49 protein-coding genes, 1 rRNA gene, 1 pseudogene and 1 riboswitch (1 of these 52 running past the window's edge) are annotated in these 57,119 nt (G+C 62.5%); of the genes and pseudogenes, 29 read left to right on the forward strand and 22 right to left on the reverse strand.

What is annotated here, in order from left to right; translation table 11 throughout:
• The first annotated feature begins 12 nt into the window (after window positions 1–12).
• The 5 genes from rrf to AACW18_RS08475 all read left to right on the forward strand — a co-directional run bounded on the left by rrf (window position 13) and on the right by AACW18_RS08475 (window position 5,509).
• Window positions 13–127 (forward strand): 5S ribosomal RNA (rrf, locus tag AACW18_RS08455).
• Window positions 128–414: 287 nt separating this feature from the next.
• Window positions 415–864 (forward strand): pullulanase, encoded by a 450-nt coding sequence (locus AACW18_RS08460; RefSeq protein WP_218388376.1) that lies wholly within the window; start codon window positions 415–417, stop codon window positions 862–864.
• A 212-nt stretch (window positions 865–1,076) separates the two neighbouring features.
• Window positions 1,077–3,224: an adenosylcobalamin-dependent ribonucleoside-diphosphate reductase gene (locus tag AACW18_RS08465; protein ID WP_218388377.1), complete on the forward strand. Its 2,148-nt coding sequence runs from the start codon at window positions 1,077–1,079 to the stop codon at window positions 3,222–3,224.
• A gap of 9 nt (window positions 3,225–3,233) precedes the next feature.
• A complete protein-coding gene (locus AACW18_RS08470; protein ID WP_218388378.1) occupies window positions 3,234–3,917 on the forward strand; it encodes a TSCPD domain-containing protein in 684 nt (227 codons plus the stop codon).
• Window positions 3,918–4,138: 221 nt separating this feature from the next.
• Window positions 4,139–5,509: a PhoH family protein gene (locus AACW18_RS08475; protein ID WP_042654292.1), complete on the forward strand. Its 1,371-nt coding sequence runs from the start codon at window positions 4,139–4,141 to the stop codon at window positions 5,507–5,509.
• Between the two features lie 81 nt (window positions 5,510–5,590).
• On the opposite strand, the gene thiQ is transcribed toward AACW18_RS08475, so the two are convergent.
• Genes thiQ through thiB form a run of 3 tightly spaced genes read right to left on the reverse strand, consistent with a single transcriptional unit; the run spans window position 5,591 to window position 8,851 of the window.
• Entirely contained in the window at window positions 5,591–6,286 is a 696-nt protein-coding gene (gene thiQ / locus AACW18_RS08480) for a thiamine ABC transporter ATP-binding protein (protein WP_218388379.1), read from the reverse strand.
• Window positions 6,273–7,895: a thiamine/thiamine pyrophosphate ABC transporter permease gene (gene thiP / locus AACW18_RS08485; RefSeq protein ID WP_371317027.1), complete on the reverse strand. Its 1,623-nt coding sequence runs from the start codon at window positions 7,893–7,895 to the stop codon at window positions 6,273–6,275. The genes thiQ and thiP overlap by 14 nt, the downstream gene beginning before the upstream one ends.
• Window positions 7,871–8,851, reverse strand: a complete 981-nt coding sequence (gene thiB / locus AACW18_RS08490; protein WP_218388380.1) for a thiamine ABC transporter substrate binding subunit — start codon at window positions 8,849–8,851, stop codon at window positions 7,871–7,873. Before thiB ends, thiP begins: the two co-directional genes overlap by 25 nt.
• Window positions 8,852–8,999: 148 nt before the next feature.
• A riboswitch (TPP riboswitch) is annotated at window positions 9,000–9,090 on the reverse strand.
• A gap of 88 nt (window positions 9,091–9,178) precedes the next feature.
• On the opposite strand from thiB, the gene AACW18_RS08495 reads away from it, so the two are divergent.
• A complete protein-coding gene (locus AACW18_RS08495; RefSeq protein ID WP_218291708.1) occupies window positions 9,179–9,469 on the forward strand; it encodes a PilZ domain-containing protein in 291 nt (96 codons plus the stop codon).
• Here AACW18_RS08495 and AACW18_RS08500 read toward each other — a convergent pair.
• From AACW18_RS08500 to leuA, 5 genes are all read right to left on the reverse strand, one after another.
• Entirely contained in the window at window positions 9,454–10,380 is a 927-nt protein-coding gene (locus AACW18_RS08500; protein WP_218388381.1) for a transglutaminase domain-containing protein, read from the reverse strand. The genes AACW18_RS08495 and AACW18_RS08500 overlap by 16 nt on opposite strands.
• Window positions 10,381–10,490: 110 nt before the next feature.
• Window positions 10,491–11,090, reverse strand: a complete 600-nt coding sequence (leuD, locus tag AACW18_RS08505; RefSeq protein WP_218388382.1) for a 3-isopropylmalate dehydratase small subunit — start codon at window positions 11,088–11,090, stop codon at window positions 10,491–10,493.
• Window positions 11,091–11,103: 13 nt separating this feature from the next.
• Window positions 11,104–12,501, reverse strand: coding sequence for a 3-isopropylmalate dehydratase large subunit (leuC, locus tag AACW18_RS08510; protein ID WP_218388383.1), 1,398 nt, complete (start codon window positions 12,499–12,501; stop codon window positions 11,104–11,106).
• 31 nt (window positions 12,502–12,532) lie between these two features.
• Entirely contained in the window at window positions 12,533–13,618 is a 1,086-nt protein-coding gene (gene leuB, locus AACW18_RS08515) for a 3-isopropylmalate dehydrogenase (RefSeq protein WP_218388384.1), read from the reverse strand.
• 114 nt (window positions 13,619–13,732) lie between these two features.
• Window positions 13,733–15,295, reverse strand: a complete 1,563-nt coding sequence (leuA, locus tag AACW18_RS08520; RefSeq protein ID WP_218388385.1) for a 2-isopropylmalate synthase — start codon at window positions 15,293–15,295, stop codon at window positions 13,733–13,735.
• 406 nt (window positions 15,296–15,701) lie between these two features.
• On the opposite strand from leuA, the gene AACW18_RS08525 reads away from it, so the two are divergent.
• The 6 genes from AACW18_RS08525 (at window position 15,702) to ilvN (ending at window position 20,862) form a co-directional block, all read left to right on the forward strand.
• Window positions 15,702–16,325: a TetR/AcrR family transcriptional regulator gene (locus AACW18_RS08525; protein WP_042654283.1), complete on the forward strand. Its 624-nt coding sequence runs from the start codon at window positions 15,702–15,704 to the stop codon at window positions 16,323–16,325.
• A 138-nt stretch (window positions 16,326–16,463) separates the two neighbouring features.
• Window positions 16,464–16,967, forward strand: coding sequence for a phosphatase PAP2 family protein (locus AACW18_RS08530; protein ID WP_218291713.1), 504 nt, complete (start codon window positions 16,464–16,466; stop codon window positions 16,965–16,967).
• The gene (locus AACW18_RS08535) at window positions 16,964–18,073 is read left to right on the forward strand and encodes an MJ1255/VC2487 family glycosyltransferase (RefSeq protein ID WP_218388386.1); all 1,110 of its coding nucleotides are present in this window, start codon (window positions 16,964–16,966) and stop codon (window positions 18,071–18,073) included. The genes AACW18_RS08530 and AACW18_RS08535 overlap by 4 nt, the downstream gene beginning before the upstream one ends.
• Before the next feature lie 35 nt (window positions 18,074–18,108).
• Window positions 18,109–18,261: a hypothetical protein gene (locus AACW18_RS08540; protein WP_126623399.1), complete on the forward strand. Its 153-nt coding sequence runs from the start codon at window positions 18,109–18,111 to the stop codon at window positions 18,259–18,261.
• Window positions 18,262–18,649: 388 nt separating this feature from the next.
• Complete coding sequence (locus AACW18_RS08545) at window positions 18,650–20,368, forward strand: acetolactate synthase 3 large subunit (protein WP_218291715.1); 1,719 nt, start codon at window positions 18,650–18,652, stop codon at window positions 20,366–20,368.
• Window positions 20,368–20,862, forward strand: coding sequence for an acetolactate synthase small subunit (gene ilvN / locus AACW18_RS08550; protein ID WP_005311605.1), 495 nt, complete (start codon window positions 20,368–20,370; stop codon window positions 20,860–20,862). Before AACW18_RS08545 ends, ilvN begins: the two co-directional genes overlap by 1 nt.
• A gap of 404 nt (window positions 20,863–21,266) precedes the next feature.
• On the opposite strand, the gene pta is transcribed toward ilvN, so the two are convergent.
• A complete protein-coding gene (pta, locus tag AACW18_RS08555) occupies window positions 21,267–23,432 on the reverse strand; it encodes a phosphate acetyltransferase (RefSeq protein WP_042654279.1) in 2,166 nt (721 codons plus the stop codon).
• 70 nt (window positions 23,433–23,502) lie between these two features.
• Window positions 23,503–24,705 carry an acetate kinase gene (locus AACW18_RS08560; protein ID WP_218388387.1) on the reverse strand — a complete coding sequence of 401 codons (1,203 nt, stop codon included), beginning with the start codon at window positions 24,703–24,705 and terminating at the stop codon, window positions 23,503–23,505.
• A gap of 302 nt (window positions 24,706–25,007) precedes the next feature.
• Here AACW18_RS08560 and yfbV point away from each other — a divergent pair, with 302 nt between their 5' ends.
• Complete coding sequence (gene yfbV / locus AACW18_RS08565; protein WP_042654277.1) at window positions 25,008–25,448, forward strand: terminus macrodomain insulation protein YfbV; 441 nt, start codon at window positions 25,008–25,010, stop codon at window positions 25,446–25,448.
• A gap of 52 nt (window positions 25,449–25,500) precedes the next feature.
• Here yfbV and AACW18_RS08570 read toward each other — a convergent pair whose 3' ends face one another.
• The 3 genes from AACW18_RS08570 to AACW18_RS08580 all read right to left on the reverse strand — a co-directional run bounded on the left by AACW18_RS08570 (window position 25,501) and on the right by AACW18_RS08580 (window position 27,412).
• Window positions 25,501–26,001 (reverse strand): YfbU family protein, encoded by a 501-nt coding sequence (locus tag AACW18_RS08570; protein WP_033128739.1) that lies wholly within the window; start codon window positions 25,999–26,001, stop codon window positions 25,501–25,503.
• A 381-nt stretch (window positions 26,002–26,382) separates the two neighbouring features.
• On the reverse strand, window positions 26,383–26,862 hold the full coding sequence (bcp, locus tag AACW18_RS08575; RefSeq protein ID WP_218388388.1) for a thioredoxin-dependent thiol peroxidase: 480 nt from the start codon (window positions 26,860–26,862) through the stop codon (window positions 26,383–26,385).
• A gap of 16 nt (window positions 26,863–26,878) precedes the next feature.
• Entirely contained in the window at window positions 26,879–27,412 is a 534-nt protein-coding gene (locus tag AACW18_RS08580) for a glycine cleavage system protein R (protein WP_042654275.1), read from the reverse strand.
• Window positions 27,413–27,613: 201 nt separating this feature from the next.
• Between AACW18_RS08580 and dapA the strand changes: the two genes are divergently transcribed.
• From dapA to AACW18_RS08595, 3 genes are all read left to right on the forward strand, one after another.
• The gene (gene dapA / locus AACW18_RS08585; RefSeq protein WP_218388389.1) at window positions 27,614–28,501 is read left to right on the forward strand and encodes a 4-hydroxy-tetrahydrodipicolinate synthase; all 888 of its coding nucleotides are present in this window, start codon (window positions 27,614–27,616) and stop codon (window positions 28,499–28,501) included.
• A complete protein-coding gene (gene bamC / locus AACW18_RS08590) occupies window positions 28,494–29,621 on the forward strand; it encodes an outer membrane protein assembly factor BamC (RefSeq protein WP_218388390.1) in 1,128 nt (375 codons plus the stop codon). The genes dapA and bamC overlap by 8 nt, the downstream gene beginning before the upstream one ends.
• Before the next feature lie 191 nt (window positions 29,622–29,812).
• The gene (locus tag AACW18_RS08595; protein ID WP_218388391.1) at window positions 29,813–30,916 is read left to right on the forward strand and encodes a phosphoribosylaminoimidazolesuccinocarboxamide synthase; all 1,104 of its coding nucleotides are present in this window, start codon (window positions 29,813–29,815) and stop codon (window positions 30,914–30,916) included.
• A 139-nt stretch (window positions 30,917–31,055) separates the two neighbouring features.
• On the opposite strand, the gene AACW18_RS08600 is transcribed toward AACW18_RS08595, so the two are convergent.
• Window positions 31,056–31,658, reverse strand: coding sequence for a short chain dehydrogenase (locus tag AACW18_RS08600; RefSeq protein ID WP_218329774.1), 603 nt, complete (start codon window positions 31,656–31,658; stop codon window positions 31,056–31,058).
• 99 nt (window positions 31,659–31,757) lie between these two features.
• Between AACW18_RS08600 and AACW18_RS08605 the strand changes: the two genes are divergently transcribed.
• From AACW18_RS08605 to AACW18_RS08620, 4 genes are all read left to right on the forward strand, one after another.
• Window positions 31,758–32,657 carry a LysR family transcriptional regulator gene (locus AACW18_RS08605; protein ID WP_218329773.1) on the forward strand — a complete coding sequence of 300 codons (900 nt, stop codon included), beginning with the start codon at window positions 31,758–31,760 and terminating at the stop codon, window positions 32,655–32,657.
• An 84-nt stretch (window positions 32,658–32,741) separates the two neighbouring features.
• Entirely contained in the window at window positions 32,742–33,356 is a 615-nt protein-coding gene (locus AACW18_RS08610) for a DUF2057 domain-containing protein (protein ID WP_218388392.1), read from the forward strand.
• A 71-nt stretch (window positions 33,357–33,427) separates the two neighbouring features.
• Entirely contained in the window at window positions 33,428–33,856 is a 429-nt protein-coding gene (locus AACW18_RS08615; RefSeq protein ID WP_218388393.1) for an HIT domain-containing protein, read from the forward strand.
• Window positions 33,857–33,964: 108 nt separating this feature from the next.
• A complete protein-coding gene (locus AACW18_RS08620) occupies window positions 33,965–34,663 on the forward strand; it encodes a DUF3334 family protein (protein WP_218388394.1) in 699 nt (232 codons plus the stop codon).
• 63 nt (window positions 34,664–34,726) lie between these two features.
• On the opposite strand, the gene AACW18_RS08625 is transcribed toward AACW18_RS08620, so the two are convergent.
• Entirely contained in the window at window positions 34,727–35,725 is a 999-nt protein-coding gene (locus AACW18_RS08625) for a DUF2860 family protein (RefSeq protein WP_218388395.1), read from the reverse strand.
• Between the two features lie 201 nt (window positions 35,726–35,926).
• On the opposite strand from AACW18_RS08625, the gene arcB reads away from it, so the two are divergent.
• From arcB to AACW18_RS08655, 6 genes are all read left to right on the forward strand, one after another.
• The gene (gene arcB / locus AACW18_RS08630; RefSeq protein WP_218388396.1) at window positions 35,927–38,239 is read left to right on the forward strand and encodes an aerobic respiration two-component sensor histidine kinase ArcB; all 2,313 of its coding nucleotides are present in this window, start codon (window positions 35,927–35,929) and stop codon (window positions 38,237–38,239) included.
• Window positions 38,240–38,276: 37 nt separating this feature from the next.
• A complete protein-coding gene (dgt, locus tag AACW18_RS08635; RefSeq protein WP_218291726.1) occupies window positions 38,277–39,641 on the forward strand; it encodes a dGTPase in 1,365 nt (454 codons plus the stop codon).
• Between the two features lie 285 nt (window positions 39,642–39,926).
• Window positions 39,927–40,130: a hypothetical protein gene (locus AACW18_RS08640; protein WP_084228378.1), complete on the forward strand. Its 204-nt coding sequence runs from the start codon at window positions 39,927–39,929 to the stop codon at window positions 40,128–40,130.
• Between the two features lie 145 nt (window positions 40,131–40,275).
• A complete protein-coding gene (locus AACW18_RS08645; RefSeq protein ID WP_218388397.1) occupies window positions 40,276–44,544 on the forward strand; it encodes a transporter substrate-binding domain-containing protein in 4,269 nt (1,422 codons plus the stop codon).
• Window positions 44,537–45,748 carry an EAL domain-containing response regulator gene (locus tag AACW18_RS08650; RefSeq protein ID WP_218291728.1) on the forward strand — a complete coding sequence of 404 codons (1,212 nt, stop codon included), beginning with the start codon at window positions 44,537–44,539 and terminating at the stop codon, window positions 45,746–45,748. The genes AACW18_RS08645 and AACW18_RS08650 overlap by 8 nt, the downstream gene beginning before the upstream one ends.
• Window positions 45,749–45,786: 38 nt before the next feature.
• Window positions 45,787–47,760 (forward strand): HAMP domain-containing methyl-accepting chemotaxis protein, encoded by a 1,974-nt coding sequence (locus AACW18_RS08655; RefSeq protein WP_218388398.1) that lies wholly within the window; start codon window positions 45,787–45,789, stop codon window positions 47,758–47,760.
• Between the two features lie 140 nt (window positions 47,761–47,900).
• On the opposite strand, the pseudogene AACW18_RS08660 reads toward AACW18_RS08655, so the two are convergent.
• From AACW18_RS08660 to queG, 7 genes and pseudogenes are all read right to left on the reverse strand, one after another.
• A pseudogene (locus tag AACW18_RS08660) lies at window positions 47,901–47,972 on the reverse strand (transcription/translation regulatory transformer protein RfaH); the annotation flags it as partial.
• Window positions 47,973–48,120: 148 nt separating this feature from the next.
• A complete protein-coding gene (gene rfaH, locus AACW18_RS08670) occupies window positions 48,121–48,621 on the reverse strand; it encodes a transcription/translation regulatory transformer protein RfaH (RefSeq protein ID WP_218291730.1) in 501 nt (166 codons plus the stop codon).
• A 96-nt stretch (window positions 48,622–48,717) separates the two neighbouring features.
• On the reverse strand, window positions 48,718–49,518 hold the full coding sequence (gene metQ, locus AACW18_RS08675) for a methionine ABC transporter substrate-binding lipoprotein MetQ (RefSeq protein ID WP_033128759.1): 801 nt from the start codon (window positions 49,516–49,518) through the stop codon (window positions 48,718–48,720).
• 26 nt (window positions 49,519–49,544) lie between these two features.
• Window positions 49,545–50,198, reverse strand: coding sequence for a methionine ABC transporter permease (locus tag AACW18_RS08680; RefSeq protein ID WP_218291732.1), 654 nt, complete (start codon window positions 50,196–50,198; stop codon window positions 49,545–49,547).
• On the reverse strand, window positions 50,179–51,222 hold the full coding sequence (metN, locus tag AACW18_RS08685; RefSeq protein ID WP_042654256.1) for a methionine ABC transporter ATP-binding protein MetN: 1,044 nt from the start codon (window positions 51,220–51,222) through the stop codon (window positions 50,179–50,181). Before metN ends, AACW18_RS08680 begins: the two co-directional genes overlap by 20 nt.
• A gap of 601 nt (window positions 51,223–51,823) precedes the next feature.
• The gene (gene ppgK, locus AACW18_RS08690; protein ID WP_218388399.1) at window positions 51,824–52,564 is read right to left on the reverse strand and encodes a polyphosphate--glucose phosphotransferase; all 741 of its coding nucleotides are present in this window, start codon (window positions 52,562–52,564) and stop codon (window positions 51,824–51,826) included.
• Window positions 52,565–52,648: 84 nt separating this feature from the next.
• A complete protein-coding gene (gene queG / locus AACW18_RS08695) occupies window positions 52,649–53,776 on the reverse strand; it encodes a tRNA epoxyqueuosine(34) reductase QueG (RefSeq protein ID WP_218388400.1) in 1,128 nt (375 codons plus the stop codon).
• A gap of 132 nt (window positions 53,777–53,908) precedes the next feature.
• Between queG and AACW18_RS08700 the strand changes: the two genes are divergently transcribed.
• The 3 genes in view from AACW18_RS08700 to AACW18_RS08710 are tightly spaced (at most 23 nt apart) and all read left to right on the forward strand, a layout consistent with a single transcriptional unit that may run on beyond the window.
• Complete coding sequence (locus AACW18_RS08700) at window positions 53,909–55,420, forward strand: NAD(P)H-hydrate dehydratase (protein ID WP_218388401.1); 1,512 nt, start codon at window positions 53,909–53,911, stop codon at window positions 55,418–55,420.
• 17 nt (window positions 55,421–55,437) lie between these two features.
• A complete protein-coding gene (gene tsaE / locus AACW18_RS08705) occupies window positions 55,438–55,911 on the forward strand; it encodes a tRNA (adenosine(37)-N6)-threonylcarbamoyltransferase complex ATPase subunit type 1 TsaE (RefSeq protein ID WP_042654252.1) in 474 nt (157 codons plus the stop codon).
• A gap of 23 nt (window positions 55,912–55,934) precedes the next feature.
• Window positions 55,935–57,119, forward strand: partial view of an N-acetylmuramoyl-L-alanine amidase gene (locus AACW18_RS08710; RefSeq protein WP_256351823.1) — the 5' portion only. 318 nt of this gene lie beyond the right edge of the window; 1,185 of the gene's 1,503 nt are visible here — the first part of the coding sequence; it begins with the start codon at window positions 55,935–55,937; its stop codon lies off the right edge, out of view.

The raw sequence follows: 57,119 nt of genomic DNA on the forward strand, positions 1-57,119 counted from the left end.
TTGAAGTTTTTGCCTGGCGGCCATAGCGCCGTGGAACCACCTGATCCCATGCCGAACTCAGAAGTGAAACGCGGTAGCGCCGATGGTAGTGTGGCATTCGCCATGCGAGAGTAGGACACTGCCAGGCACCCAATTTGAAGAAGCCCGCTCAATCGAGCGGGCTTTTTTATTGTCTGAAATTCCTGTATTTGATCACCGCTTTATTCTAAGCCTCTCTTTATTGCTCATCTCGACCCGCCTCTTGCGCTCTTATTTCCCCATTCATCACTCAATATTTCTTCGTTTATTCCGCATGTTGGATATAAAAAGTACAGAATGTGATGCCTCTACCTTTCTTGTCGGGTCCGCTCTGCTTTAATTCGTCTGCCCACGATCGATGGGCCAAGGAATCACAATAATTTGAGGAATGGACACATGTTCAAGAGAACAGTAACGATGATACTGGCGGCGGGAACCCTGGTATTAGGTGGCTGCGCATCCAATGGTGGTGCGGAGCAAGGGGCGGATAACAGCGACTTCGGTGGCAAGTCCATCTACCTGCGCGGGGAGATGAACGACTGGATGGCGACCGATGAGAGCAAGGTGGTCAAGGTCGCCGACAAGTTGTATATGGCCAAAGGCACACTCAAGAAAGAGTGGGCGCCCTACAAGTTCAAGTTCGCTGACTCGGGCTGGAGCTGTGGCACCAACTTCGGCTACAAGAGCCCGAGTGACGGCGTCGCCGTGCTGGGCGGCGAGGCCGTACCGGTCAATCCCTGCTCCAAGTATGAGGACATGAAGTTCTCACCTGAGGCTGATGGGGTCTACGAGTTCTATCTGAATATGGCCGGTGAGACGCCAAGCGTTTACGTCAAGAAGCCCTGAGTCTGCCCTGATCGCTAAATCCTTCAGGAAATGAATCGGTTAAACGCCCCGACCCAGAAATCTGCTGGTCGGGGCGTTTTTTTAGGATTAGAATCAGCGCCCTCATGAGGTGGGTTATACTATATATAGTATCTATATGTCGTTATTTATCTATTAGTTGTGTTTTTAACCCATATCATGACGTCGTTGCATTCACATAAGGTGGCTTGAAAATGGCTAAATCCAACCCCGTGCTAGAGACCGAACTCGGCACCGGCCTCATCCCCATGCAGGAAACCTCCCTCGAGATCTGGGACAGCAAGTATCGTCTCAAGAGCAAGGATGGGGCCCCCATCGATGGCTCCATTGACGAGACCTACCAGCGGGTCGCCCGTGCCCTGGCCGAGCAAGAGCGCGAGCCTGATGCCTGGTATGAGTCTTTCCTGTGGGCGCTGCGCAATGGCGCCATCCCGGCGGGCCGGATCACCTCCAACGCGGGAGCCTTCGAGCACAAGCCGGCGACCTCGACCATCAACTGCACCGTCTCCGGCACCATCGAGGATTCGATGGATGACATTCTCGGCAAGGTGCACGAGGCGGGGCTGACCCTGAAGGCGGGTTGTGGCATCGGCTACGACTTCTCGACCCTGCGCCCGCGCGGCGCCTTCGTCTCCGGCGCCGGGGCCTATACCTCGGGCCCGCTCTCCTTCATGGATATCTACGACAAGATGTGTTTCACCGTCTCGTCGGCCGGTGGGCGGCGCGGCGCCCAGATGGGCACCATGGATATCCGTCACCCCGACGTGATCGAATTCATCCAGGCAAAGCGGGAAGATGGCCGTCTGCGCCAGTTCAACCTCTCCCTGCTCATCACCGAAGACTTCGTCAAGGCTGTGAAGGAGGATGCCCTCTGGCAGCTGATCTTCCCCTACACGGCCAAAGAGGTGGAGCAGGACGGCATAGCGCTGGATGATCCCGAAGTGGTGTTCTGGGCTGACTGGCCCAACAAGGAAGGGGTGGTCATCAACGCGCTGGGCCAGGTGGCCTGCAAGGTCTACAAGACCCTGCCGGCGCGCAAGCTGTGGAACGTCATCATGACCTCCACCTACGACTATGCGGAGCCCGGTTTCATCCTGATCGACAAGGTCAATCAGATGAACAACAACTGGTTCTGCGAAGAGATCCGTGCCACCAACCCCTGTGGCGAGCAGCCCTTGCCCCCCTATGGTGCCTGTCTGTTGGGCTCGGTCAACCTGACCAAGTTCGTGCGTCACCCCTTCACCGAGCAGGCCAGCTTCGACTGGCAGGCGTTTCGCAAGGTGGTGGCCATCTTCACCCGCATGCTGGACAACGTGGTGGAGATCAACCAGCTGCCCTTGCCCAAGCAGCGTGAGGAGATCACAGCCAAGCGTCGCCACGGCATGGGCTTCCTCGGCCTCGGCTCGACCCTCACCATGCTGCAGATAAAGTACGGCTCCGCCACCTCCGCCGCCTTCACCGAGCAGGTTTCTCAGGAGCTGGCCATGACCGGCTGGCAAGAGTCCCTGCGTCTGGCGAAAGAGAAGGGTCCGGCGCCCATCATGGAGCAGGAGTTCGAGGTGACCGGCAAGATGCTGCGCCTGCGTCCGGAGATGGCGGCCGATGGTATCAAGGTCGGCGACAGGCTCAAGGGCAAGGTGCTGCACACGCGCTACAGCCGCTACATGCAGCAGGTGGCCGAGGTGGATCCCGCCCTGGTGGCCGAGCTGGCCGAGGTGGGAGGACGTTTTACCCATCACAGCAGCATAGCGCCGACCGGTACCATCTCCTTGTCGCTGGCCAATAACGCCAGCAACGGCATAGAGCCGAGCTTCGCCCACCACTACAGTCGCAACGTCATCAAGCCGGGCAAGAAGAGCAAGGAGAGTGTGGATGTCTACTCCTTCGAGCTGCTGGCCTATCGCGAGCTGATCAACCGGGCTGCCATGCCCCATGGTGAAGAGGAAGGGACCCGCCTGCCGGATTACTTCATCACCGCCGACGACATCAGCCCGGCCCAGCACGTGGACATTCAGGCGGCGGCCCAGCGCTGGATCGACTCCTCCATCTCCAAGACCGCCAATGTGCCGACCGACTTCCCGTTCGAGCAGTTCAAGGACATCTACATGTATGCCTCGGACTCGGGGTTGAAGGGTTGTACCACCTTCCGCTTCAACCCTGAGGCCTTCCAGGGGGTGCTGGTGAAGGAGAAGGATCTGGAGAACACTCAGTACGAGTTCACCCTGGAGGATGGCTCCGTCATCACGGTCAGGGGCAACGAAGAGATCGAATACGATGGCGAGCTGCACACCGCCGCCAACCTCTATGACGCCTTGAAAGAAGGCTATTACGGTAAATTCTGAGAACAGATTATGGTCAAGAAGATCGACAAGAAAATCGTCGCCTACAAGGTGCGTACCAAGGATGAGCCGCAGGAAGCGCTGGCTCCCCAGGATGACGTGGTGCACATGCATGAGACTGTGCTGCGCCCGGAGCGCTTGATGGGCACCACCTACAAGCTGAAGACGCCGGAGCATGTCTCCGAACACTCGCTGTTCATCACCATCAACGACATCATTCTCAACGAGGGCACCGTCCACGAGACGCGCCGTCCGTTCGAGATCTTCATCAACTCCAAGAGCCTGGAACACTATCAGTGGATAGTGGCGCTGACCCGCATCATCTCGGCGGTGTTCCGCAAGGGCGGGGATGTCACCTTCCTGGTGGAGGAGCTGAGATCCGTATTCGATCCCAAGGGGGGCTACTGGAACAAGGGCAAGTATGTTCCCTCCCTGATCGCCGAAATTGGCAACGTGATCGAGACTCACCTCACCGAGATCGGCATGCTCAAGCCGGTCGGGCTGGATGAGCACCAGCAGGCGTTCCTGGCCGAGAAGCAGGCCGAGTTGCAAGCCGAGCAACACAGCCAGGAGCAGCAGGCCGGCAGCGGCTTCCCGGCCAATGCGGCGCTCTGCTACAAGTGCCACAGCAAGGCGCTGGTGCAGAAGGATGGCTGCATGACCTGCCTCAACTGCGGCGATTCGAAGTGTGGCTAGCAGGTGCGGTTAGCCGATAAGCAGTGCGAAAAGACCGGTCTATGGGCCGGTCTTTTCTATTGAGTATTTTCTGTTCAGTCGGTGGCGGGAGCCAAAGGGATTTGTTGCACGCTGGTAAAATCGGGCGTAGCGTGAGGGGTAATAAAACTGTCACGGCCGTGTGGTTTCAATGACATCTGAGATTCACACACGTGGCACCTTCAGTGCCAAGGAGGATGCTTATGGACAATACGGACCGAAAGCTGTTTATCCTGGATACCAACGTTCTGCTTCACGAACCCCTCGCCATCTACTCCTTCAAAGAGCACGACGTGCTCATCCCCATGACGGTGCTGGAAGAGCTCGACAACATCAAGGATCGTCAGAAAGACGTCAGCCGTGATGCGCGGGTCGCCATCCGTGCGCTGGAAGACGTGTTCCGTGACGCCAACCCTGAGCAGATAGTGCAAGGGGTGGCGCTGGCGGGTGAGGCGAGCGGTCATATCTCCATCTTCAGTGATCACCATCTGCCCCAGGATGCCGAGGTGTTCACCGACAAGGAGGCCGACAACCGCATCATCAACGCGGCCCTTTATTTGCAAAAGCACGAGATGAAACGCCAGGTGGTACTGGTGACCAAGGACATCAACATGCGCCTCAAGGCCAAGGGGGCCGGTCTGGCGCATGTGGAAGACTATCGCAGCGACCAGCTGATCGATGATATCCGGCTGCTGGCCAAGGGCTTCCAGGTGGTGCCGGGCAGCTTCTGGGAGCGGGTCGGCGAGTGCGACAGCGAGACCCATGGTCGCGACACCGTCCACGTGATCGACTCGAAACTGCTGGAGGGGGTGCACGTCAATCAGTACCTGCTGGACGAGGAGAACTTCTTCGCCGCCAGGGTATTGAGCAACGATGGCCACAAAATCCGCCTCAAGGATCTGGGCCGTGAGCGGTTGATGTCGCGCAAGGCCTGGGGCGTGCATCCCAAGAACATCTATCAGGGCATGGCGCTCGATGCTCTGCTCGATCCGCACATCGATCTGGTGATCCTGACCGGCCCGGCGGGCTGTGGCAAGACCTTGCTGGCCATGGCGGCGGCGCTGGAACTGGTGATCGAGAAGGGGATCTACGAGAAGGTGATAGTCACCCGCAACACCCCTGAGATCGCCGAGAGCATCGGCTTCCTGCCCGGTACCGAGGAGGAGAAGATGATGCCCTGGCTGGCGGCGGTGACCGACACCCTGGAGGTGCTGCACAAGCAGGACGAGAACATGAGCGGCTCCCTCAGCTACATCATGGAGAAGGCCAACATCCAGTTCAAGTCGGTCAACTTCATGCGCGGGCGCAGCATCCAGAACACCTTCGTGCTGCTGGACGAGTGCCAGAACCTGACCGCGTCCCAGATCAAGACCATCATCACCCGCTGTGGCGAGGGCACCAAGATCGTCTGCTCCGGCAACCTGGCCCAGATTGACTCCAACTATCTGAGCCCGGTGACCTCGGGTCTGACCTACATAGTCGAGCGTTTCAAGGATTTCGATGGCAGTGCCAATATCTTCCTGAACGGGGTGGTGCGCAGCAAGCTCGCCTCCTTTGCCGAGGAAAATCTCTGATCCAACCGAAGATCTTCATATAAGAAGGGAGGCCAATCGGCCTCCCTTTTTTGCTCCCGTCGCCGGGTCAGCGCCCCTGAGTCATTGCCCAAGGTAACGCAGCAGTCCCGGGTGATCGCTGTTTTGCAGGATATCCGGGGTGCCCTGCAGGGCGATACGCCCCTCGTCGACGAACAGCACCTGATCGGCGATGAGCTGGGCGTCTTCCGGATTGTGGGAAACCATCAGCACTGTGATGCCCTGCTCGCAGGCGAGCCTGGCCACCTCCGCCAGCATCTCCCGGCGCAGGGCCGGATCCAGGGCCGAGAAGGGTTCATCCAGCAGCAGCAACGGCTTGCCGCGCACCAGGGCGCGGGCCAGGCCCACCCGCTGCTGCTGGCCACCGGAAAGCTGCTCCGGCAGCCGCGCCAGCATCTCGCCAAGGCCCACCCGCTCTGCGGCCTGTTTCACCTGCTCGCGCTGGGCCTGGCTCAGGCGCAGACCAGGGTGCAGGCCGATGGCGATGTTGTCGAACACCGACAGGTGCAGGAACAGGTTGTGATCCTGAAACAGGGTGGTGACCGGGCGCTCGGCGGGGCCGAGCGGCAGCAGATCGACGCCATCGAAGCTGAGGCGGCCAGACTCTACCGGCACGAAACCGGCGATCATGCCGAGCAGGGTGGACTTGCCGGCGCCGCTCGGGCCGATCAGCGCGGTGATCTCCCCCCTGGGCAGGGTGGCGCTGAAGGTCACCCGCCAATCCGGGTAGCTGGTCGCCAGGTCATCAATGTTCAGCATTTTTTCCTCCAAGGCCCCGCTCTACCAGCCAGAACAGGGAGAAACACAGAATGAGCAGCAGCAGGGCGGTGGCCGCCGCATCGGTCAGCCGGTAGCTGCCGAGCTGTTGATAGAGCAGCCAGGGCAGGGTGGTGAGCGCCTGGCTGCCGAACATGGCGATGGCACCGAGATCCCCAAGGGACAATATCATGGAGAGCGCCATGGCCAGCGCCAGCGGGCGGCGCAGCAAGGGCCACTCCACCAGCCGCAGCCGATGCAGGCCGCGCACCCCCAGGCTGTCGGCCAGCCTGTCGTACTGGCGCACCACCAGCTGCATGGGGGCGCTGAGGGTGCGCAGCACATAGGGCAGCGCCATCAGGGCATTGACCAGCACCACCAGCCAGGGCCCCAGGGCGAACACATCGACGAAGGGCATAAACATGATGAACAGACCGGTGGAGAGCACCACCGCCGGGATCATCAGGATCATGGATCCGCTGGCCTCCCACAGGGCGGCGGCTCGCCGCTTGCGGGCGCGCACCCGCAGGTGACGGCTGGTGAGCAGCAGGGCGGCGCCGAGCAGGGTGGCCAGCAGCCCCGCCGCCAGCGCGATGGCCAGCGACTGGCCGCCCGCCTGCCACAGCTGGGGTGAGCGCAGGGCCGTCAGCAGGCCGGGGTTGAGGCCCGCGATCAGGATGGCCAGCAGCGGCGGCAGGAAGATGGCGAGCCCGAGCAGCAGGGCGGCGCCGTCCAGCCAGCGGGTACCCGGCTGGAGGCGGTCCGGTCGCAGGCAGGGACGGCGACTGCTGAGCCGGCTGGAGGGGGTGGTCTGCAGCCGGTGTTGCAGCATCAGCAGGGCGGCGGTCAGCAGCAGTTGTACCAGCGCCAAGCCGCCCGCGGTGGCGAGATCGAAGTCAAAGCGCAGCGCCTGATAGACGGCCACCTCCAAGGTGGTGGACTTGGGGCCGCCGCCGAGCGCCAGCACTGTGGTGAAGCTGGTGAAGCAGAGCATGAAGATGAGGCTGGCCAGCCCCGGCAAGATGCCGCGGATGAGCGGCCACTCCAGCAGCCGGAAGATGTGGGAGGAGCGCATGCCAAGCTGGCTGGCGAGGCGCCAGCTCGATTCCGGGATGCCCTCAATGCTCTGCAGGATGAGGCGCGCCGCCAGCGGCATGTTGAAGAACACGTGGGCCAGCAGGATGCCGAACAGGCCATACAGGTAGTTGCCGGGATCCAGCCCCAGGCTGCGCAGCCCCTGCGGCAACCAGCCCTGGCCGCCGTGCACCGCGACTATGCCGAAGATGGCGATGATGACCGGCAGCACCAGGGAGAGGCCAAACAGCTTGAGCAGCAGGCGACGGCCGGGGAAACGGCGCCGAGCCAGGGCGCGGGCGACCGGAATGGCCAGCCCCAGGCTCAGCAGGGTGGAGAGCAGCGCCTGCCCCAGGCTGAAGCCCAGCACATGGCGCAGGTAGGGATCGGCCAGCAAGGTGCTGGGGAGAGTCCCCGCCTGCCACAGCAGGGCGGTGAGGGGGCCCAGCGACAGCAGCAGGATGAGAACGGTGGCTGCGCTGCCCGGCAGCCACCAGAGAGGGCGAGAGGGGCTCACTGGGTGACGGCTTGCAGCCACTCGCGGATCCAGCCCTTGCGGTTGGCGGCCACCTCATCGCTGGCAAAGCTCAGCGGCTTGGCTACCGAGATCATCTGCTCGAAGCCCTTGGGCAGGGGAACTTCCGTCACAGGATACATCCAGTTGCCGGCGGGGATCTCCTGTTGGAAGGCGGGGCTTATCATGAACTGCAGGAAGCGGTCGGCCAGCTTGTCTTGCTTGGCGCCTGCCAGCTTGGCTGCCACCTCCACCTGGCGGTAGTGCCCCTCCTCGAAGGCGGCAGCCTGATACTGGGGCTTGCCCTCGGCGATGAGGTGATAGGCGGGGGAGGTGGTGTAGGAGAGTACCATGTCGGCCTCGCCATCGAGGAACATGCCATAGGCCTCGGACCAGCCCTTGGTGACGGTGACCGTCTTCTTGGCGAGTCGGGCCCAGGCGGCGATGGCCTGGTCACCGTAGACCGACTTCATCCACAGCATCAGCCCCTGACCCGGGGTGGAGGTGCGCGGATCCTGATAGATCACCTTGATGTCCTGGCGCTCGACCAGCTCTCTCAGGCTCTTGGGGGGCTGCTTGAGTTTGTCCTTGTCATAGACGAAGGCGAAGTAGCCGTAGTCATAGGGGACGAAGGTGTCATCCTGCCAGCCACCCGGCACCTTGAGTGCGGCCAGATCCGTGTGATGGGGGGCGAACAGCCCGCTCTGCTTGGCCTCGCTGACCAGTGCATCGTCCAGCCCCAGCACCAGGTCGGCCTTGCTGTGCTTGCCCTCCAGCCGCAGCCGGTTGAGGATGGCGACGCCATCCTCCAGTGCCACCAGATTGAGGGTGCAGCCGCACTCCTGCTCGAACGCCTGCTTGATCTTGGGACCAGGACCCCATTCGGCGGCGAAGGAGCTGTAGGTGTAGACGGTGAGAGTGTCGGCCGCGAAGGCTTGGGCCGAGAGCAGGCTGGCGGCAACCAGCAGAAGGGGTTTCATCAATGGCACTCCCTGTGAGTGGTGAGGTGCCAGCAACCGGTATTGCATCGGCGGCACTTCCTGTGGGTCCTGAGGTGCCAGCCGCATGAATCTCAGCGCTGGCACTTCTGCTATGGGTCAGGTGCCAGCGGATGAGAGCGCAAAAAACGAGCGCCATGCCTCAAATTCCTCCGCCAGCATTATCTGGATCAGGTTCACGGGTATAATCTCAGCGGTAAACCGCACCCCGTTTGAGCAACGAATCGCATTGTATTAACGTTCTCGGGGGGAGGCTAGCACAAACTTGTGCCCCGGGGACCCAGGGGGCCGCGACAGCAGGAGATGCGAGTGATCACCAGCACCAAGGAAAGACGCGCCTTCGCGCGCATGCTCATCAATGCCCCGGTCACCCTCTTCCAGCATCAGCAGGTGCTGGAGGGCATCTGCCGGGATCTCAGTGCCAACGGCATGGGCGTCGAGGTGAATGAACACGGCTTCGATCCGCAGCAACTCATCCGCATCAGCCTGGCGACCAGCAGCAACCTGCTGCCACCGTTCGAGGTCCAGGCCCGCATAGTGCGGGTGCTGGAGGAGGAGAAGGGGCTGTTGCTGGCGCTGGAGTTTCAGTCTCTGACCTGAACCGGCTGCACCTTCCACTGCTTGCTATCGACCAGCGTCTTGCTGGTCGATGCTATTTGGCCCATCGGCAGCTGGGCGGGCCCGGTCGGCTCCAGCAACAGATAGGTCTGCCCCTCCCAGGCCAGGGTCGCATCCCCCGGCTTGGCCGGCAGGGCGACCCCCAGCAGGGTATGGCCCGGCACGAACACCATGGCCTGGGGCAGCTCGGGAAAACGCTGGGCGAGCATGGCCGCCATCAGGGTGACCTTGCTGTCACAATCCCCCTGATTCTGCTCCAGCACCTGACGGGGACTGAGGAAGCCCTTGCCGGTCCGGCCTGAAGGGCTGTCGAGCAGGCGGTAGGGAATGGCCTGGATGAAGTCGAGCATCTGGGCCACCGTTTGCTGCCGTACCTCCGTCTCGGTGGCGCCCTCCTGTGTCAGCAGCTCGGTCAGCGGCGCCAGCTCCTGCCGGCTCTCCAGGGCGATGCGCACATGATCCTGCTTGATGGCGGGATGGCCATCGGGCGGGGTAAAGGGCTGGAAGTAGTGCTGCTTGAGCCACTCCGCCTCCAGCTTGCTGCGCTCAGGCCCGACCCAGTCCCGGGCTGCCCTGGCCTGCTCGGCGTTGCGACTCTTGATGCTCAGCAGCAGATCGGGGCGGGAGAGGGAGAACTGCACTTCGGGGAAGTCGATGACGGCCTGCTGCAGCAGCCGTTGCAACACCTCCTCCTGCATCCGGTCCGGGCGATAGGCGATGAGCGGCGGCAGCGTGCCGGGGGCCAGCTGGTAGCTGACTTGCTGGCTCTTGCCCTCGCTGTCCTGCCAGCCGGTGTCGATCTGGCCGCCACTGTTGTTGAAGTAGCGCTGGCTCGCCCCCGCCGGCAGCACCAGCAGGGCGCAGAGCAGGGCCAGGCCCCCGTATCTCCTCATCCTTCCCTCGCTCACCCTCTACTCCCGCCGACATGAAAACAGGGAGCCTTGGCTCCCTGCTGATTCTACCCGTTTTCTGGCGGCGCAAGCCCGCATCTGAACGAGCTTGCTCAGATCCAGCTCGGTTGCCTGGCCTCGAAGGCGTCGATGGCGGCCTCGTGTTGCAGGGTCAGCCCGATGGCGTCCAGCCCGTTGAGCAGGCAGTAGCGGCGGAACTCGTCGATCTCGAAGCTAAAACACAGCGCACCGGCGCGCACCTGGTTGGCCTCCAGATCCACCTCGATCTGCAGGCCTGGAGTGGCCGCGACCAGCTGGAACAGCGCCTCCACCTCTTGCTCTTGCAGGCGCACCGGCACCAGGCCGTTGTTGATGGCGTTGCCGTAGAAGATGTCGGCGAAGCTCGGCGCTATCAGGGTCTTGAAGCCGTAATCCGCCAGCGCCCAGGGGGCGTGCTCGCGGCTCGAGCCGCAGCCGAAGTTCTCCCGGGCCAGCAGTATGCTGGCGCCAGCAAAACGCGGCTGGTTCAGCACGAACTCGGGGTTCGCTTGCTGGCCGGCGTCATCCAGGAAGCGCCAGTCGTGGAACAGGTGCTTGCCAAAACCGGTGCGGTTCACCTTCTGCAGAAACTGCTTGGGAATGATGGCGTCGGTGTCGACGTTGGCGCTGTCGAGGGGGACGACGATCCCTTTGTGTTGCTTAAAGCCTGTCATCTTGTTCTCCTCGTTACAGTGCGCGAATGTCGGCGAAACGACCGGTGACGGCGGCGGCGGCAGCCATGGCCGGGCTCACCAGATGGGTGCGGCCGGCACGGCCCTGACGCCCCTCGAAGTTACGGTTGCTGGTGGAGGCGCAGCGCTCCCCCGGTTGCAGCCGGTCGTTGTTCATGGCCAGACACATGGAGCAGCCGGGCAAACGCCACTCGAAGCCCGCCTCGATGAAGATCTTGTCGAGACCCTCGGCCTCGGCCTGGGCCTTGACCTGCTCCGAGCCCGGCACCACCAGCGCCTGCACTCCGGCGGCGACCTTGCGGCCACGGGCGATGGCGGCGGCGGCACGCAGATCCTCGATGCGGCTGTTGGTACAGGAGCCGATGAACACCTTGTCGATGGTGACGTCACTGAGCCTCTGACCCGGCTGCAGATCCATGTAGGCGAGCGCCTTGCGGGCGGACTGCTGCTCCATCAGATCGGCGAAGGAGTCCGGATCCGGGATGGGCTCATTGACGGAGATCACCTGGCCCGGGTTGGTGCCCCAGGTCACCTGGGGCGCGATGGCGGCGGCATCCAGCACCACCTCGGCATCGAAGCTGGCATCGGCATCGCTCTTGAGGGTCTGCCAGTAGGTGATGGCTTGCGCCAATGACTCGCCGGTGGGCGCGAATACCTTGCCACGGATGTAGTCGATGGTGGTCTGGTCGGGGGCTATCATGCCCGCCTTGGCGCCGAGCTCGATGGCCATGTTGCACACCGTCATGCGCCCTTCCATGGAGAGACCCGTGATGGCGTCCCCCGCGAACTCCACCACATAACCGGTACCGCCGGCCGAGCCGACCTTGCCTATGATGGCGAGCACCACGTCCTTGGCGCTGATGCCCTCGGCCAGCTTGCCGTTGACGCTGATGCGCATGGTCTTGGCCCGGCCCTGCTTCAGGGTCTGGGTGGCCATCACGTGCTCCACCTCTGAGGTGCCGATGCCGAACGCCAGGGAGCCGAAGGCGCCGTGGGTGGCGGTGTGGGAGTCGCCGCAGACTATGGTGGTGCCGGGCAGGGTGATGCCGAGTTCGGGCCCCATCACGTGGACTATGCCCTGATACTGGTGGTTCAGATCGTAGAGCCGGACGCCGAACTCCTTGCAGTTGTCGGCAAGCGTCTCCATCTGGATGCGGGCCATCTCGCCGGAGGCAGCGATGTCCTTGGTGGTGGTGGAGACGTTGTGATCCATGGTGGCCCAGGTGAGATCCGGGCGGCGCAACGGACGGTTCATGGCGCGCAGGCCGTCGAACGCCTGCGGGCTGGTCACTTCGTGCACCAGGTGGCGGTCTATGTAGATGAGCGGCGTTTCGCCTGCCACTTCCCGCACCACATGGGCGTCGAACACTTTCTGATAGAGGGTCTTGGACATTGCTCTTTCCTTGTTATTCAAACCGTTGCCATCAAATGCGCGCGGCGATCTGGGAGCCCATGTCGGCGGTGTTCTGCACCGGGTGACGGGCCGTTGCCTGATGAAGGTCGGCGGTGAAGTAACCCTCGGCCAGGGCCTGGGCCACGGCCTGCTCGATGGCCTGGGCGGCGGCTTCCTGGCCCAGACTGTAGCGCAGCATCAGGGCGGCGGAGAGGATCTGGGCTATGGGGTTGGCGATGCCTTTGCCGGCGATGTCCGGCGCCGAGCCACCGGCCGGTTCGAACAGGCCGAAGCCGGATTCGTTCAGGCTGGCGGAGGGCAGCAGCCCCATGGAGCCGGTGATCATGGCGCACTCGTCGGAGAGGATGTCACCGAACAGGTTGGAGCAGAGCAGCACGTCGAACTGGGACGGATCCTTGATGAGCTGCATGGTGGCGTTGTCGATGTACATGTGGTTGAGGGCCACATCCGGGTAGGACTTGGCAACCTGGGTCACCACCTCGCGCCACAGGATGGAGGAGGCGAGCACGTTGGCCTTGTCGATGGAGGTCACTTTGCTGCGGCGCACCAGGGCAGATTCGAACGCGATCTTGGCGATGCGCTCGATCTCGAAGCGATGGTACACCTCGGTGTCGAACGCCTTCTCGAGGGCACCTTCTCCCTCGCGCCCCTTGGGCTGGCCGAAGTAGATGCCGCCGGTCAGCTCGCGCACGCAGGCGATGTCAAAGCCGCGATCCGAGATGTCGGCACGCAGCGGCGAGAACTGCTCGAGGCCGGTGTAGATGCGGGCCGGACGCAGGTTGCAGAACAGCTTGAAGTGGGCGCGCAGGGGCAGCAGGGCGCCGCGTTCCGGCTGATCGTTGGGGGCCAGATGCTCCCACTTGGGGCCGCCGACCGAACCAAACAGCACGGCATCGGCCGCCTCGCAGCCTGCTATGGTGCTCGGGGGCAGCGGGGTGCCATGGTTGTCGATGGCGATGCCGCCGACGTCGTGGCGATCATAGTCGAGGGAGAAGCCGAATTTGGTCTGTACCTTGGCCAGCACCTTGATGGCTTCGGCCATCACTTCCGGGCCAATGCCGTCACCCGGCAATACTGCGATCCGATAACTGCTCATACTGTTTCCGTCCTGATGTTGTTATTGAGCGCCATCTGCTCAGTGACCCGATACGGCGATCCGATCACTGTTCAGGCGGTCTCTGTCCTGATGTCGTTATTGAGCTCCATCCGCTCAGACTGTTTCCGATTTGATACTGTTATTGCGTTCCATCTGTTCGGCGACCTGATCGGCGCGCCAGATGCTGTTGATGACATGGACCAGGGCCTGGGCCGAGGACTCGATGATGTCGGTGGCCAGCCCCATACCATGGAATTTGCGGCCCTTGTATTCGGCGACGATGTCGACCTGGCCGAGGGCGTTCTTGCCTTCCCCCTTGCCCTTGAGCTCGTACTTGTCGATGCGGATCTCGTAGCCGGTGATGCGATTGATGCACTGGTAGACCGCATCCACAGGACCGTTGCCGGTGGCCGCTTCGCAGATCAGATCCTGACCCACCTTCAGCTTGACCGAGGCGGTGGCGAGCACCGAGCTGCCGCTCTGCACGCCGAGGTACTCCAGCTTGAAGTGCTCGGGCTCCTCGTGGATCTGGCTGAAGAAGGCGAGCGCCTCGAGATCATAATCGAACACCTGGCCCTTCTTGTCGGCCAGGGTCAGGAACTTGCCGTAGAGGTCGTCGAGGTCGTAGCTGCTCTCGAGGTAACCCATGCTCTCCATGCGGTGCTTGATCACGTGGCGACCGGAGCGGGAAGTCATGTTCAGGCTGTTCTGGGTCAGGCCGATGCTCTCGGGGGTGATGATCTCGTAGGTGTTCTTGGCCTTGAGCACGCCGTCCTGATGGATGCCGGAGCTGTGGGAGAAGGCATTGGCGCCGACGATGGCCTTGTTCGGCTGCACCGGCATGTTGCACAGCTGACTGACCAGGGTGCTGGTGCGGTGGATCTCGCCGTGGCGGATGTTGGTGTGGACCCCGAGCAGGTCGGCGCGGGTTTTGAGGATCATCGCCACCTCTTCCAGCGAGCAGTTGCCCGCTCGCTCGCCGATGCCGTTGATGGTGCACTCGATCTGGCGGGCCCCCATCTGTACGGCGCCGATGGAGTTTGCCACCGACAGGCCGAGATCATCGTGGCAGTGCACCGAGATGATGGCCTGATCGATGTTCGGCACCCGGTTGAACAGGGTCTGGATGATGCCGGAGAACTCGGTCGGTACCGTGTAGCCGACGGTATCCGGGATGTTGATGGTGCGGGCGCCGGCCTTGATGGCGGCCTCGACCATGCGGCACAGGTTATCGATGGGGGTGCGGCCCGCATCCTCGCAGGAGAACTCCACGTCGTCGGTGTAACGGCGAGCATGCTTGACCGCGCTGATGCCCATCTCCAGCACATCCTCGAAGCTCTTCTTGAGCTTGCTCTCCACGTGGATGGAGGAGGTGGAGATAAAGGTATGGATGCGGAAGGCTTCCGCGACCTTCAAGGCTTCGCCGGCGGCATCTATGTCCTTGGGCAGGGCACGGGCCAGGGCGCAGACCCGGCTGTTCTTGATGTGGCGGGCTATGGTCTGCACCGAGAGAAAATCACCGGGGGAAGAGACCGGGAAGCCCACCTCCATGACGTCGACCCCGAGCCGCTCGAGGGCCTGGGCGATCTGCAGCTTCTCCTTGACCGTCAAGCTGGCCGACAGGGCCTGCTCACCATCACGCAAGGTGGTATCGAATATGATGACCCGATCTGACATGTGACTTCCCTCTTCCTAAGTTCGGTACCGGCACCCTGCATGGCATAAAAAAACCCGTGCGGGGTGCACGGGTTTTTGTAAATTCCGGCTATGCCATAGCCCGGCTACAAAGATCCCGCGCGACGAGTCGCGATTAGGGAAAGCAATAGTAGCGGGGCGGCAATAGGCATGATGACTCAATCCTTCTAGTCGATAACGCTTCTACCAATATCGAGATTTTTATGCTGTGTCAACACGAACCGACAGGTTCAATCCGCTGTGTTATTTAATCGGATTGTAAAGGAATGCAAATTTCCTTGTCCCATATTCGGTTCATGCCTGATCATCTGGTTATTCCTGCTGTACTCGATCACCCGCACGATTCAGATCGACTTATCAGCTATTGCTGAATTATCTGAGGTATTCCATGGAAAAACGCAGACCAGGTCGTCCGGTCGGACGCTCCGACATCCGTGACAAGCTGCTTGCCGCCGCGCGCGAGCGTTTTCTCAACACGCCCTACAGCAAGGTGACGACCCGCGAGATCGCCGAGCTGGCCGGCTCCAATCTGGCGATGATCCATTACTACTTCGGCAGCAAAGAGGGCCTCTACAAGGCCGTGCTGGGGGATGTGGCCGAGCCGCTGGATCAGGCCTGGCATGACGAGAGCAGCAACCGCAGCCTCAACGATCTGCTCAATACCTACTATCAGGTGATGGCCCCCAACAGCGAGTTGACCTCCGCCATCTCCAGTGCGTTATCGACCGAGAAGAGCCCGGGCCGGGATTTTGTGCTGAACCGCCTGTTGGAGCGTCAACTGCCCCAGTTCGATGCCCTGCTGGAATCCATGCGATCCAGCGGTCAGCTCGGTGACAACCTGGATCCCGAGATGCTGAAGATCTCCTTCCTCAGCATGATGTGGCAGCCGTTCGTGATGAAGGATCTCTATGAGCAGGTGTTCGGCCTGACCGTGGACGAGAGCTTCATGAGCCGACTGGCGGACCACAACTGCCGACTGATGGAAAGCGGGCTGCGCGCCTCCGTGAACTGAGTCTTCACTCGCATCACTCCAGAAAAGGGCCGCTCGGCCCTTTTTTCATCGCGCTTTTCACAAATCTGTTATCTGTCCTTCAACCAAGTGTCACCCCGCCGCCCTAGTCTGCAGCAAGACGTCAGGGAAGGAGGGGTTATGAACAAGATCCAGCAATGGGACCTGCGGGTGTGCCGTCTCTGCCTGCTCCATCCTTACAACCGCCCACAGGCCAGGATCAGCCGGGCCATCTCCCGCACCGGCGACGGCCCGCTCTATGCCGTGCTGGCCGCCCTGCTCTGGTGGCAGGGCGGTGCACAGCGCGAGACGGTGCAGATCGCCGTGCTGGCCTTTGCCCTCGAACTACCGCTCTATCTGCTGCTCAAGAATGCCCTGAAACGCCAGCGCCCGGTGGGGTTGCCGGTCTTCATCACCCCCTCAGATCGCTACAGCCTGCCGTCCGGTCATACCGCCGCCGCCTTCCTGATGGCAACGGTGCTGGCCGCCAGCTTCCCGCTCTGGGCCCCGCTGCTGTTCCTCTGGGCCATGTTGGTGGGAGCATCGCGGCTGCTGCTCGGGGTGCACTATTTGAGCGATCTGGTGGCCGGGGCCCTGCTCGGCGGTGGCTGCGCCTTGTGGGCATTGAGCGGGAGTCAGGGATGAAGATACTGTTTGGCGTGCAGGGTACCGGCAATGGTCACATCAGTCGCAGCCGCACCCTGGCCAGGGCGCTGAAAGCCAGGGGGATAGAGGTCGATTACCTGTTCAGCGGCCGGCCGGCCGATGGTTACTTCGAGATGAGCGAGTTTGGGCATTATCGCACCTTCGCCGGCATCAGCTTCGTCAGCCACGAGGGGAGCATCTCGGGCTGGCGCACCCTCAAGGGGCTCTCTCCCTGGCGTTTCTGGCAGGACATGCGGGCCCTCGACTGCCGCGATTACGATCTGGTGATCAGCGATTTCGAGCCACTCAGCGCCCATGCCGCCCGTCGCTGGCAAAAGCCGAGCCTGACCATCAGCCATCAGGCCAGTTTCGACTGGTCCATTCCGCGCTGGGGGGAGAGCGGCTTCAGCCGCCAGCTGATGCGCCGCTTCGCCCCGGTCCGGCAGTCGTTGGGGCTGCACTGGTTTCACTTCGGTCAGCCGCTGTTGCCCCCCATCATAGACCCCATAGCGCTGGCACCGGACAATCACCAGATCCTGGTCTACCTGCCATTCGAACAGACCGAGCAGATCGCGGCCCTGCTGTCGCGCTTCAACCAGCAGCACTTCGTCTGCTTCCACCCCGCCATCCGCACCCCTAGCCAGTGGCACAACATCCACTTCGAGCCCCTGGCGCGAGAAGGCTTCAAGCAAATCTTGGCCGGTTGCCGCGGGGTCATCACCAATGCCGGTTTCGAGCTGGCCTCGGAGGCGCTATCTCTCGGCAAGAAGCTGCTGGTCAAGCCGCTCGGTGGCCAGTTCGAGCAGCTGACCAATGGCAAGACCCTGGAGCTGATGGGGCTGGCCCAGCTGATGGAGACCCTGGACGCCAACGGGGTCAGAGCCTGGCTGGAGGCGCCGGCGCCGGGGGCCATCCGCTATCCAGACGTGGCGGCCGAGCTGGCCGACTGGCTGGCAGCCGGCGCGGTGGAGGGGATCGAGCAGTTGTCCCGCCGCCTGTGGGCCAGGACCCTCTTCCCGGAGGAGGTGTGCGATCGTCTCAGCGAGCTGGAGGGGCGCATGGCATTGACGCGCCCCTGGTTATCGCAACTCAGCGCCTTTGACTAGACTGAAATGATCCCATCAAGGAGAGGACGGACAACATGCGCTTTACCAATGAAAACGGCGATACCATGACCCTGGCGGACAATCTGACACTCCATGAACTACTGGACATGGGGGTCAGCATCTCGGTCTGCGAGGAGACGGATCCGGATCAGCAGATCTGGCTGGTGGAGCCCGAACAGGACCATTGAGTCCCAGGCTGATTGAGGGCCCACCCCGGCGGGTGGGCCATTTATTTCCGTCTCGGCCCGAATTTGCAGCATGATTCGCTGGTTTCCCTCCCATCCCCCCCGCTTTCTTTTCGGTCAGATGACCAAGTCACTGAATGTTAATAGCTGTTTGAAATTTATGACTGTTCTGGTCAGACAAAGCCGTGGACAAGCGTTCACAGGCGGGTTAAGTTGGTTTTTCACCCGATTTTGGGGTGAATGATGGAAAAAACCTATTTTTCTACTATCGACGGCTCCGAACTCGCCTGGTCTGGATGCAGACAACAACAAGAGACGGATCGGCGCTGCCGGGAAGCAGCGGACTGTCGATAGTTTTTGCTTAACGGAGCAAAGCCTGGAGGGCTTTATCATGGAGATGTTATCAGGCGCCCAGATGGTAGTTAGAGCGCTGGAAGATCAGGGAGTGGAGCACGTCTTTGGCTACCCTGGTGGCTCAGTGCTCGACATCTATGACGCTCTCTTCGAAAACGGCAAGATGGAACACATCCTGGTGCGGCACGAGCAGGCCGCGGTGCACATGGCGGACGGCTACGCCCGCTCCACCGGCAAGGTGGGCACTGTGCTGGTGACCTCGGGTCCCGGCGCCACCAACTGCATCACCGGCATCGCCACCGCCTACATGGACTCGATCCCCCTGGTGATCCTGTCCGGCCAGGTGCCGACCAGCATGATCGGGGAAGATGCCTTCCAGGAGACCGACATGATCGGCATCTCCCGTCCTGTGGTGAAGCACAGCTTCCTGTGCAAGAAGGCCAGCGATATTCCCGATGCCATCAAGAAGGCCTACTACATTGCCGCCAGTGGCCGCCCGGGGCCTGTGGTGGTGGATCTGCCCAAAGACGTGCAGAACCCGAAAGAGAAGTTCCCCTATCAGTATCCCGAGTCCGTCTCGCTGCGCTCCTACAATCCGACCAAGGCCGGACACAAGGGCCAGATCAAGCGGGCCGCCAAGTTGCTGACCGAGGCCCAGCGCCCGGTCATGTACGTGGGCGGTGGCGCCATCAACGCCAATGCGGATCATCTGGTGACCAAGCTGGCCGAGTTGCTGAACCTGCCGGTGACCACCACCCTGATGGGGCTCGGGGCCTTCCCCGGCACCCATCCGCAGTTCATCGGCATGCTCGGCATGCACGGCACCTTCGAAGCGAACAAGACCATGCACAACGCGGATCTGATCTTCGCCGTGGGTGCCCGCTTCGATGACAGGGTCACCAACAACGTGGCCAAGTTCTGCCCCAATGCCACCATAGTCCACATCGACATAGATCCCACCTCCATCTCCAAGACGGTGCAGGCCCACGTGCCCATCGTCGGCTCGGTGGAAACCGTGCTGGAGCAGATGCTGGAGGTGATCCGTGAGTGCGGCTTCGACAATGACAAGCAGGCGCTGACGGAGTGGTGGGAACAGATAGCGCAGTGGCGCTCCCGCAACTGCCTGGCCTACGAGACCCATCCCAACCTGATCAAGCCACAGCAGGTGATAGAGGCGCTCTACAAGGTGACCAAGGGCGAGGCGTTCGTCGCCTCCGACGTGGGTCAGCACCAGATGTTTGCCGCGCTCTACTACCCCTTCGCCAAGCCGCGCCAGTGGATCAACTCCGGCGGCCTCGGCACCATGGGCTTCGGCATTCCCGCCGCCATGGGCGCCCAGTTTGCCAATCCGGATGCGGTGGTGTGCTGCGTGACCGGTGACGGCTCGGTGCAGATGAACATCCAGGAGCTCTCCACCTGTCTGCAATACGGGGTGCCCATCAAGATCATCTCCATCAACAACCGCGCCCTCGGCATGGTCAAGCAGTGGCAGAAGATGTTCTACGGCGGTCGTCACAGCCACTCCTACATGGAGTCACTGCCGGATTTCGTCAAGCTGGCGGAAGCCTATGGCCACGTCGGCATCGCGGTGAGCGATCCGGCGGAGCTCGAGAGCGCCATGGAGAAGGCCTTCGCCCTGAAGGATCGGCTGGTGTTCATGGACATCTCGGTCGACCCGGATGAGCACGTCTATCCGATGCAGATCAAGTTTGGTGCCATGGACGAGATGTGGCTGAGCAAGACGGAGAGAACCTGATGAGACATATTATTTCCGTTCTGTTGGAAAACGAGTCCGGCGCCCTGAGTCGTGTGGTGGGCCTCTTCTCCCAGCGCGGCTACAACATCGAGACCCTGACGGTGGCCCCCACCGAGGATCCGACCCTGTCGCGCATGACCATAGTCACCATGGGCGACGAGCGGGTGCTGGAGCAGATCCAGAAGCAGCTGCACAAGCTGGTGGACGTGCTCAAGGTGTGCGATCTCAGCGAAGGTGAACACATCGAGCGGGAGATCGCCCTGGTCAAGGCGCGCGCCGCCGGTGGCGCCCGCGACGAGCTGAAGCGGCTGGCGGACATCTTCCGTGGCCAGATCGTCGACGTGACCCCGGAGCAGTACACGGTGCAGCTCGTCGGGACGAGTGAGAAGCTGGACGCCTTCATCAAGACGGCGGCCCAGACCAACGAGATCATCGAGGTGGTGCGCTCAGGGGTCTGCGGCATCTCCCGCGCCGACAAGGCACTGCGTCCCTGATACCGCTGGTTGGCTGCATCATCCCAAAGGGGCTCTTCGGAGCCCCTTTGTCATGGGTACCATGGGGGGAGGGGCAGAGCGAGTCTGTCATTTTCTTTCAAATGATCGGTAAACTATCCACAAAAGCTGTGGAAAACTCTGTAGATTAGCGGTGTGTCTGGCGTTAGTTTGCTGATCTTAAAGGGGTATTTCTATTTGATCCCGACTGGATCGCAAGTGTCCAATCCCCTGTGGCGGCAGTGAGTGGTTGCTTATCCTCCCGCCCTTGCCAGGCAGGCGCTGGTGCCAGGATTCGGGATCCGGTCAGGATCCTGATTTGATCTTGCGGATCAACAGCTCGCCCGCCAGCCATAAAAAAACCCGCCTCTCGGCGGGTTTTTTAGCAGTGTCAGCAAAGAGCGAACTTATGCTTCGGCTGCCTCGGCCTGGGCGGCCTGGATACCGGTCAGGGCGATGGTGTAGACGATGTCGTCCACCAGGGCGCCACGGGACAGGTCGTTGACCGGCTTGCGCATGCCTTGCAGCATGGGGCCGATGGAGACCAGCTCGGCGGAGCGCTGTACCGCCTTGTAGGTGGTGTTGCCGGTGTTCAGGTCCGGGAATACGAACACGGTGGCTTTACCCGCGACCGGTGAGTTCGGTGCCTTGGACTTGGCCACGTTCTCCATGATGGCTGCGTCGTACTGCAGCGGGCCATCGATGATGAGATCCGGGCGCTTGGCCTTGGCCAGCTCGGTCGCTTCACGCACTTTCTCGACGTCCGCGCCGGCGCCAGAGGTACCGGTGGAGTAGGAGATCATGGCGACGCGTGGCTCGATGCCGAAGGCGGCAGCGGAGTCGGCGGACTGGATGGCGATCTCGGCCAGCTGTTCGGCGCTCGGATCCGGGTTGATGGCGCAGTCACCGTATACCAGCACCTGATCAGGCAGCAGCATGAAGAAGATGGAGGAGATGAGCGACGAACCCGGGGCAGTCTTGATGATCTGCATCGGCGGACGGATGGTGTTGGCAGTGGTGTGCACGGCGCCGGAGACCAGACCGTCCACTTCGCCACGCTCCAGCATCATGGTGCCCAGCACCACGTTGTCTTCCAGCTGTTCGCGGGCAACCACTTCGGTCATGCCCTTGTTCTTGCGCAGCTCGACCAGACGCGGCACGTAGCGCTCGCGCACTTCCAGCGGGTCGATGATCTCGACGCGATCGGTCAGCACCACACCCTGCTGTTCGGCGACGCGACGGATCTCTTCCGGGTTGCCCAGCAGCACCGGACGGGCGATGCCACGCTCGGCACAGATGGCGGCAGCCTTGATGGTCCGCGGCTCTTCCCCTTCCGGCAGCACGACGCGCTTGTTGGCCTGACGGGCCAGCTCGGTCAACTGATAACGGAACGCCGGCGGGCTCAGACGGCGGGAACGGGTGGACTTGGCAGAGAGCGACTCGATCCAGTGCTTGTCGATGTGGCCAGCCACATAGTCCTGCACCAGTTCGATCCGCTCGCGGTCATCTTCCGGGATGTCGACGTTGAAGTTCTGCAGGCTGACGGCGGTCTGCCAGGTGTTGGTGCCGGTGATCATGATCGGCAGGCCGGTGGCCATGGCCTGTTGGCACAGGGCGATGACTTGCGGCTCCGGATGATAGTTGCCGGTCAGCAGCAGGGCACCCAGCTTGACGCCGTTCATGGCGGACAGGCAGGCGGAGACGATGACGTCGGAACGATCGCCTGAGGTCACCAGCAGGCTGCCCGGACGGAAGTGCTCGATCATGTTGTGGATGGAGCGGGCACAGAAGGTCACGGTCTGCAGGCGACGGCTGTCCAGCTCACCCTTGTGCAGGATCTTGGCGGCCAGGTGCTTGGCGAGATCCTTGGCGCGCGGGGCGATCAGCTGGGTGTTCCAGGGGATGCAACCGAGGATGCGCAGCGGGCTCTTGCCGAAGACCTGCAGCACTTCCAGGTTATGAGCGGAGTCGGAGGTGTGGTGATGGGCCTCGAACATCTCGGTCAGATCGGGGCGGGTCACGCCATGCTCGTCAACCGGTGCGCCGACCTTGTTGATCACGCAACCCACGATACGCGGGTTGCTGACGCCACCGAAGTTGGAGCAGGCCAGCTCGATGCGCTCTTTGAGCTTCTGGCTGGAGTCGTTGCCCGGATGGGTCACGAACACCATGTCGGCATCCAGCGCCTTGGCCACGTCGTAGTTCAGCTTGTTGGCAAACGGCTGCTTGTCGGTCGGGACCAGACCTTCGATCACCACCACTTCGGCACCGCTGCTCTTCACGTGCTCTTCGAAGCGAGCCACGATCTCTTCCAGCAGGATATCGGTGTTGCTGGAGGTGATCATGTTCTCGGCGTAGGAGAGGGCGAACGGCTCGGGCGGATTGATGTTGGCGGCGGCGCGGATCACGGCGGTGGAGCGCTCGGTACCGGTTTCACCCGGACGCGGCTGAGCCACCGGTTTGAAGAAGCTGACATTGACACCGTGACGTTCCATGGCGCGAACGACGCCAAGACTCACGGAAGTTACGCCGACACCAGTGCCGACCGGGATGAGCATAATAGTGCGTGCCACTTATTACCCCTTGTTCATTTTTTGGGATCAGGAAAAGGCCGCCCGAGGGCGGCCTTGCTCTACAGCTAAATTATGCGCCGACCAGTTCCAGCGCGTCGTGGGCGATGACCCACTCTTCGTTGGTCGGGATAACCAGGGCCTTGGTGGAGCCAGCCTTGGTGATCTCGCCACCCTTGCCGAAGCGAGCGGCCAGGTTGGCGTCGTGGTCGACGTCAAAGCCCAGCAGGCCCAGCTTGTTCAGGGTGATTTCACGGATCGGGGCGGAGTTCTCGCCGATGCCACCGGTGAAGACCACGGCATCCAGACGACCGTCCATGGCGGCGGCGTAAGCGCCGATGTACTTGGCCAGACGGTAGCAGTACACGTCCATGGCGCGCTTGGCTTCTTCCTTGCTGTCGTAGTTGTCTTCAACGAAACGGCAGTCGGAGGTGACTTCGGTCAGACCCTGCAGGCCGGATTCCTTGGTCAGCATGGTGTTGATCTCGGCCACGCTCATGCCCAGCTTGTCGTGCAGGAAGAAGATGATGGCCGGATCCAGATCACCGGAACGGGTACCCATCACCAAGCCTTCCAGCGGGGTCAGACCCATGGAGGTATCAACGGATTTGCCGTTCTTGATGGCGCAGACGGAGCCGCCGTTGCCCAGGTGGCAGTTGATGATGTTCAGTTCGGACACCGGCTTGTTCAGCTGCTTGGCGGCTTCCAGGCTGATGTAGTAGTGGCTGGTGCCGTGGGCGCCGTAGCGACGGATGCCGTTCTCTTTGTAGAGCTTGTACGGCAGGGCGTACAGGAAGGCTTCTTCCGGCATGGTCTGGTGGAACGCGGTGTCGAACACGGCGACGTTCTTCTCGGCCAGCTCAGGGAACACCTTCAGCGCGGCACGGATACCGATCAGGTGCGCCGGGTTGTGCAGCGGAGCGTAAGGAATGGCGGCTTCGATACCGGCGATCACGTCTTTGCAGATCCGCACGGAGGAAGTGAATTGCTCACCACCGTGAACCACGCGGTGGCCGACGGCGATCAGGTTCTTGGACAGTTCCGGGTTGAGCGGCAGGATCTTGTGGACGATGAAGTCCAGCGCTTCCTGGTGAGCGGCACCGGCACCCAGATCGGCGCTACCCTTCTCACCATTCAGTTTCCACTTGATGCGGGCGTCGTCGAGGTTGAAACACTCGGCCAGGCCGGACAGCAGATCATCACCGGTGGTTGCGTCAATGACAGCAAACTTCAGGGACGAGCTGCCACAGTTAAGAACAAGAACCAGCTTACTCATGAATAAATCCTATCGCAGATTGGGTTGGGTTGGAGGATGCGCCGGACGCGGTGCGTCCAAAAACAATCAACTTATCCTTATGAGGGTTGGCAATCTGTTGCTTGCCCCTTGTATAGTGATACAAGACCCGAAATCCAGACGTCCCTGACAGGCCAACGGCGGGCCGTTGGCATAAAAATTAGGCGTACAAAGGATAACCTGATTGTTGAAAAATAACAAAGTCATCCTCAACCTTTGTTATTGAGCCTCAAATATTGTCGAGGTTTTGCCGTTAATACGTTCAAAAAGAGCTCGGAGGTAGCATGAGCATGAACATTTTTGGAACTAAGTTACAGCAAGGCCGTCATTATATGACTCTTTGGCCGCGCCGTCCCGAGCTTAATTCCCTGTTCCCCGAGAATCGGGTGATCAAGGCCACCGAGTTTGCCCTCAAGACCATCCCGGCGCTCGCCGTGTTCAGCGTCATGTTGCAGTTCCAGTTTGGCGAGCTGCATTATTGGCCTTCGGTCATGGCCTCGGTGCTGTTTCTGCTCAGCCTGCCGCTGCAGGGTTACTACTGGCTTGGCCAGCGCGCCGATACCCGGCTTCCTCCCTCTCTTGCCAGCTGGTATCGGGAGATCAACGGCAAGATGAACGAGCAGGGCGGTCACCGCCAGCTGGTGGCGCGGCCCCGTTATGAGGAGCTGGCCGATACCCTCAATGCCGCCTTCAAGCAGCTGGACAAATCCTTCCTCTACGAATGAGCCGGTAGCACGGCCAAAAAGGCGCCCAAGGGCGCCTTTTTCATTAGCCTGTTCAGGCCGCCAGCACCTTGCTGATCTCCTGGATGGAGAGCTTGTACTGACGGGGGCACTGACGCCAGGCCGCCAGCATGCGCTGGTACTTGTCGCGCATGGCGATGTCGCTGGAGAGCTCGTCACAGGGGCACGGCAGCTCGGGGAAACGCTTGTCCACTTCCAGCAGGAAGCAGACATAATCCGCCAGTTCCCGCTCCTGGCTGCGGCTGTAGCCGTTGAAGCTCAGTCGGCTGGCATTCACCTCGGCCTGGCTGGCGGCGTCCAGGTTGCCCCAAGAGATGGCCAGCGCATGGTGCAGCTCCAGGGTGTCCAGCACCTCCTGGCAGGTGGCGAGATCCAGGTGACCGAAGCTCTTCTCCAGCTCGAGGATCTGCAGGCAGTAGCCGCGCTCGACTATGGTGCTGGCGCGCTGGTAGAACGGCGCCTTTTCCGGATTGAGTTTGGCCAGGATCTCGTACTGATTGCTCAGGATCAGGCGTTCGGTGTGGCTCATGTTCATGGGCTGTCTCACTGGAAAATGAATCTGCAGCCACGTTAACCCATATCTAAGATGAATTTTTTGATCTGGCAGGGGAGGTTGGCGAGAAAAACGGGAGAGGGGAAATCAAAACCGCCGGCGACCCGGTTAATTAAATGTGTCCTGGCCGACTTGTATTGTGTGGTGGAGAGGCAAAAATGTAAGCGTCATTTGGCCCATGCCAGATGATCTACCACCAAGGCACCCCATCAGGTGCAAGCCATCATAAGGATCTCGCCGCGACCCAGGGCTCGCAGGTGGGACGGGGCAGGCAGCCGCGTGCCCCATAGTTTCTGAAGACGAAGCGCATCAGCAAAGAGGGCCTGCAACTGCAGGCCCTCTCTCTATCAGGTACGAGGAGACTCAAACACCCGCCGACTGGCCCTGGATCAGGGAGAGCACCACCTGATGGTGATCGCTGGTCTTGAACTTGTCGAAACGGTGGGCCACCTTGCCCTCCTCGTCGATGAGGAAACTCAGCCGGTGGATGCCGTCGTACTCCTTGCCCATGAACTTCTTCGGGCCCCAGACGCCAAAGGCGTCGGCTACGGCATGATCCTCATCGGCCAGCAGGCGGAAGTTCAGGCTGTCGCGCTCTTCGAATTTCTTCAGGCGCTTGGCCGGATCCGGGCTGATGCCGAGTACCACCACATTGAGGGCGGCCAGCTCGGCGTTGACGTCACGCAGGCCGCAGGCCTGGGTGGTGCAGCCCGGGGTCATCGCCTTGGGGTAGAAATAGATGAGCACCTTCTTGCCGCGCAGGGAGGACAAACTAACCTGAATGCCATCCTGATCGGAGAGAGAGAAGTCGGGGGCCTGGGTGCCAGCTTGTAGTGGTTGCATGGGGTCTCCTGAGCCGTCAGGCGTATTTGTGATTGATGAGGAACTCGAACGATTCGGCGCCCAGTTCACGACAGAATTCGGCGAAGGCCGCCTTGGATTCACCAGACTCTCCCTGCTTGGCCAGGTTCAACTGAAAGCTCGCCTTGAGCAGGTTGAACGGCTGTTGCTCGAGGGTAATGGTCTGCATGGCCTGGATGTCCCAACCATGATCGCTGAAGAACTGGGTGCACTGGCTGACGATGCCGGGCTGATCCCGGATCAGGACCTCGGCACTGGCGCTGATGTCGTACTGCAGGGAGTGGTGGCGCTCGGTGCGCTTCATCATGGTGATGAGATCCCACTCCTGGCTGCGCAGGGGCAGACTTATCTCGAGTTGCATCAGGCTGTTCCAGTCACCGGACAACAGCATGATGAAGGTGAATTCGTTACCAAAGATGCCAAGACGGCTGTCGACAATGTTGCAACCGCAGCCACTGACGTGACGGGTAACCTCATTGACGATGCCAGGCCTATCCGTGCCGATGGCCGTTACGACCAGGTAGTGAGTCATAAATCGTCTCTCGTCCATTATTGCGAAGGCGTTTGCAGCGCGCTCTGTTCCTGGGCATGGAGGCCAAGCTTGGGGCCATGTCCTGCACGCCTGCATTGCTGCGTTTTGTGGCGGATGGTAACACGGCTTGTCCCTCGCCTCCCTTGTTTTTCAAAGGGGGCAGCTTTACCATAACGCCCCTGAAAATCGGGAGAAAAATCCATGTTACGCGGTAGTATTGTTGCGCTCGTTACCCCCATGCTGGCCTCGGGTGAAGTCGATTGGGCCAGTCTGGCCGCCCTGGTCGATCATCATGTCGACGCCGGCACCAGTGCCATTGTCGCGGTGGGGACCACCGGGGAGTCGGTGACCCTGAGCGAGCAGGAACACATCGCCGTCGTGGAAAAAACCGTCGAGTTTGCCGCCAGGCGTATCCCGGTCATCGCCGGTTGTGGCTCCAACAGCACCGCCCATGCCATCGCACTCTCCCGCCGTTTCGCCCAAACCGGCGTGGTGGCAGGCCTCTCGGTGACCCCTTATTACAACAAACCCACCCAGGAAGGCCTCTATCGTCACTATTGTGCGATCGCCGAGGCTAGTGGTCTGCCTCAAATTCTCTATAATGTGCCCGGTCGCACCTGTTGCGATCTCAAACCGGAGACCGTGGCCAGGCTGGCTAAGGTGCCCGGCATCATAGGTCTGAAAGAGGCCACCGGTGATCTCGACCGGACACCGCTGCTGCGGGAGCTGTGCGGAGCGGATTTTGCGCTTTATAGTGGCGATGATGCCAGTGGATGTGATTTTATGCTGCAAGGGGGGGACGGAGTCATCTCAGTCACCACCAATATTGCGGCGGCCCAGATGGCCGACATGTGTCGTGCTGCGCTGGCCGGTAATGCCGGTCTGGCTCATGATATCAACAATCGATTGATGCCGTTGCATCAGACTCTGTTCTGCGAACCGAGTCCCATCCCGGTGAAGTGGGCCTGTGCCCGACTGGGATTGATGGCGACGGCGACCTTGCGTCTGCCGCTCACCGACCTCACCCCCGAGGGCGAGCGAGCGATGACCCGAGCACTGACGACTGCGGAGTTGATGGCGAGTGTTTAAAGCAAATGGAAAGGGAAATGCAGTGCGCCTGGTGCTGAGTGTTGCGACCGTTGCCGTGTTGGCAGCCTGTAGCTCACCCCAGGATCGCAAGATGGCCAACCGTGGCTTCGAGTACGAAGAGAACCGCCTCGAAGGTCGTGCCTTCCTCGTGCCCGCCGGGTTGAGTGCCCCCGCTTTTAACAGCAATTTCGACATTCCGGCCCTGCCCGAGAGCAGCCGCGAGGGTGCCATCGGCGCCAAGGTCGATGTGCGTCCTCCTGCCCAGCTGCTGACCGTGGTCCCCGGCAGCCAGGTCGTACCCAATGCCAGCGAGCCTACCCTGGCCTTCTATGCCCTGAGCACCAGCCAGAGCGTGGAGCGTGACACTTGGTCCTTCCTGATGAATTTCCTGGCCCAGCACAAGGTGACCACCGAGAAGCTGGATCAGCAGGGCGGCGTGTTGCAGACCGGCTGGTTCGACAACACCGGTGCGCTCGATGGCTGGGGTGAGGAAGACGAAGACTTCCGCATTCGTCAGCGTTATCAGTTCACCCTGCACAACGATGTCCAGCGCCATGCCGTCAACATGTCGGTGCGGGTGCTGGAGCACGAAGAGACCTACGACGGCGAGACCACCACAGCGCTGACCGCGGCCGATGGCCAACGCTACGCGACCCGCGCCCTGAACCAGTTCTCCCTCTACTACGACAAGCAGCTCAAGGCTCGCGAGCAGCACAAGTCCAACGATGGCATGGGCATGGAGCTTGGCCTCGACAACAACGAGCTGAGCGCCTGGATCGCCGACGGTTCCTTCGAACAGGTGTGGCGCCGTCTCAATCAGGTGCTGCCAAATTACGGCTTCGTCATCAAGGATACCCAGCAGTCCCTGGGCTGGATCGACGTCGAGTATGACGATCCGGGTGCCGAGTTCTGGCAGGCCAAGGGGGCCGAGCCGTTCAAGCTGGAGGAAGACAAGTATCGCTTCCAGCTCGGCGAGATGGCCGGAGGCAAGACCTCCATCACCCTGTTTGACAAGGACAAGAAGCCGGTCGCATCCGGGGTCATCTCCCAGATGTACATCAGCCTGTCCGAGGCATTCGCCAAGGGCCAAGCCGATCAGGCTGCGGCAAAAGCAGAATAGAAACAGGGGCCTGGTGCCCCTGTTTTGTTATGTGAATTTCCTTACAAACAGAGAGCCTAGTACTCTTGTTTGTTAAGTGAATCCCCCAGTTTATAAAGGGGGTCGTGCTCTCGCTTCGTTATATTTACCCCCACAAACAGGGGCCTGGAGCTCCTGTTTTATCAGTCCCACAACAGGAAGTGTTAAAAGCCATGAGTCTTGCAGATCAAGTATTGGCGGTGAATGACGATTTGCCGATCCGTACCGATAAACCTGTCCATTCCGGCAAAGTGCGCAGCGTCTACTGGTTGACCCCGGCAGACAGTGCCCGGCTCATAAGAGAGAAAGGCTATGATGTGCCGGCCGATGCGCCGCTCGCCATCATGGTGATCAGTGACCGCATCTCGGCCTTCGACTGCATCTGGCAGGGCGTGGACGGGCTGAACGGCGTGCCGGGCAAGGGCGCGGCGCTCAACGCCATCTCCAGCCATTGGTTCAAGCTGTTCAAGGAGAAGGGACTGGCCGACAGCCACATCCTGGATATCCCGCACCCCTTCGTCTGGATAGTGCATAAAGCCCGTCCCGTGATGATCGAAGCCATCGCCCGCCAGTACATCACCGGCTCCATGTGGCGTGCCTACAAGGACGGCGAGCGCGAGTTTTGCGGCATCCGCCTGCCGGAAGGGCTGAAGAAGGATCAGAAGCTGCCGGAGATCCTCATCACCCCATCCACCAAGGGTGTGCTCAAGGGGCTGGAAGGCGTGCCGGAAGCCGATGACGTCAACGTCTCCCGCGCCGACATCGAGCGCCACTGCCAGGGCTTCAACTTCAGCAAGCCGGCCGACATCGACCGCTACGAAGTGCTGCTCAAGGAAGGCTTCAACGTGATCAGCGATGCGCTGACCGCGCTCGATCAGATCTTCGTCGACACCAAGTTCGAGTTTGGCTACGTCAAGGACGCCGCCGGCAACGAGAAGCTCATCTACATGGATGAAGTGGGTACCCCCGACAGCTCCCGCATCTGGGACGGCGCCGCCCTGCGTGAAGGCCAGATCGTCGAGAAGTCGAAAGAGGGCTTCCGCCAGTGGCTGCTGAACCACTTCCCGGATCCGGACATCCTGCTCAACAAGCACCGCATGCCGGAACGCTTCGCCCTGGCGCGCGACAACAAGCTGCCGACGGCGGTGATGATGGACATCTCCAACACCTACGTGGGGATCGCCGAGAAGATCATCGGTCAGCCGCTGGTGCGCAGTGCCAATCCCAAGCAGGAGATCATCGAGGTGTTGCGCGAGCAGTACGGTCTGATCGACTGAGGCTTGCCCTGTTTTTTTGTCGCCGACAAACAAACGTTTGCTGGTGACAAGAAGGCATAGCCGGGCACAGCGCCGGATAAACAGACGGGCCCATCGCGGGCCCGTTTTTATTGGTGTCTGGCAGTGGGAGAGGGTGGCCTCAGCCGTTGACCCTGAACACCTGGCCGCTCTGTACCCCCAGCACCGACTTCTTGTAGGCCTGGGCCACCCGGGCGGCGGGCACCGGCACGAAGCCAGGGAAGAAGTCGGCATACTTGTCCATGGATTCGACCAGCACGGTCGGGCTTATCGCGTTGATGCGCAGCCCCCGCGGCAGCTCGCAGGCCGCGGCCCGCACGAAGTGTTCGATGGCACCGTTGATAGTGCTGGCGCTGACCCCCCAGTTGATGGGCTCCTCGCTCAGGATGCCGCCGATCAGGGTGATGGATCCCCGGTCGTTGAGGTGCGGGATGGCGGCGCGAGTCAGCCTGATCTGGCCCATCAGCTTGCTCTCCAGCCCCGTTTGCCACTGCTCGTCCGTCATCTCGGGGAAGGCGTTGAAGGCGACGCTGCCGCTGGCCACCAGCAGGGCATCAAACCGGCCTATCCCCGCGAACAGGGCGGTGATGGAGGCGCAGTCCGTCATGTCTACCCTGGCATCCCCCTGGCTGTGGCCGACCCGGATGACCTCATGGTCCCTGGCGAGCAGTTCACTGACGGCGGATCCGATGGTGCCGGAGGCACCCACAATTACGATTTTCATCTTGGTCACTCCTGATTGGGATATTCAGGATTCTAGTAGGACTAAAGAGAAGAAAAAGCGCTTAATATGAACGTATTGTTTCCATATTGGAGTGAATGGATGGATATCGCCCACCTGGCCAGCTTCTATGAGGTGGTCAAACGCGGCAGCTTCTCCGCCGCGGCCGACCTGTTGGGGGTGAGCAAGGGGATGCTGAGCCGCCACGTCAGCGCGCTGGAGGCCTCCCTCAACGCCCAGCTGTTGCAGCGCACCACCCGCCGGCTCAGCCTGACCGAGGCGGGCAAGACCCTCTATCTGCAGGCGGGGCAGATCTTCGCGCTGGCCCAGCAGGCGGAGCAGGACATCCAGGCCCTGACCGAGGAGGACGGCGGCCGCCTGCGTTTCACCTGCCCGGTCAGCACCGGCGATCGCATGGTGAGCGACCTGCTGGCGCGCTTCGCCGAGCGCTGCCCCGGGGTGCAGGTCGAGCTCAACTTCACCAACGCCATGGTCGACATGAGCCAGGGGGAGCACGACATCGCCCTGCGTGCCATGAGCCATGTGCCGGACAACCTGGTGGCCCTGCCGCTCGGCCGGCTGAGAGACGTGGTGGTGGCCAGCCCGGCCCTGCTCGCGCGGGAGGGGATCCCGGCCACCCCCTATGAGCTGAGCGGTCGCAGCTGTTTGCTGCAGGGAAGCAACCCCGCCTGGGAGCAGTGGCATTTTCGCAAGGAGGGGGAGGAGGCCCTGATCCCGGTGCAGGGACGGGTGCGGGCCAACCACTACAGCACCCTGCTGCAGCTGGCCCGTGCCGGCATGGGCTATGCCAAGTGCCCGCTGATGCTGGTGGAGGCCAGCCTGGCCAGGGGGGAGCTGGTGGCGGTGCTGGGGGAGTGGCAGACCGGCCTGCACCCGCTCCATGTGCTGCATGCCCAGCAGCGGCGGGTGCCGCGCAAGATCCGCCTGTTCAAGCAGGTGCTGGCCGAGTGGTTTGCCGAGCGGCCGCACTACCTGATCTGAGTGCAACCGGCTGAGCCAGCGTTATTTTTCTGTCATATCCGGCTGTTACCCTGCGCTCATCACAGCGATGGAGAGAGGCAGAGGATGAAGGGTCATCAGGGTTGGGTCGGCGTCATGCTGTTGTGTGCCGGGGCGGCGCAGGCCGAGGTCGAGGTCAGGGTGCCGGAGAATTTCCAGATCCTGGCGGTGAGCGCCGGCAAGGTGCAGGACGAGCAGCATGCCGTGCTGGCCGACGGGCAACAGCAGTTGCTGGTGCGCTATGAGGGGGTGATCCCGAGTCGCAACAGCAGCGACAACGATCGCCAGATCCGCTCCGAGCCCCAGGTGATCCGCTATGACGCCAGCCGGCAGTCGGTGCGCTTGCAGGCGGCCGTTCCCGGCGATGAGAGCGGGATGGAACGCTACGCCAAGGCGCCGCTGGTGAGCCTGCAGACGGGGGGCCAGCCACTGGCCATGCAGCAGGATGAGCTGGTGGTCAATGGCATGCAGATCGGCATGGATTGGCGCGCCAGGCTGGAGGAGTACAATCGCGGTGGGGGCAAGGCGGCGCTGAACACGGTCGGCGCGATGACGGTGGCGGCGGGAACCTCGGTGCCGGTGGCCGCCAGCGAGCTGGAGGGGCAGCTGCAGCGACTCTTCCTGCAGGCCGATCCGGTGCTGCGCAAGCGCTTCATCGGCTGGGCCGTGCCCCAGCTTTAAGTTTGCCCCTCGTTGCAGTAACGTGGGCACAGTCGCCTGGCGACCTGCCCATCTTGACCAACGAGGTTCTCATGTTTGAATTGCATCCCCGCCTGCAGGCGGATACCCAGCCGCTCGGGGATCTGCCGCTCTGCCGCGTCCTGCTCGCCAGAGACAGCCAGTACCCCTGGCTCATCCTGGTGCCCCGCATAGCCCAGTTGCGGGAGATCCACCACCTCGCTCCCGAGCAGCAGCAACAGCTGATGCAGGAGTCCTGCGCCGTCGCCGCCCTGATGGAGCAGGCGCTGAACCCGGACAAGATCAACGTGGCGGCGCTTGGCAATATGGTGCCCCAGCTGCACCTGCACCATGTGGCTCGCTTCAGTACGGACCCCGCCTGGCCCGGCCCCATCTGGGGGGCGTACCCTGCCGTGGCATATGAGGCGCAAGATTTACAGATTGCGGCCGATAACTGGCGAGCCCGGCTGGCGACCCTGAGCGGATTTACCCCTCTTCAATAGTGACAATGGCATCAAGTGAGAGCTGGCTCGCTGTTTCCAGGCCGGGGTCAGGCTATCTGTTAGCCTGACGACAACGACTAGCCCATTTTCGATCAGCAGGAAGGTTCCATGATACTAACAAGATCCGATGATGACGCCGTATTGACCACCGAGGATGTGCTGCTGAGTCTGTGCAATTCGGTCACGGGCGTATTGAGCGCGGCGACCCAGACCCAGGTGCGCTTCTCCGGCATGGTGCAGCGGATCAGCAAGACCTGCCTCAAGCCGGATATCGGCTGTTTCGTGCTGTTTGATGGCGGCTTCTCCGGCCTGGTGGTGATCAACTTCTCCGCCGCCGCGGCCATGGAGCTCTACCAGAGCTACATGCTCAGCATGGGGCTCTCCAAGGAGGATCTCGCCATCTCCCACACCTCGGACGAGGTGAGCAACGTCATGGGCGAGCTGATGAACCAGATCCTCGGCAGCTTCACCGGCAAGGTGGGCCGCGAGTTGCAGACCCACATCACCCAGAACCAGCCCAAGATGCTGGCCCTGAACAAGCAGGTGATGCTGAGCGTGGATACCAACCTCGACAATCCCGAGACCCGCAGGGTCACCTTCTTCACCGCCAGCAACAACATCTTCTACCTGGAGCTGGCGATGGACGGCACCGAGTTCATCCGGCTGCACAACGAGGGCAGGGATCAGGAGGAGATTGACCCCGATGCCCTGATCGCCCAGACCAAGCTGGCGGCGGCCAAGCCGGCCCCGGTGGTGGCCCCCGTCGCCAACGATCACGACGACCTGCTCAACTCCCTCGGTCTCTGATGACCAAGCAGATACAAGGAGGCCACCCCAGGGGTGGCCTCCTTGTATTCGGGGCGACTGGACTTAGAAGTTGTAGAGCAGACCGGCGCTGAGGATGCTGGTCTGGGTATCGTAGAAGGCGATGTCTGAATCGGCCTGGTTGTAGGCCGCCGTGACGGTGGCGGAGAGATCCCTGACCCCCATCAGATTGTGCCAGAAGAAGGTGCCGGCCAGCACAAACTCCCTGGCATCGGCGCGTTGGCCGAACAGGGGATTCGCCTCGTCATACTCGCGCTTGCCGGCATAGGCGTTGCCGACGACGGACCACTGGGGGCCGCGCTTGGCATAGGTCAGCTGCATCCCCAGGTTCTTGAAGCTCTCGGCACTGCCATCGAGATCGGCCTGCTTGTAGAGAATGGCGGGCTCCAGCAGCTGGCCACCCCCGAAGTGCCACTGGTAGGAGAGCTCCATGTCATGGATCTTGCCGTTGCGATCCAGCATGGGGGCATAGTGGGTGCCGTTGCGCTGATCGTACTGCTGGCCGCTGCGCTCCTCATCCAGCTCCATCTCCCGGCTGGTGAGGCTGCCATTGAAGTTGCTGCCCCAGATCTTGTCCCAGGCGAACCGCACGCCCTTCGACTTGGCATCGGTGGTGCTGCGCTCCACCCCGACGGCGAAGGGATCGCTCCACAGCTCGACCGGCATGGCGTTGAATACCACAGAGCCCGCCACTATCCCCTTGTCGCCCATCTCCTGGCGGATCCCGAGCTGCTGGGTAAAGTCGAAGCGCAGCGCATCCTGGATGAGGTTGCCGAGGAATACCTGGGTGCGGGTATCGGCGAAGGTGTAGCGGATGTCGGCGTTGATGAGCGGTGCCAGCTCGCTCTCGCTGGCGGGGGAGCCGAGGCCGTCGATGTGGCCATTGCTGTCCCCGCCGGCATAGAAATTGGATTCATGGCTGATGGCACTGACCCCTCCCAACAAGAAACCGGACCAGCCAGATTGCGTGGGAATGGCACCGAGATCGGCGTGGGCGGCATTGGCGACCAGCAGGCTGAGACTCAGCAGGGTGAGATTACGCATCAGTAGGACTCCTGAAATGACGAATGATGAGACCGCATGGCCGGGTCAGCGTCCTTTGCTGAACTGGGGCTGACTAGCCAAGGTGGGCATGCTACCCCAGCAGGAGTGTGACGTTAATCAATAATTTATGCGGTGACGGGCAAGTGTTCGGTGCGCCGTGCTGGTATTCTGTTTGCGCAATAGCGGGGAGAAAATAACGAGATGAAGCAAATCAAATCCTGGGCGCAGTACTACGTCGACCTGATGACCAAGCTGGGGCTGGTCCGTTTCAGCATGCTGCTGGCGGCGGGCATCATAGTGCTGGCCGTGACGATCCAGATGGGCGTGACCCAGTTTCTGCGTGGCACAGTGGATATCGTCGACCTGGTGCGCTCGGTGTTCTTCGGCCTGCTGGTGACCCCCTGGGCCGTCTATTTCCTCTCCATCGTGGTGGATCAGCTGGAGGACTCCCGTCAGCGGCTGACCCGCATGGTGCGCAAGCTGCAGGACATGCGCGAGCGGGATCTCGAGCTCAACAGCCAGCTGCAGGAGAACATCAGTCGCCTCAACGCCCAGATAGCCGAAACCAACAGGGCCGAGACCCTGCGTCAGCAGGCGATCGAGGATCTGGAGAACGAGGTGTTCCAGCGCGAGAAGGCCCAGCTGCACCTGGGTGAGCGCACCGCCCTGCTGCGCTCCTTCATCGACTGCTCCCCCGATCTGGTCTATTACCGCAACGAGGAGCAGCAGTTCTCCGGCTGCAACCGCGCCATGGAGGAGCTGACCGGCAAGGTCGAGGCCGAACTCATCGGGCTGACCCCGTTCGATGTCTACAAGCAGGACATCGCCAGCAAGGTGGTGGAGACCGACAAGCAGGTCTTCACCAGCAACGAGCCGCTCACCTACGAGCAGTGGCTGGAGTATCCGGATGGCCGCAAGGCCTACTTCGAGCTGCGCAAGGTGCCCTTCTTCGACCGCTTCGGCAAGCGGCTCGGCCTGCTCGGCTTTGGCCGTGACATCACAGAGCGCAAGCAATACCAGGACAAGCTGGAGAAGGCGAGCCGCGACAAGACCACCTTCATCTCCACCATCAGCCACGAGCTACGCACCCCGCTCAACGGCATAGTGGGCCTCAGCCGGATGCTGATGGATACGCCGCTCGATGCCAAGCAACACCAGCAGCTCAAGACCATTCACCTGAGTGCGGTGACGCTCGGCAACATCTTCAACGACATCATCGATCTCGACAAACTCGATCGCCGCCGGCTGGAGATAGCTCCCACCCGCATCGACCTGCCCGCCTTCCTCGACGAGCTGGAGACGCTGTCGCGCATCCAGGCGGAGCAGAAGGGGCTCTACCTGCACTTCGACCGGGATGGGGACATGCCGCAGTTCGTGATGGCCGACGGCACCCGCCTGCGCCAGGTGTTGTGGAACCTGGTGGGCAATGCGGTCAAGTTTACCGACGAGGGCGGGGTGACGGTGCGTTGCCTCTCCCACGCGTCCGATGTGCCGGGCAAGTTGGCGCTGCACTTCGAGGTGGAAGACACCGGGGTCGGCATTCCGCGCGCCCAGCAGGAGAAGATCTTCGCCATGTACTATCAGGTGCAGGGCAAGAAGCACGCCACCGGCACCGGCATCGGTCTCGCGGTCTCCCGTCAGCTGGTGCAGGCCATGGGCGGCGAGCTCTATGTGGACAGCGATCCCGGTGAGGGCTCCTGCTTCACCGCCGAGCTCGAGGTGGACTGCGTCGAATCCCTGGCCGCCGAGCAGGAGCAGGAGCTGCCGGCCCTCGACATCCTGCTGGTGGAGGATGTGGAGCTGAACGTGACCGTGGCCTGCGCCCTGCTGAACAAGCTGGGGCATCAGGTCAAGGTGGCACGGGATGGGACCCAGGCGTTGGCCATGGCCAATCCCGATGACTTCGACCTCATCCTGCTCGATATCCAGCTGCCGGACATGACCGGCTTCGATGTGGCGGCCCAACTGCTGGCCCGCTACGGCGACAGTCTGCCACCCATGGTGGCACTCACCGCCAATAGCACCGGCGATCGCCAGTACTACCGGGATCGCGGTCTGCAGGATGTGATCAACAAGCCGCTGGGATCCAAGGCGGTGCGCGAGGTGATTGGCCACCTGTTTGCGGATCTGGCCGACGACGAGGCCGATGAGCAGGAGGATGCGGGCAATCAGGATGAGCTGCTGGATCTGCCCTTCCTCACCGATTACGCCAGCACGGTCGGCAAGCCGGTGCTGCTCTCCAGCGTCGACCTGTTCGAGAAGATGCTGCCCGACTACATGGCGGTGCTCGACACCAACATGATCGCCAGGGATCAGGCCGGCGTGGTGGAGGAGGCGCACAAGATCAAGGGGGCGGCCGGCTCAATAGGCCTGCGCCGCCTGCAACAGACGGCCCAGCTGATCCAGAGCCCGGAGCACCCCGCCTGGTGGGAGAACGTGGAAGACTGGATCGAGACGCTGCGCCGTGAATACCCGGGTGACATCGCCCGGTTGCGCCGCTGGCTGCTCTCCTGAGTCGGCCCCTGTCATCACAGCTAAGGAGACGCAGCCCATGTATCAGCGCCTGATCCCCTCACTGCGGGTTCACCCCTGGGGCGAGGAGCCCCTGCTGGAGGCGACCGAACAGGATCGCGCCCGCATAGTACAGGCCGCGCCGGTGCGCCGCCTGCAGCAGAAGACCCAGGTCTTTCCGCTCGATGTGAAGGCCTCGGTGCGCAGCCGTCTCACCCATTCGCTGGAGGTGCAGGAGACCGGCCGCCAGATCAGCCGCCGCATCCTGGCCGCCCTGCCGGCGGGCACTGTCTGCGAGGGGGCCTTCATCAACCTGGTGGAGATGTCCTGCCTGCTGCACGACGTCGGCAACCCGCCGTTCGGCCACTTCGGCGAGCAGGTGATGAGCCAGTGGCTGGCACAGGAGCTGGATGCGCTGTTTGCCAGTGCCCATGACCGGCTCCCGAGCCCGCAATGGGCCGAGCTGCGCCAGGATCTGCTGGTGTTCGACGGCAACGCCCAGAGCCTGCGGCTGGTGCACAGCCTGCACGAGCTGAACCTGACTCTGGGCCAGCTGGCGGCCCTGTGCAAGTACCCGCAGCAGCCGCAGCCCGGTCAGCACTTTGGCCAGCACCACGGCTGGGCCAGCAAGCGCGGCATCTTCTTCAGCGAGCAGCCGCTCTACCAGTCCCTGAGCCAGCACCTGGGGCTGGCCCCTGGCTGCCGTCATCCGCTGGTGTACATCATGGAGGCGGCGGACGACATCTCCTACTGCATCGCCGATCTGGAGGATGCGGTCGATCGGCACATCCTCAGCCTGAGCGAGCTGCAGCAGGCGCTGCGCAGCGCCGACGGGGGGGATTACATGGCCGGCCTGCTGGCCCAGGCCGCGGCGTCCGGCCGCGGCTTCTTTCCCCATTTTCGCCAACAGCTCACCCGGGATCTGGTCACCCTGGCGGCCGATACCTATGTGAGCGAGCATGTCGTCATCCTGAGCGGTGCCTATCCCCAGGCCTTGCTGCACGGTCAGGCGCCGGCGGCGCGGGTGCTCGATACCCTCAAGCAGGTGGCCCGCGAGCAGGTGTTCATGCGCCCTGAGGTGGAGGCGCTGGAGTTGGAAGGCTACGCCGCCCTGCGCGGCGTGCTCTCGACTTACGCCTGCCTGCTGGCGCTGCCGGCCGCGCAATTTGAGCGCTTGCTGGCGGGCAAGGGGGGCAGCGAGCTCTTCTTCGCCCGGCGGCTGTTTCACCGGCTGTCGGCCCGCCACCTCAAGGCATACCGGCTGGCGGTGGCGACCGCCGATCCCCGCTTTGAATCCGGGGCCGAGCAGGAGTGGTACTACCGCGTCCGGCTGTTGCTCGATTACGTCAGCGGCATGACGGATACCTATGCGCTGGAGGAGTTCCGGCTGCTGTCCGGGATCTGATCGGTCCATATCCATCCCACCCATATGGGTGGGATGGATATTGCACAAAATTCGGTGTTTTTCTAGACTGTGGCAACTTGTACAACTTTCACCCGGTAAGGAGACGACTATGCAACATTCCATGTTCAACGTTGCGTTCGATCGCTGCATTGGCAGCGCGAAGACTCGTGCTCTTTATTTACCGCGTGGAGGAAACAGGTAACCCCTGCTTTTTCATCACCCGCGGTTATCCCGCAGGGTGATGTCCTCTCTCCGGGAGAACCGCAAGTTCAACTGGAGAATATTATGTCTATCGAACTCGTCCTGCTGCGCACCGTCGAATCCCTGGTTCAGAAACGGATCACCCGACTGGAGCGTCGCGTCAGCTACCTGAATCTCTCGCCAGCCATGTTGAAAGACATCGGCCTGGAAGGGCAGGATGTGCAGGTTGCCCATGTCCGTGTGCGGGAGTTTCAAACCGGCTTCCGCCTTGGGAACCGAATAACCTGATGGAGGGGGACTCGCTCCCCCCTGATGTGCAAATGGCAGGCCTAGGCCTGCCATTCTCGTTTCTGATCGGTGCCGCCCTGATTTTTTAGTCGCACATTTAACCAAAAACTCTATGATCACCCACCGGTCTGTGCAGGAGTCATCCATGTTGTGTCGTTGTTTGCGTTCCATTCTGTTGTGCTGGCTGGCCTGCTGGAGCCTGGGGGTTGCCGCCGATACGCATCTGGATAAGAACAGATTGGGGGTGTCGGAACGGCTGTGGCTCTCGTCGCACAACGAGCTGGTGGTCGGCATGCCTTCCGTGGCCTGGCCCCCCTATGTCTATACCAATAGCCGGGGTGGCTTCAGCGGCCCGCTTGACGATTTTGCCACCCTGCTGGCGAACAAGTTGCACCTGACCCTGCGCTACAAGACCTATCCCTACTATGCCGGTGCCCAGCAAGCCTTGATGGATGACGAGGTCGACATGCTGATCGGGGTGACTCCGAGCCAGACCAGGCTGGAGCAGATGCTGTTTACCTCGGATCTCATGGTGCTGCCGCGGGCCGTCCTGCTGGCCAAGTCGAAAGAGGAGCCCACCCTGGAGGAGGCGCGGGAGCTGCGCTGGGTGTGCGAGTTCGGCTTCAGCTCCTGCGAAGAGCTGGCCTTGTTGGGCATCAACGACATGGTCGAGGCCGACAGCAGTGATGAGGCGGTCTTCATGGTCAAGAAGGGGCTGGCGGATGCCTATCTGGGGGATCTGCCATCTCTGATACGGCTGCAGCGGCTGCAGCAACAGGCGAACCTGACGGTGTCGACCCCGGACTGGGTGCAGGACACCTCGCTGGCCATCGCGGTCGGCCCCAAGAACAAGGCGTTGCAGGGCTTGCTGGAGGCGGCGCTCAACGACATTCCTATCGATGAACGGCGCCGCATTCTGGAGACGGGGGGCATAGTCGACTATGAACTGGCCCATGGTCCACGCCAGATCGTCTTCAACCAGAGCGAGCTGAACTGGCTGGCGCAACACCCCACCCTGAGCTATGGCGTGGCCCCCGACTGGCCTGCGGTGAGTGAGATCGACAGCCGTGGCCAGCTGCACGGCTTCATCGCCGACCTGTTGAAACTGCTGAGTGCGCGCACCGGTCTCCAATTCACCCTGGTGCCGACCCAGAGCTGGGCCGAGACCCAGGCCCTGTTCAAGGCGCGCAAGCTGGACTTCGTCCCGGCGATGACCTCGACCGAGGATCGCCGTCAATCCTTGCTGTTCACCCCGGATTACGCCTTCATACACAGGGTGATCGCGGCCCGGCAAGGGATGGCGGAGCTGTCCAGCGCGGCGGAGCTGAGGGGGCACAAGGTGGGCATGGTCGATGGCTCGGTCGAGACGCGGCTGCTGGCCGAGGTCGGCGCCATCCCGGTGATGGCCAGCAGCGATGCGGGACTGCTCCCGCTGCTCGACAGCCGCCAGGTGGACTATGTGCTGATGAGCATGACCACCCTGGAGCAGGCGCTGCAAAAGGGCTTCAGCGATCGCTATCAGGTGGTCTTCTCCGGCAACGAGCTGAGGGTACCCATCGCCATGGCGGTGCGTCAGCAGGATCCCATGTTGCAGCAGATCCTGACTAAGGTGCTGCTCTCCATCCGGCCGGAAGAGCTGGCCAAGCTGGAACACAAGTGGCTGTCGCTGACCATACAGACGGGCATCAACCCGGGGACAGTGCTGATGTGGTCCTCCCTCGGAGCGGGCATCTTCCTGCTCTGCGTGCTGCTGTTCATGGGCTGGAACCGGACCCTGCGCCGCCAGATAGTGCAGCGCCAGCTGGCCGAGCAGCAGCTGAACGAGCAGCTCACCTTCGTGCAGACCCTGCTCGACTCGCTGCCCAACATGGTGGTGCTGCGTGACAAATACCTGCGCATCACCCTGTGCAATCGGGCCTATCGCGATGCCTTCATCAGCGAGCGCAGCGATGGCGGCCTCTATCACCTGGACAACCTGCCATCCCTGGAGCGGGAGAAGGTGCTGAGGGAGGAGCAGGAGGTGTGGCTGAGCGGCCAGGCGATGGAGGGGGCGGGTTACAGCCGGCGCCATGATGGCACCGCGTTCCACGTCATCTATGCCAAACAGCCCTATCGCGCGCAGAGCGGCGAGCAGCTGGGGGTCCTGACGGTGCTGACCGATGTGACCCGGATCAAGGAGGCCGAGGCGCGGGCCCGCCAGGCGGAGACCCGCCTCACCCAGATCACCGACAGCATGCCTGGCATCGTCTATCAGTATCTGTGGCAGGGGCCGGGCCAGGGGCGCTTCCTCTATGTGTCCCAGGGGGCGAGGGAGATCCTGGGCAGCAGCGGGGAGGGGCTGCTGTCGGTGGAGTCGGGCGGCGAGGTGTTCGGCTTTACCGAGGCGGCGCTGCAGGATTTCGTCAGCAAGGTGGCCAATCACGCCGAGACCCTGGCTCCCCTCGATCTGGAGGTCAAGGTCGAGCGAGCAGAGGGGCTGCGCTACCTGCAGGTGCGCGGCAGCTTCGTGCGCCAGGAGGAGGGCAACCTGATCCTCAACGGCGTCATCCACGACATCACGGCCCTCAAGCAGCAGGAACACGAGCTCAGGGAGGCGCGCGCCTATGCGGAGCAGGCGATGCAGGCGCGCAGTCGCTTCCTCGCCACCATGAGCCACGAGTTGCGCACCCCCATCTCCGGCATGCACGGCATGCTGGAGCTGTTGCAGATGAGCGACCTCAACGACGATCAGCGCTACATGCTGCGCAACATCGCGACCTCGACCAACAACCTGCTCTATCTGGTCAACGATATTCTGGACTTCTCCAAGATAGAGGCGGGCCAGCTGCAGCTGCATTACCACGTCTGCCGACTCACCTCGGTCATCTGCGATGTCATCCGCGGCCACGCCACCCTGGCCTATGGCAAGGGGCTCAAAGTGACGCTGGAGTGGGCCGCCGAGGTGCCGGATCAGGCCAGCATGGACGCGATCCGGGTGGGGCAGGTGATCTCCAACCTGCTCAACAACGCGGTGAAATTTACCGAGTGGGGCGAGATCGCCATCCGGGTCGGCTATCAGGCGAACCAGCTGCTGTTTGCCGTGCGAGATACCGGGATCGGCATCGCCGATGACAAGCAGGTGAACCTGTTCACCCCCTTCAAGCAGGTCGAATCCGACATCACCCGGCGCTTCGGCGGGACCGGGCTCGGGCTCGCCATCTGCCAGCAGTTGATCCACAAGATGGGGGGCAGCCTGGCGCTGGAGAGCAAGCCCGGCACCGGGACCTGCGTGACTTTCAAGATCCCGCTGACCGAGTGTCAGTGGGATGCCCCGCCGCTGGTCGATCAGGATTGGTGGTGGCTGGGGGAGGATGCCGCGCTGCGGGCGACCATGGAGCAGCTGGGCGCCCGGCTGCATCGGCTGGAGCCGCATCAGTGGCGGCAACCGCTGAGCGGTCGCCTGCTGGCGGAGGAGCGCCTGCTGGAGCGGGCGCTGGGCACGGACTGGCAGCAGCATTTGCAGCAATCCGCGCTCAAGGGCATAGTGCTCTCCCCCCAGGAGGCGCTGCGCGGACGTATGGGCAGCGATGCCTGGTGGCGGCTGGGTCAGTCGCCGCTCTATCCCGATCTGCTGCTGGAAACCTGCCGCCAGCTGGCGGGGGAGCGGGCCACTCAGCCGGGGCAATTCCTGGTAGACAAGTTGCAGGGCCGTGTCCTGGTCGCCGATGATCACCCCATCAACCGTGCGCTGCTGGCCCGCCAGCTCGCCATTCTCGGCATCGATGCCGAGCTGGTCGATGATGGCGAGAAGGCGCTGCGCGCCTGGCAAGGGCGAGGCTTCGCCCTGCTGCTGACCGATTGCCACATGCCGGTGATGGATGGCTACAGCCTGACCAGGACCCTGCGGGCGGCGGGGGATCCGGCGCCCATCATCGGCGTCACGGCCGACACCTCGGAGGAGGCCAGCCGGCAGATGCAGGCGGCGGGGATGAACGATATGCTGTTCAAACCCTACAGACTGGAGACCTTGCGCCAGACGCTGCAGCGCTGGTTGCCGGTCGCCAGTGCACCGAGCGAGCCGCAGCCCCGCGTTCAGGCTTCGACCCAGGAGCAGGCGCTGAGCTGGATCTCCCTGTTCGGTGATGAGGCGCTGGCCCGCAGCATGGCGCAGGAGTATCTGGACTCCAATCGCCAGGATAGCGAGGAGATGGTGCGAGCGCTGGCGTGTCAGGATACCCAGGCGCTGGTGGAGACGGCACACCGCATCAAGGGGGCGGCCCGCATGGTCGGGCAGACGGCCCTGGCGACGGAGGCGGCTCAGCTGGAGGCTGCGGCCAGATTGAAACAGCTGGACAGGCTCGATGAGTTGAGTCAGACAGTACAGGTATTGATGGATGCTATTGCATGCGAAATTGGACTATGGCTCGATGAATAACAAGCAGCATGAGTTGGTGATCATGGTGGTGGAGGATCACAACTTCCAGCGCAAGGCCCTGATGCACCAGATCAGCAGACTCGGCTACGGCCAGCTGCTGGAGGCACAGGATGGCGAGGCGGCGCTGGAGCTGTGTCAGCACCACCAGGTCGACATCTTGTTTTGCGATCTGCGCATGCCCGGCATGGACGGCATGGCCCTGCTGCGCCGGCTCTCGCTGGGAGGCTTCAGGGGTGGCGTCATCCTGTGCAGTGCGCTGGAAGACGATGTGGTCGACGCCGTGCTGCGCATGAGCACGGCCTATGGCCTGCAGGTGCTGGGGCGCATCGACAAGCCCGCCGACCCGCAGCAGATCAGTCAGCTGATCGGTGCCTGGCGGCCCCAGCAGGAGCGGACCCAGGAGGAGGACGGCCACAGCCTGACCCAGGACGATCTCAGCGCCGCCCTGGAGCAGGATCAGCTGCTGCCCTGGTATCAGCCCAAGGTGAGCTTTGGCACCGGCCAGTGGATCGGCATGGAGGCGCTCGCCCGCTGGCAGCACCCCGAGTATGGCCTGGTCTCACCGGTGCACTTCATCCCTCTGGCGGAGCGTCATGGACTGATCGATCAGCTGACCGAGGTGATCATCAACAAGTCCCTGCGCGATGGACACCTGTGGGAACAGACCGGGCTCTCCCTCAACCTGTCGATGAACCTCTCCACCACCTCGCTGATCGAGGGGGATCTCTGCAACACCCTGCTCAACCATTGCCAGCGCTGGAGCATCAACCCTGAGCTCATCACTCTGGAGGTGACCGAGAGCGCCTTCGTCAAGGATCTCGGCAAGTCGCTGGAGGTGCTGACGCGGCTGCGCATGCACGGCTTCGGGCTCTCCATCGATGACTTCGGCACAGGTTACTCCTCCATGCAGCAGCTGGCGCTGCTGCCCTTCACCGAGCTGAAGCTGGATCGATCCTTCGTCGATCGCTGCTATGAGGATCCCTCCCGGCTCGCCATCATAGAGTCGAGCATAGAGCTGGCCCGCAAGCTGGGGCTCAAGTCGGTGGCCGAGGGGGTCGAGGATGAGCCCACCTGGCAGTTGCTGGCCAGACTGGGCTGCGATCAGTGCCAGGGCTTCTTCTCCGCCCGCCCCATGCCGCGGGATGAGTTGCTGGAGTGGCATCGCTCCTGGCTGGATCGATTACCCGCGCTGATCAAGAGCTGAACTCGGGGCAGGATGCCCGCAGTCGAACAAGGACGTTCATGAAAATTTCAAGCAAGTTGTTGTTTAGCTTTTGTTTTATCAATCTGCTCATCATTCTCTCCTCCGCCCTGGTGTACCACCAGCTGGGCCGGATCCAGCAGTCGCAATCGGCCTTGCTGGACCAGGCCCTGCCCGCCCTGCAACGGGATGAGGCGAGCCAGAAGGCGCTGATCGCCACAGTCTCCTCCCTGCGGGCCTACCTCATCCTCGGCAAGGATCCGGCCCAGGCCCAGCGCCTCAAACTGGAGTGGGACGGCGCCTGGCAGGCCATCGAGCGGCAGGCGTTTACCCCCGCCCTGACCCGGGCCCTCAAGGCGTTCAAGGGCAAGCAGGAGAAGGTGTGGGCCCTGGCTCACACCGAGGAGAACCTGCCGGCCCATAGCCTGATGCTGCTGGAGGCGGGTCCCCTGGCCGAGGCGGCACTCGATCAGCTGCAGTCCTTCGCCAATGAAGAGGTGGCGACGCCACAGGCGCAGTTGCCCGGCGATAGGCGCCTGCTGCTCAAGCAGGTGGGCGATGCCTACAACGGCCTCGCCAACGCCCTCTCCGCCCTGCGGGACTTCCTCATCTCCGGGGACAAGGAGTATCAGGCCAAGTATCAGGATTACTACCAATTCCATCTGCAGCGGGTGGCCGAGCTGAAACAGCAGCAGGGTCAGTTCACCGAGGCCGAGCAGGGGCTCTGGGCCCTGTTCGAGCAGATGTCGGCGCCCTTCGCCGAGCTGGTTGGCCAGGTGATCGCCAGGCGGCAGGCGCCCGACTGGGATCAGGCCAATCACCTGATGGCCACCGACGTCGAGCCGGCTCTGGACAGGCTCGCCGGCCAGCTGGCGTCCCAGGTGACCCACACCCGGGCAGAGGTCGACAAGATCGCCGGTCAGATGGCCGCCGCCGGCCAGACCATCCATCACAGCCTGCTGCTGACCACCCTCAGCACCATATCGCTCGGTACCCTGGTGGCCCTGCTGTTCAGCCGCCGCCTGACCCGGGATATCGCCAGCCTGGTGGCCCGTGCCGGTCTGGTGGCGGATGGCCGGCTGCCGGCCGAGCCCCTGCCGGTATTGCGGCGAGACGAGCTGGGTGGCTTGACCGGCTCCATCAACCGGATGTCGGGCCAGCTGCGTCAGCTGGTGGGGGAGATCCAGGGTGCCGTGGGTCAGGTGGAAGGCGCCTGTGACGAGGTGGGCCGTACCAGCAACATCATAGTGGGGGATCTGGCGAGCCAGAATCAGCGGGTCGATACGGTCGCCGCGGCCATAGAGCAGATGTCGGCCAGCACCCGGGACGTGGCGGGCAACATTGCCGAGGCGGCCGAGGCGGCTCGCCAGACCGAGCGACAGGCCCGCCAGGGGGGCGACGCCCTAACGCGCATGACCACCACCATGCAGCAGATCGCGGCCATGATGGCCGAGGCCAACCAGGCGATGGGGCAGCTGAGCCGCCAGAGTGAGCAGGTGGGACGCGTCACCGAGGTCATCGCCACCCTCGCCGAGCAGACCAACCTGCTGGCGCTCAACGCGGCCATAGAGGCGGCGCGCGCCGGGGAGCAGGGCCGTGGTTTTGCCGTGGTGGCGGACGAGGTGCGCCAGCTCGCCAGCCGCACCAGCCAGTCGACGGCGGAGATCAACCTGACCATCGCCAGCATCCAGCAGCAGACCCGGCAGACCGCCGACACCGTGGGCAGCGGCACCCGGCTGGTGGAGCAGGGGCACGGCGCCGTGGCGTCGGTGACCGAGACCCTCGAGACCATGACCCGGCTGGTGCAGGATCTCTGTGGCCAGTTGGGGGCCATCGCCACCGCCACCGAGCAGCAGTCGCGGGTGGCACAGGAGGTGGCCGGGACTGTCGAGGAGATCGCCGGGCTCAGCCGCCAATCCAGTGAGCGCAGTCAGCAGGGGGAGGAGATAGTCGCCAGGCTGAGCCGGGAGACGGGGCGCCTGACCTCGGTCATCAGCCGGTTCGAGCTGGGATAAGGCAGAGGCGGGCAAATGCCCGCCTCTTGTTTGATAGTGGTGACGAAAGGCTTGGTTGTCGAAGCTGTTGCCGGTCTCCTGATTGAGCAGGCTGACCAGCAGGAATGGGGGCGCTTCTCGCCGCAGACGTCTGGGGAGGGTCAGTCCAGGCGCCGGAAGGCCTGGTTGTCGAAGCTGCTGCTGGTTTCCTGATTCAGCAGGCTGACCAGCAGGAATGGGGGCGCTTCTCGCCGCAGACGTCTGGGGAGGGTCAGTCCAGGCGCCGGAAGGCCTGGTTGTCGAAGCTGCTGCTGGTCTCCTGATTGAGCAGGCTGACCAGCAGGAATGGGGGCGCTTCTCGCCGCAGACAGTTGGTGAGGGTCAATCCAGACGCCGGAAGGCCTGGTTGTCGAAGCTGCTGCTGGTCTCCTGGTTGAGCAGGCTGACCAGCAGGATGGCCCGCTTCTCGCCATCCGGCTCCAGATAGATGGCCTCGAACCCGGCAAGGGGGCCAGATTCGATAAGCACCTTGTCCCCCTGACTCGGCAGGCGCGCATAGCTGGCCCTGGCCTCATCGCTGTCGTCACGGCTCATCAGCCGATAGATCAGCTGGCTGCTGACATCCGTCCACTCCTTGCCGAAATGAACGATGCGGCTGATGCCGCGGGTCGACTTCAGGGTGATGGGCGAGACCTCGTCGAGATCCACGTGGATGAAGAGGTAGTTGGGAAACATGGGCTCACGCACCGGTACCCGCTTGCCGCGGCGCAGCTTCTCGATTTCCACCATGGGGTAATAGGATTCGACGCCCTGTGCTGCCAGATGGGCGCGGGCGCGGGCTTCTTCCTTGGGCTTGCAGTAGGCCAGATACCATTTTTTCATTGTTCTGTTTTGTGTTTGTTACCGTGCTGACGCCCATGATAACGGGGGCAAAAAAAAAGGCCACGCTTGGCGCGGCCTTTTTTGCAGAGTGAGTGATTACCAACCTTTCACCAGACCACCCTTGAACAGTTCGGTCCCTTTCTTGTAGACCTCGTCGGTCTGGAAGGACTGGACGAACTGCTTGACCTTCTCTTCGTCCTTGTTGTTTTCACGAGCGACGATCAGGTTGACGTAGGGGGACTCCTTGTCTTCGACAAACAAGCCGTTCTCGGTCGGGGTCAGGCCAATCTGACCGGCGAAGGTGTTGTTGATGATGGAGAGATCAACATCTTCCAGGGAGCGGGGCAGCTGAGCGGCTTCCAGCTCGACGATCTTGAAGTTGCGAGGGTTGCTGGCGATGTCCAGCACGGTCGCTTCCAGACCGGCGCCTTCCTTCAGCTTCAGCAGGCCCTGCTTCTCCAGCAGGATCAGGGAGCGACCCAGGTTGGTCGGATCGTTCGGCACCGCGATCTGGGCACCGTCCTTGAGCTCGCTCAGAGCCTTGATCTTCTTGGAGTAACCGGCGATCGGGTAGACGAAGGTGTTGCCAACCGGCACCAGCTTGAAGCCGCGATCACGGATCTGCGCATCCAGATAGGGTTTGTGCTGGAAGGCGTTGACGTCGACGCTGCCATCGTTCAGGGCCACGTTGGGGGTGACATAGTCGGAGAAGGTGACGATCTCGACGTTCAGACCGTATTTCTCCTTTGCCACCTTGGCCGCGGTCTCGACCAGCTCGGTCTCGGGGCCGGCGATGGCGCCGACCTTCAGGGTCTTGTTCTCTTCTTTCTGGCCGCAGCCGACCAGTACCAGAGTTGCCAGCAGCGCTGCCGCAGCGGATTTAATGCCCAATTTCATAAAAACCTCCTGTCAGAAATCGACGATTAACGATGATCACATTGTTTGACCAGGCGCTCACCCGCGCTCTGGATGAGTTGAACCAGCACTACCAGAATGACCACGGTGACCAGCATGACGGTTGGATCGAAGCGCTGGTAACCGTAGCGAATACCCACATCCCCCAGACCACCACCACCGATGGCTCCGGCCATGGCGGAGTAGTTCACGAGCGTGACGAGCGTGATGATGATGCTGTTGAGGATCCCGGGCAGGGCCTCGGGCAGCAGCACCTTGGCGATGATTTGCAAGGGCTTGGCACCCATGGCCTTGGCGGCCTCGAGCAGGCCGTCCGGCACCTCCATCAGCGCCCCTTCCACCAGACGGGCGATGAAGGGGATACAACCGACGGTCAGCGGCACTATGGCGGCTATGGTGCCGATGCTGGTGCCGACGATCAGCCGGGTCAGCGGAATGATGGCGACCAGCAGAATGATGAAGGGCACAGAGCGGCCGACGTTGACTATGATGCCGAGCGTCTTGTTCAGCAGCGGGTTGGCCAGGATCTGGCCGGCCTTGGTCACGTGCAGTGCCACGCCGAGCGGCAGCCCGAGCAGGCAGCCAAACAGGGCGGAGGCAAACACCATGATCAGGGTGTCGCCGAGGGCCGTGAACAGCAGATTAATCATTGCTTCGGACATAGCCCATTACCTCCAGCTGAATATGGTTGTCGATGAAGAACTGCTGGGTGGCCTCGCACTGGGCCTCGTCCCCGAACAGCTCGGCCAGCAGGAAGCCGAACTTGACCCCGCCGGCGTACTCGATGTCGGCACTCAGGATGCTGATATCGATGTTGAAACGGCGGCTCACCTCGGAGATCAGCGGCGAATCGACCGTGCTGCCGGTGAAGCCGAGCTTGACCAGCGGATAGCTGTTGGCCACCCGCTCGGGGCTCATCCTGTCCTGATACTCCTGCGGTACCTCCAGATGGATGGTGGAGTGGATGAAGTCACGGGCCAGCTGGGTCTTGGCATTGCTGAAGAACCAGGCCACCTCGCCCTGCTCGATCAGGCTGCCGTCGCTGATGATGGCCACCTCGTCGCAGATCCCCTTCACCACGTCCATCTCGTGGGTGATGAGCAAGATGGTGAGCCCCAGCTTGAGGTTGATCTCCTTGAGCAGGCTCAGGATGGAGCGGGTGGTCTGGGGATCGAGCGCCGAGGTGGCCTCGTCACAGAGCAGCACCTTGGGGGCCGGCGCCAGGGCGCGGGCGATGGCGACGCGCTGCTTCTGACCACCGGACAGCTCGGATGGATAGGCGTGGGCGCGGGCCTCCAGCCCGACCAGGGCGAGCAGCTCCTCGACCCTCGCCTGGATCTGCGCCTTGCTCCAGCCCGCCAGCTCCAGCGGGAAGGCGATGTTGGCGAACACGGTGCGGGAGGCGAGCAGGTTGAAGTGCTGGAAAATCATGCCGATCTGACGGCGGGCCTGGGTCAGATCCCGCTCGGGCAGGGCCGCCAGATCCTGGCCATCGACAAAGACCTGGCCCTGGGTGGGGCGCTCCAGCAGGTTGACGCAACGAATGAGGGTGCTCTTGCCGGCACCGGAGGCGCCGATCACCCCGAAAATCTTGCCTTGTGGCACATGCAGGCTCACGTCACGCAGGGCGTGCACGGCGTCACTGCCTTTACCGTAGACTTTGTTGAGACCGATCAACTTAATCATGGATTCTTCCGTGCTAACAGCCTTAAAGCACAGGGCGCTACAGGCGGGTGAATTGGGCAGAGGTTTCACTGGGTTGCTCTGCCATCATGGAGGATGATGCTAAGATGTCCGGATGGCTGTGTCAACGCATGTTTCTACGTCTAGACGTCTAAAAAAATGCTAAGGATTCCCGCCGGATGACTATGGAAAGTGGTGATTTCACAGGTGGCGATATTGAATTTCGATTATTGGTTAAATTTCCGAATATAAGCTGGTTAATGCAGGTTAAATATCAGTTTTGTTAGCCAGCGCCAGAACCGACTCTCTCCCCGTCTTCATCACCCGTGCTTAAGGTCGCATAGATACTGGCAGCTTGTCCCCTGCTCTTTTTTGATCCATCCCCTTGATGAAGCACAATAAATAACCAGTCACGCCAGCAGGGGCGGGGCCTTGGGGAGGCGTGGCGAGCTATCGGCATCCTGGCTCGGAAGCAGTGAGAACGGGTGAGCAGGCCGGTTTGGGGTGGCGCCCCGCTGATCGCCCGCCGCCCAATGACAGAGGCCCGGCATATGCCGGGCCTCTGTCATCTATAGGAAGTGGATCACTATAAGGGGAAGTAGACTCAGCCCCCTTGCTCCACGGCATGGAGCGCCGCCCCTATGATGCCGGCCTGATTGAGGCTGGCCGCGGCGACCAGCGGGGCCCGGGTCTCGATCCTGTCGATGAACTTGTCGAGCTTGGCGGCGCTGCCGCCCCCCAGGATGAAGAGGTCGGGGGAGAACAGGAACTCCAGTCTGGCCAGATACTTGTTGAAACGCTTGCCCCAGCGGCTCCAGGAGAGATCTTCCCGCTTGCGGGCGGCGTCCGAGCAGTAGTGCTCGGCAACCATGCCCTCCAGCATCAGGTGGCCCAGCTCGGTATTCGGCAGCAGCTGGCCGTTGACGAACACGGCGGTACCGATGCCGGTGCCGACGGTGATGAGGATGATGACTCCCTTGCGATCCCGGCCGGTGCCGAAGCGCATCTCGGCAAGGCCCGCCGCATCGGCATCGTTGAGCACGTGGCAGGGCAGACCGGTCACATCCGCAAACAGGTGGGCGGCATCGGTCTCGACCCAGCTCTTGTCGATGTTGGCGGCACTCTTGGCGATACCGTTGTGAATGATGGCGGGGAAGCCGCAACCCACAGGCCCCTTCCATTCGAAGTGTTCGACCAGCGCCTTGAGGGTGTGGGCGATGGCGGCCGGGGTAGCCGGTTGCGGGGTGGCCAGGCGGTAACGTTCACCGATGAGCATGCCCGTCTCGGTATCGACCAGGCAGCCCTTGATCCCGGATCCCCCTATATCTACTCCCAACATCTGCATCAGAGTGTTCCTTTTTAGTGTGCCGAGGGTCAAACGTCGGCAGAGCATGAAAAAATGACCCGCATCCGGCAAGGGGCAGATCACTTAGGCGTGATCCGGCAGACCTTTTTCGATGCAGCGGATCAACAAGCGAGTCTTTTTGCTGTCATCCTGCTGGCGTTGGGCCAGGGTCGCCAGCGCCCACTCGATGTGTTCGGCCACCATGGGCTCGGCCGTGCCGAGCGCTTGTTGCAGGGCGTCGCTCACCGCTTTGGTGGCCGGGCCGTTGCCGAGCGCCACCGCCAGGTTGCGGCGCCAGCGTTGATAACCGATGCGGCGGATGGGGCTGCCCTCGGTGTGCTTCAAGAACTCGGCCTCCGACCACTGCCAGAGATCGAGCAGGGGCGGGCGGTGCAGATTGGGGCGAGGGTTGAAGTCGGGCTCCAGGCTCACATCAGCATAGCGATTCCAGGGGCAGATCAGCTGGCAGTCGTCGCAGCCATAGATGCGATTGCCCAGCAGGGGGCGCAGCTCCAGCGGAATGGGCTCGTCGCTCTCAATGGTGAGGTAGGAGATGCAGCGCCGGCCATCCACCACATAGGGCGCGACGATGGCGCCGGTGGGGCAGATGTTGATGCAGGCCACGCACTTGCCGCACTGTTCTTTCTCCACCGGGGCGTCCATCGGCAGTGGCAGATCGACCAGCAACTCCCCGAGGAAGAAGAAGGAGCCGGCCGCTTCGTTGAGCAGCAGCGAATGCTTGCCCACCCAGCCGAGCCCCGCCTTGGCCGCAAGAGGGCGCTCCAGCACCGGGGCCGAGTCGACGAAGGGACGCCAGCCTAGCGTCTCGCAGCGCTGCTCGATGCGCTCCCCCAGCTGCTTGAGCCGGTTGCGCAGCACCTTGTGATAGTCTCGGCCGAGTGCATAGCGGCTGATGTAGCCCAGGGTGGGATCGCGCAGGGTGGCGGCAAAGCCCGCCTCGAAGGGGAGATAGTTCATCCGCACCGACAGCACCCGCAGGGTGCCGGGCAGCAGCTCATGGGGCCTGGCCCGCATCATGCCGTGACGGGCCATGTAGTCCATGCTGCCGTGATAGCCGGCGTCCAGCCAGGCCTGCAATCTGGGCTCTTCGATGGCGAGATCCGTGTCGGTGATGCCGACCTGGTCAAATCCTAGCTCGCGTGCCCAGAGCTTGATATCTTGGGCCAGTTGCTGAAGTTCGGTGGCCGTCATGCTGCTTCATCTGCCTGCAGGCGGAGGGTCTGCATATGTGGGCGATAATGTGGCAAGGGCCGGGCGTCGTCATGCCGGGTCATACGCCAGGCGGGGAGCCGGGCCACTAGAGGATGAAGGTCGGGAGCCGTCATGGTACAGGTTATCGAGGATGCTATCAGCGGGAAAGAAGGCACCAGTTTAGCACAGCCGCTGTGGCGGGCCGAACAGATCCGCACGCTGGAACAGCGCTGGGCCCGGCGCGAAGGGTGTGACACCTATGAGCTGATGACGCGGGCCGGCGCGGCCCTGCTCTGCTACGCCGGCCACCACTGGCCCCAGTGCGGCAACTGGTGGATCTTCGTCGGCCCCGGCAACAATGGCGGCGACGGCTATGTGCTGGCGCGCCTCGCCAGACGGATCGGTCTCGAGCCCCTGGTGATCGCCGCGCGGGCCCCCGCCCTGCTGACGGGGGATGCCAGGCGGGCCGCCGATGAGTGGCTGACCGCTGGGGGCAGCGTGCAGCTGGTCGACGAGCTCGAACTCTCGTCGCTGACGCCACCGGATCTGGTGATAGATGCACTGCTCGGCACCGGTGTCCATATCCCCCTCTCCCCTTCCATGACAAAGATCGTCGCAACAATCAATGGCTTGAATGCCCCCGTACTGGCGGTGGACCTGCCCTCCGGGCTCAACGCCGACACCGGTCGCGCCATGGGCGCCATGGGCGCCCTGGTGCGCGCCACTCGCACCCTCAGCTTCATCGGCATCAAGCAGGGCATGCTGACCGCCGACGGGGTGGACGGCGTCGGCCAGCTCGACTGCGACAGCCTCGGGGTGACGCCGGACGCCGACCTTGTCCCCGCCGCCGAGCGGATCGATTACCCCGCCCTCAAGTCCCTGCTGACCCCGCGCCCACGCTCGGCGCACAAGGGCCGCAACGGCAGGGTCCTGCTGGTGGGGGGCAACCTGGGCATGCAGGGGGCCATACTGCTGGCGGGGCTGGCCTGCCTGCGGGCGGGGGCCGGTCTGGTGCGGCTGTGCCAGCACCCGAGCCATGGCGCCGTCAGCCTGGTGCAGCCCGAGCTGATGAGCGGGCAAGCCGGGATCGACGATGACTGGGCCGAGGTGAAGGTGGTGGGGCCCGGGCTCGGTCAGGACGAGTGGGGACGCGCCCAGTACGAGCGGCTGGTCAGGGCCGACGGGGCGTTGGTATTGGACGCCGATGGATTGAATTGGCTGGCGCAGGGGCCCCGTCATCAGGATAATTGGGTGCTCACGCCCCACCCCGGGGAGGCGGCCCGCCTGCTGGGCTGCACCATAGCCGAGATCGAGACGGATCGCTTCGCCGCCGTCGCGCGGCTGCAGCGGCGATACGGCGGCGTCGTGCTGCTCAAGGGGGCGGGCTCGCTCATCTGCGATGGCCAGCGCATCAGCCTCTGCGATGAAGGCAACCCCGGCATGGCCAGTGGCGGCATGGGCGACCTGTTATCTGGTATAATCGCCGCCCTCCTGGCACAGGGCTGGTCTGCCAGCATGGCAACCCGGCTGGGGGCCGTGATCCACGGCGAGGCGGCCGATCTGGCTGCCGCCGAGGGGGAGAGGGGCATGCTGGCATCGGATCTGCTGCCCTGGATCCGCCGTCTGGTCAATCCGACACAGTAACAAGTAACAAGAAGAACATGGCAAAAACGTTGATGATGACACTGCCGGATGAGGCAGCAACAGTGGCACTGGGTGGCCGTTTGGCACAGGCGTGCCAGCAGGCGACCACGGTATTTCTGCACGGCTCTCTGGGGGCCGGCAAGACCACCCTGACCCGCGGTTGGGTGCAGGGGCTCGGCCATCAAGGCAAGGTTAAGAGTCCAACCTATACCCTGGTCGAACCCTATGAGCTGGACCGCTGGCAGGTCTACCACTTCGACCTCTATCGCCTGGCCGATCCGGAAGAGCTGGAGTTCATGGGGATTCGGGACTATTTCGGCGCCGATACCCTCTGCCTGGTCGAGTGGCCGGAGAAAGGGGAGGGCTGGCTGCCGTCCCCGGATCTGGAGATTACCCTGACGTATGTACACGAGCAGCGTGAGGCCCTGATAGCGGCCCGCACTGCTATCGGCGAAGCCATTCTGGAACGGTTGTCATCTCAGTGCGCTTGATCCTTGTTATTGTCCTCTCCTTGATGGCCTTACCCTCCTGGGCGAATCAGCTCAAGAGTGTGCGGGTCTGGCCGTCGCCGGATAACACCCGGGTGGTGCTCGACATGAGCAGCGCCCCCAATTTCAACTACTTCACCCTGAGCGGCCCGAGCCGCCTGGTGATCGATCTGAAAGGGGCGAGCAACGCCGCCAATCTGTCTCGCATCGGGAACAAGAGCGAGCTGGTGCGCAAGATCCGCGAGAGCACGCCCCTCGAGAAGGGCAGCCTGCGTCTGGTGCTGGATCTCAGCTCCGCCATCAAGCCGGTGGTGTTCCCGCTGGCACCGGCGGGTCCCTACGGTCACCGGCTGGTGATCGACTTGCCCTATGAAGAGAAGGGGGCCACCACGGCCCAGGCCGCGCCGGTCGGCGGACAGGGCAAGGCCATCGTCATCGCCATCGATCCGGGCCATGGCGGGGAAGATCCGGGCTCCATAGGTCCGCGCCGCACCTACGAGAAGCGGGTGACCCTGGCGGTGTCGCAGAAGCTGGCGGCGCTGATCGACCGCGAGCCGGGCATGCGCGCCGTGATGACCCGCCGTGGTGACTACTTCGTCGACCTCAACAAGCGCTCCGAGATCGCCCGCAAGGCCAAGGCCGATCTGCTGGTGTCGGTGCATGCGGACAGTTTCCACAACTCCACGCCGCGCGGCGCCTCGGTCTGGGTGCTGTCGACCAACCGCGCCAACCGCGAGATGGGCAGCTGGCTGGAGAAGCAGGAGAAACAGGGCGAACTGCTGGGCGGGGTAGGCAAGGTATTGGCCGAATCCGACCCCAACCCCTATCTGGCGCAGACCTTCCTCGATCTCTCCATGGACAAGTCCAGGGCCGAGGGTTATGACGTCAGCCGCCAGATCCTGCGCTCCATGGGCAAGGTCGCCCGGCTGCACAAGAAGGCGCCCGAGCACGCCAGTCTGGCGGTGCTCAAGGCGCCGGACATCCCCTCGGTGCTGGTGGAGACCGGCTTCATCTCCAACCATGGGGAAGAGAAGCTGCTGGCCACCGCCAGTTATCAGGATCAGCTGGCGCGCGCCATCTTCGAGGGGATCCGCAACTACTATCGCAGCCACCCGACCAAGGGCCCCATGATGACCGGCAAGGGCCAGCAAGTGGCCAGGAGCAGTCAACCAGCGGCGAAAAAGGCGGTGGTTGCGGCCGCGCCCCAGCAG

Origin of the sequence: Aeromonas sp. sia0103, assembly GCF_963895295.1 — a bacterium.
In the GTDB taxonomy this organism is placed as follows: Bacteria; Pseudomonadota; Gammaproteobacteria; order Enterobacterales; family Aeromonadaceae; genus Aeromonas; species Aeromonas encheleia.

Bases quoted from the DNA above. Each gene is read 5' to 3' on its own strand.
- AACW18_RS08460 (WP_218388376.1), top strand. From the start codon at position 415: ATGTTCAAGAGAACAGTAACGATGATACTGGCGGCGGGAACCCTGGTA.
- AACW18_RS08465 (WP_218388377.1), top strand. From the start codon at position 1,077: ATGGCTAAATCCAACCCCGTGCTAGAGACCGAACTCGGCACCGGCCTC.
- AACW18_RS08470 (WP_218388378.1), top strand. From the start codon at position 3,234: ATGGTCAAGAAGATCGACAAGAAAATCGTCGCCTACAAGGTGCGTACC.
- AACW18_RS08475 (WP_042654292.1), top strand. From the start codon at position 4,139: ATGGACAATACGGACCGAAAGCTGTTTATCCTGGATACCAACGTTCTG.
- thiQ (WP_218388379.1), bottom strand. From the start codon at position 6,286: ATGCTGAACATTGATGACCTGGCGACCAGCTACCCGGATTGGCGGGTG.
- thiB (WP_218388380.1), bottom strand. From the start codon at position 8,851: ATGAAACCCCTTCTGCTGGTTGCCGCCAGCCTGCTCTCGGCCCAAGCC.
- AACW18_RS08500 (WP_218388381.1), bottom strand. From the start codon at position 10,380: ATGAGGAGATACGGGGGCCTGGCCCTGCTCTGCGCCCTGCTGGTGCTG.
- leuD (WP_218388382.1), bottom strand. From the start codon at position 11,090: ATGACAGGCTTTAAGCAACACAAAGGGATCGTCGTCCCCCTCGACAGC.
- leuC (WP_218388383.1), bottom strand. From the start codon at position 12,501: ATGTCCAAGACCCTCTATCAGAAAGTGTTCGACGCCCATGTGGTGCGG.
- leuB (WP_218388384.1), bottom strand. From the start codon at position 13,618: ATGAGCAGTTATCGGATCGCAGTATTGCCGGGTGACGGCATTGGCCCG.
- leuA (WP_218388385.1), bottom strand. From the start codon at position 15,295: ATGTCAGATCGGGTCATCATATTCGATACCACCTTGCGTGATGGTGAG.
- AACW18_RS08525 (WP_042654283.1), top strand. From the start codon at position 15,702: ATGGAAAAACGCAGACCAGGTCGTCCGGTCGGACGCTCCGACATCCGT.
- AACW18_RS08530 (WP_218291713.1), top strand. From the start codon at position 16,464: ATGAACAAGATCCAGCAATGGGACCTGCGGGTGTGCCGTCTCTGCCTG.
- AACW18_RS08535 (WP_218388386.1), top strand. From the start codon at position 16,964: ATGAAGATACTGTTTGGCGTGCAGGGTACCGGCAATGGTCACATCAGT.
- AACW18_RS08540 (WP_126623399.1), top strand. From the start codon at position 18,109: ATGCGCTTTACCAATGAAAACGGCGATACCATGACCCTGGCGGACAAT.
- AACW18_RS08545 (WP_218291715.1), top strand. From the start codon at position 18,650: ATGGAGATGTTATCAGGCGCCCAGATGGTAGTTAGAGCGCTGGAAGAT.
- ilvN (WP_005311605.1), top strand. From the start codon at position 20,368: ATGAGACATATTATTTCCGTTCTGTTGGAAAACGAGTCCGGCGCCCTG.
- AACW18_RS08560 (WP_218388387.1), bottom strand. From the start codon at position 24,705: ATGAGTAAGCTGGTTCTTGTTCTTAACTGTGGCAGCTCGTCCCTGAAG.
- yfbV (WP_042654277.1), top strand. From the start codon at position 25,008: ATGAGCATGAACATTTTTGGAACTAAGTTACAGCAAGGCCGTCATTAT.
- AACW18_RS08570 (WP_033128739.1), bottom strand. From the start codon at position 26,001: ATGAACATGAGCCACACCGAACGCCTGATCCTGAGCAATCAGTACGAG.
- bcp (WP_218388388.1), bottom strand. From the start codon at position 26,862: ATGCAACCACTACAAGCTGGCACCCAGGCCCCCGACTTCTCTCTCTCC.
- AACW18_RS08580 (WP_042654275.1), bottom strand. From the start codon at position 27,412: ATGACTCACTACCTGGTCGTAACGGCCATCGGCACGGATAGGCCTGGC.
- dapA (WP_218388389.1), top strand. From the start codon at position 27,614: ATGTTACGCGGTAGTATTGTTGCGCTCGTTACCCCCATGCTGGCCTCG.
- AACW18_RS08595 (WP_218388391.1), top strand. From the start codon at position 29,813: ATGAGTCTTGCAGATCAAGTATTGGCGGTGAATGACGATTTGCCGATC.
- AACW18_RS08600 (WP_218329774.1), bottom strand. From the start codon at position 31,658: ATGAAAATCGTAATTGTGGGTGCCTCCGGCACCATCGGATCCGCCGTC.
- AACW18_RS08605 (WP_218329773.1), top strand. From the start codon at position 31,758: ATGGATATCGCCCACCTGGCCAGCTTCTATGAGGTGGTCAAACGCGGC.
- AACW18_RS08610 (WP_218388392.1), top strand. From the start codon at position 32,742: ATGAAGGGTCATCAGGGTTGGGTCGGCGTCATGCTGTTGTGTGCCGGG.
- AACW18_RS08615 (WP_218388393.1), top strand. From the start codon at position 33,428: ATGTTTGAATTGCATCCCCGCCTGCAGGCGGATACCCAGCCGCTCGGG.
- AACW18_RS08620 (WP_218388394.1), top strand. From the start codon at position 33,965: ATGATACTAACAAGATCCGATGATGACGCCGTATTGACCACCGAGGAT.
- AACW18_RS08625 (WP_218388395.1), bottom strand. From the start codon at position 35,725: ATGCGTAATCTCACCCTGCTGAGTCTCAGCCTGCTGGTCGCCAATGCC.
- arcB (WP_218388396.1), top strand. From the start codon at position 35,927: ATGAAGCAAATCAAATCCTGGGCGCAGTACTACGTCGACCTGATGACC.
- dgt (WP_218291726.1), top strand. From the start codon at position 38,277: ATGTATCAGCGCCTGATCCCCTCACTGCGGGTTCACCCCTGGGGCGAG.
- AACW18_RS08640 (WP_084228378.1), top strand. From the start codon at position 39,927: ATGTCTATCGAACTCGTCCTGCTGCGCACCGTCGAATCCCTGGTTCAG.
- AACW18_RS08645 (WP_218388397.1), top strand. From the start codon at position 40,276: ATGTTGTGTCGTTGTTTGCGTTCCATTCTGTTGTGCTGGCTGGCCTGC.
- AACW18_RS08650 (WP_218291728.1), top strand. From the start codon at position 44,537: ATGAATAACAAGCAGCATGAGTTGGTGATCATGGTGGTGGAGGATCAC.
- AACW18_RS08655 (WP_218388398.1), top strand. From the start codon at position 45,787: ATGAAAATTTCAAGCAAGTTGTTGTTTAGCTTTTGTTTTATCAATCTG.
- rfaH (WP_218291730.1), bottom strand. From the start codon at position 48,621: ATGAAAAAATGGTATCTGGCCTACTGCAAGCCCAAGGAAGAAGCCCGC.
- metQ (WP_033128759.1), bottom strand. From the start codon at position 49,518: ATGAAATTGGGCATTAAATCCGCTGCGGCAGCGCTGCTGGCAACTCTG.
- AACW18_RS08680 (WP_218291732.1), bottom strand. From the start codon at position 50,198: ATGTCCGAAGCAATGATTAATCTGCTGTTCACGGCCCTCGGCGACACC.
- metN (WP_042654256.1), bottom strand. From the start codon at position 51,222: ATGATTAAGTTGATCGGTCTCAACAAAGTCTACGGTAAAGGCAGTGAC.
- ppgK (WP_218388399.1), bottom strand. From the start codon at position 52,564: ATGCAGATGTTGGGAGTAGATATAGGGGGATCCGGGATCAAGGGCTGC.
- queG (WP_218388400.1), bottom strand. From the start codon at position 53,776: ATGACGGCCACCGAACTTCAGCAACTGGCCCAAGATATCAAGCTCTGG.
- AACW18_RS08700 (WP_218388401.1), top strand. From the start codon at position 53,909: ATGGTACAGGTTATCGAGGATGCTATCAGCGGGAAAGAAGGCACCAGT.
- tsaE (WP_042654252.1), top strand. From the start codon at position 55,438: ATGGCAAAAACGTTGATGATGACACTGCCGGATGAGGCAGCAACAGTG.